This window comes from Staphylococcus sp. NWU MK-U1 (assembly GCF_033283505.1).
Classification (GTDB): domain Bacteria; phylum Bacillota; class Bacilli; order Staphylococcales; family Staphylococcaceae; genus Staphylococcus; species Staphylococcus haemolyticus.
Genome location: NZ_JAVSMG010000001.1, coordinates 1 through 57,671, shown reverse-complemented (window position 1 = coordinate 57,671; position 57,671 = coordinate 1). Strand labels below are relative to the sequence as shown.

Annotated in this window: 51 protein-coding genes, 1 tRNA gene and 3 pseudogenes; 46 read left to right on the top strand and 9 right to left on the bottom strand. The window is 32.5% G+C overall.

What is annotated here, in order from left to right; all coding sequences use genetic code 11:
• Positions 1 to 131: 131 nt before the first annotated feature.
• The gene (locus tag SBL16_RS00275) at positions 132 to 3,581 is read left to right on the top strand and encodes a pyruvate carboxylase (protein WP_317952218.1); all 3,450 of its coding nucleotides are present in this window, start codon (positions 132 to 134) and stop codon (positions 3,579 to 3,581) included.
• A gap of 111 nt (positions 3,582 to 3,692) precedes the next feature.
• On the opposite strand, the pseudogene SBL16_RS00270 reads toward SBL16_RS00275, so the two are convergent.
• Positions 3,693 to 5,007: pseudogene (locus SBL16_RS00270) on the bottom strand (transposase).
• A gap of 303 nt (positions 5,008 to 5,310) precedes the next feature.
• A complete protein-coding gene (locus SBL16_RS00265; RefSeq protein ID WP_037549405.1) occupies positions 5,311 to 6,225 on the bottom strand; it encodes a COX15/CtaA family protein in 915 nt (304 codons plus the stop codon).
• Positions 6,226 to 6,472: 247 nt separating this feature from the next.
• Between SBL16_RS00265 and cyoE the strand changes: the two genes are divergently transcribed.
• From cyoE to SBL16_RS00245, 4 genes are all read left to right on the top strand, one after another.
• Positions 6,473 to 7,384 (top strand): heme o synthase, encoded by a 912-nt coding sequence (cyoE, locus tag SBL16_RS00260; protein WP_037536202.1) that lies wholly within the window; start codon positions 6,473 to 6,475, stop codon positions 7,382 to 7,384.
• Between the two features lie 29 nt (positions 7,385 to 7,413).
• Positions 7,414 to 7,875: a DUF420 domain-containing protein gene (locus SBL16_RS00255; protein WP_011276111.1), complete on the top strand. Its 462-nt coding sequence runs from the start codon at positions 7,414 to 7,416 to the stop codon at positions 7,873 to 7,875.
• Positions 7,876 to 8,070: 195 nt separating this feature from the next.
• On the top strand, positions 8,071 to 9,129 hold the full coding sequence (locus SBL16_RS00250; protein ID WP_317952216.1) for a CAP-associated domain-containing protein: 1,059 nt from the start codon (positions 8,071 to 8,073) through the stop codon (positions 9,127 to 9,129).
• Between the two features lie 26 nt (positions 9,130 to 9,155).
• On the top strand, positions 9,156 to 9,593 hold the full coding sequence (locus tag SBL16_RS00245) for a YlbF family regulator (RefSeq protein WP_037536210.1): 438 nt from the start codon (positions 9,156 to 9,158) through the stop codon (positions 9,591 to 9,593).
• 60 nt (positions 9,594 to 9,653) lie between these two features.
• On the opposite strand, the gene SBL16_RS00240 is transcribed toward SBL16_RS00245, so the two are convergent.
• The gene (locus tag SBL16_RS00240) at positions 9,654 to 10,583 is read right to left on the bottom strand and encodes a glycerophosphodiester phosphodiesterase (protein WP_107611875.1); all 930 of its coding nucleotides are present in this window, start codon (positions 10,581 to 10,583) and stop codon (positions 9,654 to 9,656) included.
• Positions 10,584 to 10,750: 167 nt separating this feature from the next.
• Here SBL16_RS00240 and SBL16_RS00235 point away from each other — a divergent pair, with 167 nt between their 5' ends.
• The gene (locus SBL16_RS00235; protein WP_037536213.1) at positions 10,751 to 11,002 is read left to right on the top strand and encodes a DUF2129 domain-containing protein; all 252 of its coding nucleotides are present in this window, start codon (positions 10,751 to 10,753) and stop codon (positions 11,000 to 11,002) included.
• A 2-nt stretch (positions 11,003 to 11,004) separates the two neighbouring features.
• Here SBL16_RS00235 and SBL16_RS00230 read toward each other — a convergent pair whose 3' ends face one another.
• Entirely contained in the window at positions 11,005 to 11,394 is a 390-nt protein-coding gene (locus SBL16_RS00230) for a hypothetical protein (RefSeq protein ID WP_037536215.1), read from the bottom strand.
• Between the two features lie 69 nt (positions 11,395 to 11,463).
• On the opposite strand from SBL16_RS00230, the gene rsmD reads away from it, so the two are divergent.
• Together rsmD and coaD are read left to right on the top strand one after the other, a co-directional pair.
• Positions 11,464 to 12,015 (top strand): 16S rRNA (guanine(966)-N(2))-methyltransferase RsmD, encoded by a 552-nt coding sequence (gene rsmD, locus SBL16_RS00225; protein WP_107611876.1) that lies wholly within the window; start codon positions 11,464 to 11,466, stop codon positions 12,013 to 12,015.
• Positions 12,008 to 12,493: a pantetheine-phosphate adenylyltransferase gene (coaD, locus tag SBL16_RS00220; RefSeq protein ID WP_011276104.1), complete on the top strand. Its 486-nt coding sequence runs from the start codon at positions 12,008 to 12,010 to the stop codon at positions 12,491 to 12,493. Before rsmD ends, coaD begins: the two co-directional genes overlap by 8 nt.
• Positions 12,494 to 12,618: 125 nt before the next feature.
• Here the strand turns inward: coaD and SBL16_RS00215 are convergent, their stop codons facing one another.
• Positions 12,619 to 13,761 (bottom strand): nucleotidyltransferase, encoded by a 1,143-nt coding sequence (locus SBL16_RS00215; protein WP_107611877.1) that lies wholly within the window; start codon positions 13,759 to 13,761, stop codon positions 12,619 to 12,621.
• Between the two features lie 126 nt (positions 13,762 to 13,887).
• On the opposite strand from SBL16_RS00215, the gene SBL16_RS00210 reads away from it, so the two are divergent.
• The 5 genes from SBL16_RS00210 (at position 13,888) to pheT (ending at position 19,464) form a co-directional block, all read left to right on the top strand.
• Complete coding sequence (locus SBL16_RS00210) at positions 13,888 to 14,442, top strand: YceD family protein (protein ID WP_107611878.1); 555 nt, start codon at positions 13,888 to 13,890, stop codon at positions 14,440 to 14,442.
• Between the two features lie 82 nt (positions 14,443 to 14,524).
• Positions 14,525 to 14,698, top strand: a complete 174-nt coding sequence (gene rpmF, locus SBL16_RS00205) for a 50S ribosomal protein L32 (protein WP_002435373.1) — start codon at positions 14,525 to 14,527, stop codon at positions 14,696 to 14,698.
• Positions 14,699 to 14,899: 201 nt separating this feature from the next.
• Positions 14,900 to 15,640 (top strand): TrmH family RNA methyltransferase, encoded by a 741-nt coding sequence (locus SBL16_RS00200; protein ID WP_037536222.1) that lies wholly within the window; start codon positions 14,900 to 14,902, stop codon positions 15,638 to 15,640.
• Positions 15,641 to 16,003: 363 nt separating this feature from the next.
• Positions 16,004 to 17,062, top strand: a complete 1,059-nt coding sequence (gene pheS, locus SBL16_RS00195; RefSeq protein ID WP_037536224.1) for a phenylalanine--tRNA ligase subunit alpha — start codon at positions 16,004 to 16,006, stop codon at positions 17,060 to 17,062.
• Complete coding sequence (gene pheT / locus SBL16_RS00190; RefSeq protein WP_107611879.1) at positions 17,062 to 19,464, top strand: phenylalanine--tRNA ligase subunit beta; 2,403 nt, start codon at positions 17,062 to 17,064, stop codon at positions 19,462 to 19,464. The genes pheS and pheT overlap by 1 nt, the downstream gene beginning before the upstream one ends.
• A gap of 51 nt (positions 19,465 to 19,515) precedes the next feature.
• Here pheT and rnhC read toward each other — a convergent pair whose 3' ends face one another.
• Positions 19,516 to 20,448, bottom strand: a complete 933-nt coding sequence (gene rnhC, locus SBL16_RS00185; RefSeq protein ID WP_317952208.1) for a ribonuclease HIII — start codon at positions 20,446 to 20,448, stop codon at positions 19,516 to 19,518.
• Positions 20,449 to 20,728: 280 nt separating this feature from the next.
• Between rnhC and zapA the strand changes: the two genes are divergently transcribed.
• The 12 genes from zapA to SBL16_RS00125 all read left to right on the top strand — a co-directional run bounded on the left by zapA (position 20,729) and on the right by SBL16_RS00125 (position 33,879).
• Complete coding sequence (zapA, locus tag SBL16_RS00180) at positions 20,729 to 20,995, top strand: cell division protein ZapA (protein WP_011276097.1); 267 nt, start codon at positions 20,729 to 20,731, stop codon at positions 20,993 to 20,995.
• Positions 20,996 to 21,517, top strand: a complete 522-nt coding sequence (locus SBL16_RS00175) for a CvpA family protein (RefSeq protein ID WP_107611881.1) — start codon at positions 20,996 to 20,998, stop codon at positions 21,515 to 21,517.
• A gap of 74 nt (positions 21,518 to 21,591) precedes the next feature.
• Complete coding sequence (gene polX / locus SBL16_RS00170) at positions 21,592 to 23,304, top strand: DNA polymerase/3'-5' exonuclease PolX (RefSeq protein WP_037536239.1); 1,713 nt, start codon at positions 21,592 to 21,594, stop codon at positions 23,302 to 23,304.
• A gap of 9 nt (positions 23,305 to 23,313) precedes the next feature.
• Entirely contained in the window at positions 23,314 to 25,665 is a 2,352-nt protein-coding gene (locus SBL16_RS00165; protein ID WP_107611882.1) for an endonuclease MutS2, read from the top strand.
• 195 nt (positions 25,666 to 25,860) lie between these two features.
• Positions 25,861 to 26,175 (top strand): thioredoxin, encoded by a 315-nt coding sequence (gene trxA, locus SBL16_RS00160; protein WP_011276093.1) that lies wholly within the window; start codon positions 25,861 to 25,863, stop codon positions 26,173 to 26,175.
• Between the two features lie 97 nt (positions 26,176 to 26,272).
• Positions 26,273 to 28,060 carry an excinuclease ABC subunit UvrC gene (uvrC, locus tag SBL16_RS00155; RefSeq protein ID WP_182477415.1) on the top strand — a complete coding sequence of 596 codons (1,788 nt, stop codon included), beginning with the start codon at positions 26,273 to 26,275 and terminating at the stop codon, positions 28,058 to 28,060.
• 381 nt (positions 28,061 to 28,441) lie between these two features.
• Positions 28,442 to 29,056, top strand: coding sequence for a succinate dehydrogenase cytochrome b558 subunit (locus SBL16_RS00150; protein WP_011276091.1), 615 nt, complete (start codon positions 28,442 to 28,444; stop codon positions 29,054 to 29,056).
• A gap of 123 nt (positions 29,057 to 29,179) precedes the next feature.
• Positions 29,180 to 30,946 (top strand): succinate dehydrogenase flavoprotein subunit, encoded by a 1,767-nt coding sequence (sdhA, locus tag SBL16_RS00145; protein ID WP_053016987.1) that lies wholly within the window; start codon positions 29,180 to 29,182, stop codon positions 30,944 to 30,946.
• On the top strand, positions 30,946 to 31,794 hold the full coding sequence (gene sdhB, locus SBL16_RS00140; RefSeq protein WP_107611884.1) for a succinate dehydrogenase iron-sulfur subunit: 849 nt from the start codon (positions 30,946 to 30,948) through the stop codon (positions 31,792 to 31,794). Before sdhA ends, sdhB begins: the two co-directional genes overlap by 1 nt.
• A 177-nt stretch (positions 31,795 to 31,971) precedes the next feature.
• Entirely contained in the window at positions 31,972 to 32,772 is an 801-nt protein-coding gene (gene racE, locus SBL16_RS00135) for a glutamate racemase (protein WP_037536248.1), read from the top strand.
• A 16-nt stretch (positions 32,773 to 32,788) separates the two neighbouring features.
• The gene (locus SBL16_RS00130) at positions 32,789 to 33,370 is read left to right on the top strand and encodes an XTP/dITP diphosphatase (protein WP_053018965.1); all 582 of its coding nucleotides are present in this window, start codon (positions 32,789 to 32,791) and stop codon (positions 33,368 to 33,370) included.
• A complete protein-coding gene (locus tag SBL16_RS00125; protein ID WP_107611885.1) occupies positions 33,370 to 33,879 on the top strand; it encodes a YfcE family phosphodiesterase in 510 nt (169 codons plus the stop codon). The genes SBL16_RS00130 and SBL16_RS00125 overlap by 1 nt, the downstream gene beginning before the upstream one ends.
• Positions 33,880 to 34,300: 421 nt before the next feature.
• On the opposite strand, the gene SBL16_RS00120 is transcribed toward SBL16_RS00125, so the two are convergent.
• Positions 34,301 to 34,374, bottom strand: a tRNA-Arg gene (locus tag SBL16_RS00120).
• Between the two features lie 833 nt (positions 34,375 to 35,207).
• Between SBL16_RS00120 and SBL16_RS00115 the strand changes: the two genes are divergently transcribed.
• The 4 genes and pseudogenes from SBL16_RS00115 to SBL16_RS00100 all read left to right on the top strand — a co-directional run bounded on the left by SBL16_RS00115 (position 35,208) and on the right by SBL16_RS00100 (position 36,539).
• Entirely contained in the window at positions 35,208 to 35,342 is a 135-nt protein-coding gene (locus SBL16_RS00115) for a phenol-soluble modulin PSM-beta-3 (RefSeq protein ID WP_107635757.1), read from the top strand.
• 59 nt (positions 35,343 to 35,401) lie between these two features.
• Positions 35,402 to 35,536 carry a phenol-soluble modulin PSM-beta-2 gene (locus SBL16_RS00110; protein WP_011276027.1) on the top strand — a complete coding sequence of 45 codons (135 nt, stop codon included), beginning with the start codon at positions 35,402 to 35,404 and terminating at the stop codon, positions 35,534 to 35,536.
• A gap of 64 nt (positions 35,537 to 35,600) precedes the next feature.
• Positions 35,601 to 35,735 carry a phenol-soluble modulin PSM-beta-1 gene (locus SBL16_RS00105; protein WP_037536258.1) on the top strand — a complete coding sequence of 45 codons (135 nt, stop codon included), beginning with the start codon at positions 35,601 to 35,603 and terminating at the stop codon, positions 35,733 to 35,735.
• A gap of 110 nt (positions 35,736 to 35,845) precedes the next feature.
• A pseudogene (locus SBL16_RS00100) lies at positions 35,846 to 36,539 on the top strand (YjjG family noncanonical pyrimidine nucleotidase).
• An 82-nt stretch (positions 36,540 to 36,621) separates the two neighbouring features.
• Here the strand turns inward: SBL16_RS00100 and SBL16_RS00095 are convergent.
• On the bottom strand, positions 36,622 to 37,065 hold the full coding sequence (locus tag SBL16_RS00095; RefSeq protein WP_107611886.1) for an N-acetyltransferase: 444 nt from the start codon (positions 37,063 to 37,065) through the stop codon (positions 36,622 to 36,624).
• A 190-nt stretch (positions 37,066 to 37,255) separates the two neighbouring features.
• Here SBL16_RS00095 and bshC point away from each other — a divergent pair, with 190 nt between their 5' ends.
• The 17 genes from bshC (at position 37,256) to ileS (ending at position 57,083) form a co-directional block, all read left to right on the top strand.
• Positions 37,256 to 38,869, top strand: a complete 1,614-nt coding sequence (gene bshC / locus SBL16_RS00090) for a bacillithiol biosynthesis cysteine-adding enzyme BshC (protein WP_107611887.1) — start codon at positions 37,256 to 37,258, stop codon at positions 38,867 to 38,869.
• A 142-nt stretch (positions 38,870 to 39,011) separates the two neighbouring features.
• Positions 39,012 to 39,443 (top strand): division/cell wall cluster transcriptional repressor MraZ, encoded by a 432-nt coding sequence (mraZ, locus tag SBL16_RS00085; protein WP_011276022.1) that lies wholly within the window; start codon positions 39,012 to 39,014, stop codon positions 39,441 to 39,443.
• A 14-nt stretch (positions 39,444 to 39,457) separates the two neighbouring features.
• On the top strand, positions 39,458 to 40,393 hold the full coding sequence (gene rsmH, locus SBL16_RS00080) for a 16S rRNA (cytosine(1402)-N(4))-methyltransferase RsmH (RefSeq protein ID WP_107611888.1): 936 nt from the start codon (positions 39,458 to 39,460) through the stop codon (positions 40,391 to 40,393).
• A 13-nt stretch (positions 40,394 to 40,406) separates the two neighbouring features.
• Positions 40,407 to 40,808 (top strand): cell division protein FtsL, encoded by a 402-nt coding sequence (gene ftsL / locus SBL16_RS00075; RefSeq protein WP_016930703.1) that lies wholly within the window; start codon positions 40,407 to 40,409, stop codon positions 40,806 to 40,808.
• Positions 40,789 to 43,107 carry a penicillin-binding protein gene (locus SBL16_RS00070; protein WP_107613257.1) on the top strand — a complete coding sequence of 773 codons (2,319 nt, stop codon included), beginning with the start codon at positions 40,789 to 40,791 and terminating at the stop codon, positions 43,105 to 43,107. Before ftsL ends, SBL16_RS00070 begins: the two co-directional genes overlap by 20 nt.
• Positions 43,108 to 43,398: 291 nt before the next feature.
• Positions 43,399 to 44,364, top strand: a complete 966-nt coding sequence (gene mraY, locus SBL16_RS00065; RefSeq protein WP_107611890.1) for a phospho-N-acetylmuramoyl-pentapeptide-transferase — start codon at positions 43,399 to 43,401, stop codon at positions 44,362 to 44,364.
• A 1-nt stretch (position 44,365) separates the two neighbouring features.
• On the top strand, positions 44,366 to 45,715 hold the full coding sequence (gene murD / locus SBL16_RS00060; protein ID WP_119472131.1) for a UDP-N-acetylmuramoyl-L-alanine--D-glutamate ligase: 1,350 nt from the start codon (positions 44,366 to 44,368) through the stop codon (positions 45,713 to 45,715).
• A gap of 15 nt (positions 45,716 to 45,730) precedes the next feature.
• The gene (locus tag SBL16_RS00055; protein ID WP_107611892.1) at positions 45,731 to 47,059 is read left to right on the top strand and encodes a cell division protein FtsQ/DivIB; all 1,329 of its coding nucleotides are present in this window, start codon (positions 45,731 to 45,733) and stop codon (positions 47,057 to 47,059) included.
• Between the two features lie 103 nt (positions 47,060 to 47,162).
• A complete protein-coding gene (gene ftsA / locus SBL16_RS00050; protein ID WP_119472310.1) occupies positions 47,163 to 48,599 on the top strand; it encodes a cell division protein FtsA in 1,437 nt (478 codons plus the stop codon).
• 29 nt (positions 48,600 to 48,628) lie between these two features.
• Complete coding sequence (gene ftsZ, locus SBL16_RS00045) at positions 48,629 to 49,810, top strand: cell division protein FtsZ (RefSeq protein ID WP_317952180.1); 1,182 nt, start codon at positions 48,629 to 48,631, stop codon at positions 49,808 to 49,810.
• A gap of 232 nt (positions 49,811 to 50,042) precedes the next feature.
• Positions 50,043 to 50,834: a peptidoglycan editing factor PgeF gene (gene pgeF / locus SBL16_RS00040; RefSeq protein ID WP_107611894.1), complete on the top strand. Its 792-nt coding sequence runs from the start codon at positions 50,043 to 50,045 to the stop codon at positions 50,832 to 50,834.
• Positions 50,835 to 50,932: 98 nt separating this feature from the next.
• Entirely contained in the window at positions 50,933 to 51,601 is a 669-nt protein-coding gene (locus SBL16_RS00035) for a YggS family pyridoxal phosphate-dependent enzyme (RefSeq protein WP_107611895.1), read from the top strand.
• 11 nt (positions 51,602 to 51,612) lie between these two features.
• Positions 51,613 to 52,206, top strand: a complete 594-nt coding sequence (locus SBL16_RS00030; RefSeq protein WP_107611896.1) for a cell division protein SepF — start codon at positions 51,613 to 51,615, stop codon at positions 52,204 to 52,206.
• A gap of 12 nt (positions 52,207 to 52,218) precedes the next feature.
• Entirely contained in the window at positions 52,219 to 52,509 is a 291-nt protein-coding gene (locus tag SBL16_RS00025; protein ID WP_317952176.1) for a YggT family protein, read from the top strand.
• 41 nt (positions 52,510 to 52,550) lie between these two features.
• A complete protein-coding gene (locus SBL16_RS00020) occupies positions 52,551 to 53,372 on the top strand; it encodes an RNA-binding protein (protein WP_202111982.1) in 822 nt (273 codons plus the stop codon).
• Between the two features lie 42 nt (positions 53,373 to 53,414).
• Positions 53,415 to 54,107, top strand: a complete 693-nt coding sequence (locus SBL16_RS00015) for a DivIVA domain-containing protein (protein ID WP_107611897.1) — start codon at positions 53,415 to 53,417, stop codon at positions 54,105 to 54,107.
• A 225-nt stretch (positions 54,108 to 54,332) separates the two neighbouring features.
• Positions 54,333 to 57,083, top strand: coding sequence for an isoleucine--tRNA ligase (gene ileS / locus SBL16_RS00010; protein WP_107611898.1), 2,751 nt, complete (start codon positions 54,333 to 54,335; stop codon positions 57,081 to 57,083).
• A 334-nt stretch (positions 57,084 to 57,417) separates the two neighbouring features.
• Here the strand turns inward: ileS and SBL16_RS00005 are convergent.
• Positions 57,418 to 57,671 (bottom strand): annotated as a pseudogene (locus SBL16_RS00005) (IS110 family transposase); the annotation flags it as partial.

The following is a 57,671-nucleotide window of genomic DNA, read 5'->3' as shown; positions in this document are numbered from 1 at the left end:
TCATTTTAGTTACTTTACAAAGTTTACAACAACTATTTAATAAATAAATATAGCTTTATTATTTGAGTTAGTATAAAATTTTATTATCTAATTAGTTAGAATATTCAAACTTTAAAAGGGGAGTGCCTTTTTTGAAAAATATAAAAAAATTATTAGTAGCTAATCGTGGCGAAATTGCAATTAGAATTTTTAGGGCAGCAACAGAATTAAATATTAAAACAGTGGCAATATACTCAAATGAAGATAAAAACGCTTTGCATAGATATAAAGCAGACGAATCTTATTTAGTAGGAAAGGATTTGGGGCCAGCCGAAAGTTATCTAAACATTGAACGTATTATAGATGTGGCTAAACGAGCTGGTGTAGATGCCATTCATCCTGGTTATGGTTTTTTAAGTGAAAATAAACAATTTGCAAAACGTTGTGATGAAGAAGGAATTAAATTCATTGGTCCGCATATAGAACATTTAGATATGTTTGGAGATAAAGTCAAAGCTAGAACAACTGCAATAAATGCTAATTTGCCTGTTATTCCAGGTACAGATGGACCGATTGAAAACTTTGAAGCAGCAAAAGCATTTGCTCAAGAAGCTGGCTTTCCTTTAATGATTAAAGCTACGAGTGGTGGTGGCGGTAAAGGGATGCGTATCGTACGTGAAGAAGGAGAATTAGAAGACGCATTCCATCGAGCTAAATCTGAAGCCGAAAAGTCATTTGGTAATAGTGAAGTATATATTGAAAGATACATAGATAATCCCAAACATATTGAAGTACAAATTATTGGGGATGAATATGGTAATATTGTTCACTTATATGAACGTGATTGTTCGGTGCAACGTCGTCATCAAAAGGTAGTGGAAGTAGCTCCTTCAGTTGGCTTATCAAAAGAATTACGAGAACGAATTTGTGATGCAGCATTACAATTAATGAATAATATCAAATATGTTAACGCAGGTACGGTAGAATTCTTAGTATCAGGGGATGAGTTCTTCTTTATTGAAGTTAATCCTCGAGTTCAAGTAGAACATACAATAACTGAAATGATTACTGGTATAGATATTGTTAAAACTCAAATTTTAGTTGCTGATGGTGCTAACTTATTTGATGAACGCGTTTCTATGCCACAACAAGAAGAAATTCAAACATTAGGTTATGCAATTCAATGTCGTATAACAACTGAAGATCCATCTAATGACTTTATGCCGGATTCAGGCACTATTATCGCTTATCGATCTAGTGGTGGTTTTGGTGTACGTTTAGATGCTGGTGACGGTTTCCAAGGTGCAGAAATATCTCCTTATTATGATTCTCTATTGGTTAAGTTATCAACACATGCGGTTACATTTAAACAAGCTGAAGAAAAGATGGAACGCTCTCTTCGTGAAATGCGTATACGTGGTGTGAAAACTAACATTCCGTTTCTAATTAATGTGATGCGTAATGATCAATTCCGCAGTGGGGATTATACGACTAAATTTATAGAAGAAAAACCCGAATTATTTAATATTGCACCGACTCTAGATCGTGGTACTAAAACGTTAGAATATATCGGTAATGTAACGATTAACGGTTTCCCTAATGTTGAAAAAAGACTCAAACCTGATTATGAATCGACAGCTATACCACAAGTGTCACATAGTAAAATTAATACGTTGAACGGAACGAAACAGCTGCTAGATAGTAAAGGACCTAAAGCAGTAGCTGATTGGGTACGAGAGCAAAACGACGTATTAGTCACTGATACTACTTTTCGTGATGCACACCAATCACTCTTAGCAACTCGCGTTCGTACTAAGGATATGATGAATATTACTTCTAAAACTGCTGAAGTGTTTAAAGGTAGTTTCTCTTTAGAAATGTGGGGAGGCGCAACATTTGATGTCGCTTACAATTTTTTAAAAGAAAATCCATGGGAACGACTTGAAAGATTACGTAAAGCAATTCCCAATATTTTATTCCAAATGTTATTACGTGCTTCAAATGCAGTTGGCTATAAAAATTATGCTGATAATGTGATTGAAAAGTTCGTAAAAGAAAGTGCGAATGCAGGCGTAGATGTCTTTAGAATTTTCGACTCACTTAACTGGGTAGATCAAATGAAAGTTGCAAATGAAGCGGTTCAAAATGCAGGTAAGATTTCTGAAGGTGCAATCTGTTATACCGGTGATATATTAAATCCTGAACGTTCAAATGTATTTACACTTGAATACTATGTAAAATTAGCAAAAGAACTTGAACGTGAAGGGTTCCATATCTTAGCAATTAAAGACATGGCAGGATTGTTAAAACCTAAAGCAGCATATGAACTTATCGGAGAATTAAAATCTGCGATAAATTTACCGATACATTTACACACACACGATACAAGTGGAAATGGTCTACTTATCTATAAAGAAGCGATAGATGCAGGTGTAGATATCATTGATACAGCTGTTGCTTCAATGAGTGGTTTAACAAGTCAACCTAGCGCCAATTCGTTGTATTATGGATTAAATGGTTTTAATCGAAATCTAAGAGCAGATATTGAAGGATTAGAAGAACTCAGTCACTATTGGAGTACTGTGCGTCCATACTACAGTGACTTTGAAAGTGACATTAAGTCTCCTAATACCGAAATTTATCAACATGAAATGCCTGGTGGACAATATTCAAATTTAGGGCAACAAGCAAAAAGTTTAGGTTTAGGTGAACGTTTCCACGAGGTCAAAGATATGTATCGACGTGTTAATTTCTTATTTGGCGATATCGTAAAAGTAACGCCATCATCTAAAGTTGTAGGTGATATGGCCCTTTATATGGTGCAAAATGACTTGGATGAGCAATCAGTGATCAAAGAAGGCCATAAGTTAGATTTCCCTGAATCGGTTGTATCTTATTTCAAAGGTGATATAGGTCAGCCAGTCAATGGCTTTAATAAGGAATTGCAAGATGTCATCCTCAAAGGTCAACAACCACTAAAAGAACGTCCAGGTGAGTATTTAGATCCTGTGAATTTTGATGAAATCAGACAAGAACTTGAAGCAAAAGATTATGGTGAAGTGACTGAACAAGATGTAATCAGTTATGTATTATATCCAAAAGTATTTGATCAGTTTATGCAAACAAAACAACAATATGGTGACTTATCATTATTAGATACACCAACGTTCTTCTTCGGTATGCGTAATGGTGAAACAGTTGAAATAGAGATTGATACTGGTAAACGATTAATTATTAAACTTGAAACAATTAGTGAGCCGGATGAAAATGGTTATCGAACAATTTATTATGTTATGAATGGTCAAGCACGTCGTATTTCTATAAAAGATGAAAATATTAAAACAAATACGAACTTGAAACCTAAAGCTGACAAATCAAATCCTAGTCATATTGGTGCTCAAATGCCTGGTTCGGTAACTGAAGTTAAAGTTACAGTTGGTGAAGAAGTAAAAGTAAACCAACCTTTATTAATTACAGAAGCGATGAAGATGGAGACAACGATTCAAGCACCATTCAATGGAACTATAAAACAAGTAACGGTTGTAAACGGCGATGCGATTGCAACAGGGGACTTACTTATTGAAATTGAAAAAGCAGATTAAAATCAAAATTTATTTTAAAAATGAGCTAATTAATAGATTTCATATTGAAGTTTGAATAGATTAAGTCAATGGAGTAATAAATATTTATAAACGTCATCGTTAATAAAATTTTTAATTAAAAAGAGTCCGGGACATAAAGTTCTTGGATAAGTGAAAAAAAGACAATTTCTATTGAAATAATATAGAAATTGTCTTTTTTATAAATTTTTTGATTATTTTCAGCTCATTGAGCTACTACTTTTCTTATATTAAGTGCCATTAATACAAAGCCAAGTTCTCTTTTGACTTTATTGAGTCCTCGGACAGACATCCCAGTGAAACCCAAAATAGCCTTCATAAATCCAAAAAATAGGTTCCACATCAATTTTTCTTTGACTGTATATATTTTTTGTTTCTGGTTCTGAAAGCTTTTTGTTAATTTGGGTTTTAAAATATTCCCAGTTATAATTCTTCATTATTTTTTTGTTTGCTTTTGAATTGAATTTAAAAATGGAATCATCGTTCTAGTATCCGTTGGATTTTGATACACATTATAAGATAAAACAAATTGGGAATTTGTCGCTATTTGTAAATTATACCCTGGCTTAAGTTGTCCATTTTTCATGTGATCTTCTTTCATTCTCATATATGTCGCATCATGATCTGTCTTAGAATAACTATTTCTATCCTTTAAAATAGATTTTTGAAATTCGTATCGATACTTTCGCTCAAAATAATCATTGATTTGCTTTTTGTATTTTTTGATTTTAGTTCTTTTGAGACGTATTTGTTTTCTTGTTTTAGTACATTTTTCATTGTTGATATGTTGGTTTAAATCTTCGATTTCTTTATCTAAGTGACTACCAATCAAATCTATTTCTTCTTTTGTTAATTCATTATCATGATCTTCTTTAATTTCCGGTATGATTTTATTGGTTACCAATTCATGGTAGAGGGCTTTAGAATCCTCATTCATTTTTGATTCATGGTTTTGAATACTCTTTTTCCATACAAATGTATATCGATTGGCATTTGCTTCAATTTTTGTACCATCAATAAAAATAGCTTTATCATCTATAAGATTTTGTTTTACACACTGACTGTAAAATTGAATAAATAAAGATTCTAATAAAGCATCTACTTTTGGATTTACTCTAAATCGATTAATTGTTTTATAAGAAGGTTATTGATTTTGTGATAGTCACATCATTCGGATGCTATCATTAAGCATTTTTTCTATTTTACGACCTGAGAATACAGATTGTGTGTAGGCATATAGAATCACTTTTAACATCATTTTAGGATGGTACGAAGTTGCACCACGGTGATGTCTGAATTCGTCGAATTCATTGTCAGGAATTGTTTCAACAATATCATTTACATGTCGTGAAATATCATTTGTGGGGATAAGAACTGAAGTTTCCATTGGTAGAGTAAGTTGAGTCATGTTATAATTTTTTTACATAAAGCACCTCGTTAATTTAGTTTAGTGATGTTTATTAAATTATACGAAAGTGCTTTATTTTTTTAAAGTATTACAATGTAAAATTACATATAAATACAAAGTATTTTGGCGAGACTCTTGAGGGAACAGGACAAGCTGAAGACTACAGGCTGAAGCTGTCCCCTAAGAAAGCGAGCCAACAATACGGAGTATTGTAAATAAAGAAGCCAGTAAATGAATTTGTTAAAACTCATTTACTGGCTATTTCTCTAGGAATTATGTCCCAGACTCTTTTATACTAATAGGTTATTTGATTTTTTCACTTCTGATGGTACGTAGCATTAACATAATAAAGTAAGCTATCATACCGAATAATATTGTGATAAATAAAGCGTGTAAAAGTGCAATGAATAAATTTACATTAGTCATTACAGATAGAGCTCCAGTAATTACTTGTAAGATGATAAGAATAAATGCAGTTGTATACCCATATCGAATTGTTCTATTCTCAGAGTAATTTTTAACTGCATGAATAAACGTTATCATTATCCAGAAGAACGTTATAAATGCCATACCACGATGCGCAAATTGTACCCAATCTTGCTCTGTATGTGGAATGATGTCATGGAAAGGTAAAGGCCAGCCACCATATGCTAAACTTGCTTTTGCATGTCTAACTAAAGCCCCAGTATAAATCGTTAAATATACAATACCTGTCATCATCCATGTTAATCTTCTTAATGGCTTTCTGATATATAGTTCATCAGCTTCATATTTTTTATCGACTTCAAAAATGATAAGCATTAAAACAAACACTGAAGAGAAACTGATTAAAGATATACCAAAGTGCAGTGCTAATACGTATGAATTTTGTTGCCAAATGACAGCTGCTGCACCAATCAATGCTTGAACTAGTAAAAATGCAATACTAATAATTGCTAATGGCTTTACCTCTCTAATATAGCCAATATGTTTCCATGCTGTAATAGCTAACCACAGTACAACGATTAATGATAAACCAGAGACGGCACGATGACTTAATTCGATAATTGTATCGATGGGTAAATTTTGAGGGAGTAATGCACCGTGACATAAAGGCCAAGATGATCCACATCCATCTTCCGAGCCGGTCTTAGTAACTAATGCACCACCAAGTTGTACAAATGCCATTATGATAGTTGCTAATACAGATAACCACTTAAGGTTTCGTTTGTTAAACAATGTTATACACCCCATAATTAATCAAGAGTATTTTGACAGTGTAGATAAATTAGTACTGAATGCTCTTAATTAATGTCTATTTTTATTACAATTTTATTATTAAAATAATTATACAACAATAGGAACTAACAAAAAATTAGTGAAGTAGAATGTCGTTAAAGTGTCACAATTAAATTTGATATAAACTAGTCAATTTTTAGTAATTGCTATATCATAGTATTATATGAAAATTTTAAGGAGGGGGATCATGAGCAAAGAGCAAACTTTGTCACAACCATCGAGCCGTGTATCGTTTAAAGAGTTACAACAAATTATTAAGATGGGTTTAGTTCAAGGTAACTTAATTCCTGCATTTGCAGGTGCTTGGTTAGCTGTTGTGATGAGCAATCATTCCTTCCTATCGTCAATACCTCAAATTCTATTAATGTTGATTGGATCAACATTAATTATGGGTGGCGCTTGTGCATTAAATAATTATTATGATCAAGATATCGACAGAATAATGCCAAGTAAGCAAAATAGACCGACAGTTAATGATAGAATTTCAGATAAAAATTTATTAATTTTAAGTTTTGGTATGATGTTAGTAGGAGAAGCTTGTTTATTCTTATTAAATGTACCATCAGGTGTACTAGGACTCATCGGCATTGTGGGTTATGTGTCTTATTATTCAATTTGGTCTAAAAGACATACAACTTGGAACACAGTAGTAGGGAGTTTTCCGGGTGCAGTACCACCATTAATTGGTTGGGTTGCTATTGATGGAAATATTAGTCTTATTGCAATTGCATTATTTTTAGTTGTTTTTTGTTGGCAACCAATTCATTTCTATGCTTTAGCAATTAAACGAAGTGATGAATATTCATTAGCTAATATACCTATGTTACCATCTGTTAAAGGATTTAAACGTACTAGAATAAGTATGTTTATATGGTTAGTCTTTTTACTTCCACTACCATTTCTATTATCAAGTCTCGGAACAACATTTGTAGTATTAGCGACATTGCTTAATTTAGGTTGGCTATATGTTGGTTTAACTTCTTTTAAGAAAGCGACAGATCAAACTAAATGGGCAACAAAAATGTTTATTTACTCCCTAAATTATTTAGTAGTATTTTTCGTTTTAGTTGTTGTTATCTCACTGATAAAAATGATTTAAAATATACAAATTAAATAAGGATGAAACATATGAATTTACCAATTCTACCGACGATTAGTACAAGTTGTATTGTGATTAGTGCTATCTTTGTTGCCATTGGATGGTGGCAAATCTGGCATAGAGATATAGATAAGCACAAGAAAACAATGTTATGGGCAGCAATCTTTGCATTAACTTTCTTTATTATCTATGCATCAAGAACTATTTTTATAGGTAATACAGATTTCGGGGGACCAGACTCAGTTAGAACGTATTATAAAATTTTCTTAATTTTCCACATTAATTTAGCTACAATTGGTGGCGTTCTAGGGTTAATTCAAATTATTACAGCATATAAAGATAAATTTAAATGGCATAGAAAAGCAGGTCCAATTGCATCAGTTATATGGTTCTTTACAGCTATCACTGGTGTAGCAGTTTACTTACTTTTATATGTATTTTACCCAGGTGGAGAAACGACTTCACTAATTAAAGCAACATTAGGATTATAATCGAATTTATTGTAACAAATTAAATACAAATTGATTGAGACTAAGACGTCATTGTCTTAGTCTTTTTTGTAACATCAATATCAATTTATTTGTAAAAGGATGACTTGGTAAAAGTAGTAATGCTAAGTAGGATGTCTTGATTAATAAAATAGTTATTTTGTACAATAGATATAATTCAAAATAGGTGGGTGAAAGATGGCAAAATTAATAATTAAAGTTTTAGGTGTAATATTTTTAGTATTATTTCTTATATATTTATTTTACTCACCAAGACTTAAATTTGATTTATTAGAAAATCCAAATAAAACTGTTTCAACTAATCATTCAGAACAAGCGCCTAAGACACATAACACCAGTGAAAATCCATCACCAAAAGAGGGTGTAGGTACTTGGATTGGTAAAGATATAGATGATTTAACTGATAAATTTGGTCAAGTAAGTCGTACATATCCATTTAAAGGGCACTATATGAATTACGTATTTAAAAAAGATGAACAATATTATATTGTTTCAACTAAAGAAAATAAAATAAAATCAGTTTATGCAACGGGAAGTAAAGCTAATGTTGCCCCTTTAAAAATTAATGAGAGTGCATCACATATTTTTGAAAATACAAGTATTAACCCGGACCCTTCTATTAAAGTGAATGGTCAAAGTTATAATTTCGAATTATCTGATGAAGATATAAAAACACAAACATTGATTAAATATGGAAATGTTTATGCACAGGTCTATGTGGATCAACAATCGAATCAAATTATGGGTATTCGCTTTCTTGATAAAGAAGCACTAGCATTTCTTAAGCCATATCCTTTAGCTAATGAATCTGATGATAACTATAATGAAGAAGATTTTGATAAAGCTAAGAAAGATAAACTTCCTTATGAACAAAATCCTAATCAATTAATGACGCTATATGAAATTACGAATGAGATGAGAAAGTTAAAAAATATTAAACCACTAAAAGTCAATTCAGATATAGCTCACATTGCATCAGTAAACTTATATGAAGCAACAGGTTCTAATGATGTTGAATTTACTGAGGATGCTTTGAAAAGCCAATTAAGTAACGAAAACATTTCATTTATTTCTACAAGCCAAAATGTCGGATATGATTTTGATGATGTACCGACACTAATTCATAGTTGGATGAATTCTGATATGCACCGTTCTAGAATGTTGAATACTAAATATGAGGAAATGGGTGGAGAAGTTATGAAAGATTATTATTCACTTATTTTTCTAGAAAAATAATCTATTTATGGAAGGGGAACCATACATTGTATACAGAAGAAACAATGTCAATTCTTGATGATATAGAAGGACTATCGGATATGATTGTTCAATCTGAACTTTATCATGATTTTCGCGCAGCACAAGAGATGCTAAACAATGATGATGAAGCACATCTTATGTATCAGGCTTTTTTGAAATCTAAAGTTGCTTATGATGAAGTTATGCGTTTTGGGAAATATCATCCTGATTATCAAAAGGTTATGTTAGAAACAAGAAGACGTAAAAGAGCTTATGAAATGTTACCAGTCGTCATGGATTACAAATCTAAAGAGGTAGCTCTACAAAATTTAATTGATGAAGTAGTAAGTAAAATAGCATTTTCAGTTTCGGAAAATGTCAAAATTGAAGCGGGAAATCCATTCTTTAAAACAGGTCATGATGGATGTGCGACAGGTGGTACTTGTAATTGTAGTTTGTCATAAAATAAGGAGAAAGAAATCATATTGCATTTGATTTCTTTCTCCTTTTACTTTATAGCGCGTTTATTTCTCAATGTTGAGACTTGATTTGAATTGTTTACCTAAATCTGGGCGATCTGTTACTAATGTATGAACACCTTTATGATATAAATCGGTCATTAGGTCAGTGCTATTAATTCCGTAAAATCCAGGCACTATATTTAATAAGTTTAACCATTGAATAAAACGTTTAGAAGTCAATGGAATACCTTTAAATTGGGTCGGCATTTGAAATGTATCAGCAACGGGTTGATACTTATTTCCTAATCCTAAATTAAATTTGATAAATCCTTCTGCAACTTCTTTTTGACTTGCTCCAATAGCAACTTGTCCTTTACTTATTTCTCTAAAGCGATCATTTTGTTCTTTGTAGAAGCTAGTTACAAGTACGCGATCTTGTGCTTGATTATTAATAATATCTTCATACATTTTTGTTGGCGCAACTGTTCCTTCATAACTATCTGGTGCATCTTTTAAATCAACATTAATATACATATTAGGATACATTTTTAAAAGCTCATCAAAAGTTAAAATTTTTGCTTCATCATGACCACGATATGGAAATTGGCCATTAATATCTTTAAAGTGATAACCAGCATCTAAACGCTTTAATTCTGAAACTCTATAATCACTTACTTTGCCTGAACCATTTGTAGTACGATCTACAGTGGCATCGTGAAAGACAATTAGTTTTTCATCTTTAGTAAGTCGAACATCCGTTTCAAAACCATCTAACTTGTTAGCGACGGCGTTATCGAATGCCAATTTTGTTTGCTCAGGTCTCACTGCCATGCCGCCTCTATGTGCAAAAATGTATGGTGCCTTACCATTAAAGAATTTAGGGATTTCTTTAGTTTTATTTACCTTGTTACCTTTATTTATAAAAAATAAGCTACCCAAAAAACTAACGCTCGCTAAACTTAAATTAAGAACCCATCGTTTTTTGATCGTCATTTATATTGCCTCCTTGTTATTATTGAATTAAGCGTACCAAACTTCACACCAACGAAAAAGTAAATAGCTATTTGATGCACAGGGATACAGTTCATGGGATTAAAGGATTTTATAATATAAATAGTCGTGGTATAGTTATTATGCATAATAAATGGAGTGTGTATAGTATGGAATTAATTCCAAGAGTGAGTTTGATCGTTTATTTAAAACATATTAAGCATGAGCGTCAAATTAGAAAGTATGGACATATTATTTATACGAATAAACAACGTAAATATGTTGTATTGTATGTTAATGAAAATGACGCAGATGCAATTGTTCATAAATTAATGAAACTAAAATACGTTGTGGATATAGACGGATCACCGTATAAATATTTGAAAAAAACTTATGAAAAAGAAAAACATGAAATTCTATAATTTTATTGCATGGGTGGAATCCAATTTTGTAGTCGTAATACACTTATCAAATACTTAAAGTATTGGTCTAACGTGTGGAACGCTTCTGGTGGTTGTACATCTATACCGAATATAGGTACATTATATTGATTTGCTTGATTATTAATGAGTTCAAATTTTTTATTACTGTCAGGATATGGATATTTAAGCGCATCAAGCATGATGTACATAGCTTGGAAATGATTACCTGAAGTTGGATTCATAATCATTGCAACTGATGAAAGTTGTTTTGAAGATTGTGGTGTATGAAAGTATACAATTTTATTTATCCGGAGATGGTTGTATTCTATTAAGGTATTAAATTCAAATAGGTCTGTTAATCCTTCTCCCAATACGATAAATGACTGTTTCATAATATAATCCTTCTCCTTTTTACAACAAATTATAATAAATAACCTAGAGAAATGGAAGTGTAAGTCAAGATGAGAGTTATTGCTGGAAAACATAAAAGTAAAGCCTTAGAGAGTTTAGAAGGTCGTAATACACGTCCAACTATGGATAAAGTGAAAGAAGGTATATTTAATAGCTTACAAGAAGTACATGGTTTAGGTTTAGACTTATTCGCTGGAAGTGGCGCATTAGGTATTGAAGCATTATCTCGTGGTATGGAAAAAGTCATATTTGTAGATCAAAATTTTAAAGCTGTCAAAGTGACACAAGCTAATTTAAATCAATTAGACCTACGTGATCAATCTGAGGTCTATAAAAATAATGCTGATCGTGCACTGAAAGCTTTAAATAAGAGAGAGATTCAATTTGACTATATTTTTCTTGACCCTCCATATAATAAAGGTTTGATTGATAAAGCTTTAGAGCAAATTGCAGAGTTTAATTTATTGAAAGAAAATGGTATCATCATTTGTGAGTTTAGCAATCATGAGCAAATCAACACAAATGGATTTAAAGTGATTAAACAATATCACTATGGTCTTACTGATACTTTGTTACTAGAAAAAGGAGAGCAAAATGGCTAAAACGAAGGCGGTCATTCCTGGTAGTTTTGATCCTATTACATATGGACACATCGATATCATCGAGAGAAGTGCAGGGCGCTTTGATGAATTACATATTTGTGTGTTAAAGAATAGTAATAAAACTGGGACGTTTAATATTGACGAGCGAATGGCATTAATTGAAGAATCTGTAAAACATTTATCAAATGTTGAAGTACATAATTATAACGGTTTGTTAGTAGATTTTTGTGACAAAATTGGTGCTCAAACAATCATTAGAGGCTTGAGAGCAGTCAGTGATTTTGAGTATGAATTAAGACTAACATCAATGAATAAAAAACTAAATAGTAATGTAGAAACGATGTATATGATGACTAGTACAAACTATTCTTTTATTAGTTCGAGCGTCGTAAAAGAAGTGGCGCAATATAAAGCTGATATATCAGATTTTGTACCTCCAAATGTCGAGAAAGCATTAAAAGAAAAATTTAAAAAGTAATAGATGAGGTTAAAATAATTCCACTCAAAATTATACGAGGCAAATTTAATTTGTATAGGTCTACATTTAATCCGCATTAGCCGACTAGGACTGAGAAAAAGCTTTAAATTAAGCATTTCTCAGTCCTAGTTCTTTTTATTAATAATCACAGGTGTATTAAAATCATTAGCCCTTTGACCAGATATTAAATTATAAATATGAGTTGCTTTAATTTCATTTTTAAATAAAGAGGCAGTTTCCTTGTTAATATTTGTTACATAAAAGCGATTAGGGAATTGTTTTTTTAAGTGCTTTAAATACTGTTGCCCTCTTTGATTCATGCCTAGAATTCGCACTCCCCGAATTTCATCATCAAAATCACTTTTGTTAATATTTAGTAATATTTGCATCAGAACGCGCTGTATGTGCGTGTATGTGAAACGTTTAGTTTTAATTAAAGACATAAACGTGTCGAAATCTTGCGCATTTTGAATGTTTGATTTGAGACGATGTTCAAAGCCCTCAGACATGGTATAAATGTGTGATAATTCTTCAGAGGAACGACTTAAAATATTATATTTAATAAAATTAAACGTTTGCTTCTTCAAAAGGTGAGGCGTTTCATATAAATGCTTTATATCTGTTGGTACGACATCTTTCCAGGTATTTTCTTTATTTAATAAAGCGTGTCTAATAGCTGAGCCACTTGCGAAACTGTCATGTTTAATCTCTTGATCGTGATGTGCGGTAGATTGACGTTGGATAGCGATTCTTTTTATAGTTGGAGCTATATTGCTAATGGCCTTTATGTATGCTACACCAAGTATATTGTTAGGAGAGCGTAACACTTGTTGATCATCAATTAGGTCATGTACAATTTTGGCGTAACTGTTCCCTTGTTTAATTAAATCTTGAAAATATGACGATTGTTCAAGCGAGTTAATATTAGATGCTACGTTCTCTAGACGTGAAATGTCATTGGTTTCACTACCAAATGCAATAGTATCGATATCTAAATAGTGAGCTACTTTAATTGCAAAAGTTGCAAAATAATCACTCGATGAAAGACTAGCAATCGCTGGAAGTTCAACAACTAAATCAACGCCTGACAAAGCCATCTTTGTTCTCAAGAATTTATTATAAATTGCTGGCTCGCCACGCATGACGAAATTGCCACTCATAATTGCAATACTTATCTCCGCGTCGGACTGTAACTTAGATTGTTGAGCGTGATATAAATGGCCATTATGAAATGGATTATATTCTGTGATTAGTCCAACACTTTTCATTTGCAATTCATCCTTTCGATATTCATTATTAGTATTGTAACAGATGAAAGTATGTTAAGAAAAAATCTTGACAACTTATACTTGTAAAGTTAAAATAAATTTTGTGTTTGTTAGAGGTGAAGCCATATGAAATGGTCAATAACGCAATTAAGAAAATATCAAGGTAAGCCATTTGAATTCAATCAAACGGCAAATTTTGAACATTTAAAAGAACCTTTAGGCTTGATTGATTTATCAGAAATCAATGTTGAAGGTGAATTAACCGTTAAAGCCAATGAAGTTATTGCAGATATTCATTTAACTGGAACATATACAATGCCTTGTGCACGTACGCTTGTACCTGTGGAAGTTCCTTTAGATGTAAGAACATCTGAAATATTTGATTTGGAAGGTTATAATAGTTATACCGATGAAGAAGTAGAAGAGGATGAACACTATCATCTAGCTACTGATGGTATGATTAATATTCGAGACATTGCTGAAGAATTGGTAATCATTGAGAAACCGATGAGAGCTTTCTCTGAGAATAGCGATCAGATGCTTACAGAAGGTAATGGTTGGGAAGTTATTGACGAAGATCAAATGATCGAACTTGAAAAAGAAAAAGACAATGATGATTCCCAAACGCAACAAGTTGATCCTAGGCTTCAAAAATTACAACAATTATACGATAAAGAGTAATAGCAGGTTGTTTTAAATTATTGTATAATGATTTAATGACCTAACACTTAAGATATGTGTTTAATATTAAGGAGGATATATCATGGCAGTACCAAAAAGAAGAACGTCTAAAACTAGAAAAAACAAACGTCGTACTCACTTCAAAATTTCAGTACCTGGTATGACTGAATGCCCAAGTTGTGGAGAATACAAATTATCTCACCGCGTATGTAAAAACTGTGGTTCTTACAACGGTGAAGAAGTCGTTTCTAAATAATCGACTTAATGATTTTAGTGAAGCATGGACAATTTAATTTTGTTCGATGCTTCTTTTTTTATCAATAATCAAATTTTATAATAATCGGCGATAAAAATGGTTATACATATAATGTTTAAGTTTCCATTATAATCGATTTAGTTATGTTAATATAAATTAGTAAACAACATCAATAATAGCTACTATAAAATGGAGAACTATATGGAACAAATTACGTCAGCACAAAACAGTAAGATAAAAAATGCGAATAAATTAAAGAAAAAGCGAGATCGTGATAAAACTGGACAAGCATTGATTGAAGGTATTCATTTAATCGAAGAAGCTTACCAAAGCGGCATTGTCATTAAGCAACTATTTGTAATTGAACCAAATAGAACAGATGAAGCGCTTAAGGATTATGCTGAAGAGACATTTGAAATTAATATGAAAGTTGCAGAATCATTATCAGGTACGATAACACCTCAAGGTTTTTTTGCTGTAATTGAAAAGCCTAAATATGATGTTACGCAAGCAAAACAAGTATTATTAATCGATCGTATTCAAGATCCGGGTAATTTAGGCACATTAATTCGTACTTCTGATGCAGCGGGAATAGATTTGATTGTAATGGAAAAAGGTACAGCCGATCCATATCAAGACAAGGTTTTACGAGCAAGTCAAGGTAGTGTATTTCATATTCCGGTTATTACCGCAGATTTGAAAACATTTATCGCTGATTTTAATGGACCAGTTTATGGTACTGCACTTGAGAATGCGCAACCATATAAGGAGGTAGCATCTCAAGATATATTTGCCTTATTACTAGGTAATGAAGGTGAAGGTGTGAACAAGGCATTATTAAATGAAACATCACAAAATTTAACAATACCAATTTACGGCAAGGCGGAAAGCTTAAACGTAGCTATTGCTGGAAGTATTTTACTTTATCATTTGAAAGGTTGACCCTGAGAAATAAAATCGGCTATACTTAGATGTACACAATAATCAATGTAAATTAATAACTTATGTTATAAAAATTGAAAATATAACCGATAAAAAGACCTTAACTGATATAAAGTGTTGTACAGGGAGAGTAAACGTGACTGCAATTTACTCCAACATGTATTAGTTTCTTTCATCTTTTTGGTTACTTAAAGAAATTTAAGTCGGAGTACGTCTTCGTTACCAACGTTTACAAGTGTATGCATATGCATAAATTTGGGTGGTACCACGGAAAGACTTTCGTCCCAGTTTTGGGATGGAAGTCTTTTTTTATGAAAAAATGTTAACAATAAATAGTGAATATAATGTGAGAGGTGTAAGTCAATGACTCAAAACGATTCAATGGCAGAATTAAAACAACAAGCACTTGTTGATATTAATGAAGCTCAAAATGAACGCGAATTACAAGATGTTAAAGTTAAATACTTAGGTAAAAAAGGCTCAGTAAGTGGATTAATGAAAAATATGAAAGATTTACCTAATGAAGAAAAGCCAGCATATGGTCAAAAAGTAAATGAACTACGTCAAACAATTCAAAAAGAATTAGATGAGAAGCAAGAATTGTTAAAAAATGAAAAATTAAATCAACAATTAGCAGAAGAAACAATCGATGTAACATTGCCAAGTCGACAAATTAGTATAGGTTCTAAACATCCTTTAACACGAACAGTTGAAGAAATTGAAGATTTATTCTTAGGTCTAGGTTACGAAATTGTTGATGGCTATGAAGTAGAACAAGATTATTATAACTTTGAAGCTTTAAATTTACCTAAATCCCATCCGGCACGTGATATGCAAGATAGTTTTTATATTACTGATGAAATCTTAATGCGTACACACACATCTCCAGTACAAGCACGCACAATGGAAAAACGCAATGGACAAGGACCAGTTAAAATTATTTGTCCTGGTAAAGTTTATCGCCGTGATTCAGATGATGCGACACATAGTCATCAGTTCACACAAATTGAAGGACTTGTTGTTGATAAAAACATTAAAATGAGTGATTTAAAAGGTACATTAGAATTAGTGGCGAAAAAATTATTCGGTGCAGACCGTGAAATTCGATTACGTCCTAGTTACTTCCCATTCACTGAACCTTCTGTAGAAGTGGACGTATCATGTTTCAAATGTAAAGGTAAAGGCTGTAACGTATGTAAACATACAGGATGGATTGAAATTTTAGGTGCGGGTATGGTGCACCCGAATGTACTTGAAATGGCCGGATTCGATTCCAATGAGTATTCTGGTTTCGCATTTGGTATGGGTCCTGACCGTATCGCGATGTTGAAATATGGTATTGAAGATATTCGTCATTTCTATACAAATGATGTTCGATTCCTTGAACAATTTAAAGCTGTTGAAGATAGAGGTGAAGCATAATGTTGATTTCTAATGAATGGTTAAAAGATTACGTAGATGCAGGGGTTGAGGTTGAAGATTTAGCAGAACGTATTACCCGTACAGGTATTGAAGTAGATGACATGATTGATTATACAAAAGATATTAGAAATCTAGTAGTCGGCTATATTCAATCAAAAGAAAAGCATCCTGATGCAGATAAATTAAATATTTGCCAAGTAGACATTGGTGAGGAAGAACCTGTTCAAATCGTTTGCGGTGCACCCAATGTAGATGCTGGTCAACACGTCATTGTTGCGAAAGTTGGTGGTCGCTTACCAGGAGGCATTAAAATTAAACGTGCTAAATTACGTGGTGAGCGTTCAGAAGGTATGATTTGTTCATTACAAGAAATTGGTATTTCAAGTAATGTGGTACCTAAAGCATATGAAAATGGTATTTTTGTCTTTCCGACAGAAGTTGAGCCAGGAACGGATGCATTAACAGCACTATATTTAAATGATCAAGTGATGGAATTTGATTTAACACCTAACCGTGCCGATGCATTGAGTATGGTTGGGACTGCGTATGAAGTAGCGGCATTATATCAAACTGAAATGACGAAACCAGCTACTCAAAGTAACGAAACTTCAGAATCTGCAACAAATGAATTATCAGTAACAATCAATAATCCTGAAAAAGTCCCTTATTATAGTGCGCGTGTTGTTAAAAACGTAAGCATAGAACCATCTCCAATTTGGATGCAAGCACGTTTAATAAAAGCAGGCATACGACCTATTAATAATGTTGTAGATATTTCAAACTATGTTTTATTAGAATATGGTCAACCGTTACACATGTTTGATCAAGATCATATCGGCTCTAAAGAAATTGTTGTACGACAAGCGAAAGATGAAGAGACAATGACTACATTAGACAATAATGAGCGCAAGCTAGTAGACACTGATATCGTTATTTCTAATGGTCAAGAACCTATTGCATTGGCAGGCGTAATGGGTGGCGACTTTTCAGAAGTAACTGAACAAACTACTAACGTAGTAATAGAAGGTGCAATATTCGACCCAGTATCAATTCGTCACACTTCACGTCGTTTAAACTTACGTAGTGAAGCCTCTAGTCGTTTTGAAAAAGGTATCGCAACAGAATTTGTTGACGAAGCGGTTGACAGAGCATGTTACTTATTACAAGAATTAGCTTCTGGTGAAGTACTAAAAGATAGAGTATCTTCAGGAGATTTAGGATCATTTGTGACACCAATCGATATTACAGCTGAAAAGGTAAACAAAACAATTGGTTTTAATTTGTCTAATGACGAAATTCAAGCTATCTTTAAACAATTAGGTTTCGAAACAACATTAAAAGGCGAAACATTAACGGTCAATGTGCCTTCACGTCGTAAAGATATTACTATTAAAGAAGACTTAATTGAAGAAGTCGCACGTATTTATGGTTACGATGAAATCCCTTCATCATTACCAGTATTTGGCGAAGTAATAAGTGGAGAATTAACGGATCGTCAACATAAAACACGTACCGTTAAAGAAACGCTTGAAGGTGCTGGATTGAACCAAGCAATCACATATTCATTAGTTTCTAAAGATCATGCTAAGGACTTCGCACTTCAAGAACGTCCAACAATCAGTTTATTAATGCCTATGAGTGAAGCACATGCTACTTTACGTCAGAGCTTATTACCGCATTTAATTGAAGCAACTGCATATAATGTAGCTCGTAAAAATAAAGATGTTAGATTATATGAAGTTGGTCGTGTTTTCTTTGGCAATGGTGAAGGCGAACTTCCAGATGAAGTTGAATATTTAAGTGGTATTTTAACTGGAGAATATGCTGTTAATGCTTGGCAAGGTAAAAAGGAAGAAATTGACTTCTTTATCGCTAAAGGAGTTGTAGACCGAGTTGCGGAAAAATTAAATTTAGAATTTAGTTATAAAGCTGGAAAAATTGAAGGTTTACATCCAGGACGTACAGCGATTGTATCTTTAGAAGGACAAGACATTGGTTTCATTGGTGAATTACACCCACAAGTTGCAGCAGATAATGATTTAAAACGCACGCATGTGTTTGAATTAAATTATGATGCAATGATGCAAGTAGCGGTTGGATATATTAATTATGAACAAATCCCTAAATTCCCTGGTGTGACAAGAGATATTGCATTAGAAGTTAATCATGATGTACCTTCTTCTGAATTGAAACAAATTATTCATAATAATGGTGAAGACATCTTACAAAGTACATTAGTATTTGATGTTTATGAAGGTGAACATTTAGAAAAAGGCAAAAAATCAGTAGCAATCCGACTAAATTATTTAGACACAGAAGACACTTTAACTGATGAACGCGTATCTAAAATTCATGATAAGATTTTGGAAGCATTACAAGCTCAAGGTGCTACAATTAGATAATGAAGTGAAAGAGACGAATTCTGTATTAATGGAATTCGTCTCTTTATAAATTTATTTATATTTTTTAGTCACTAAATTTTGGGCTTTTTGTCGATTTTTAAAATGTTTTTTTGATATCATATCTAATGTTTCTATTCCATGTTTATCAATAATTTGAGCAGCTATCAAATCTACTTTATTACTAGCACCTTTAGGGATATCTTGTTTCATTTTATGTGATATATGATCCATATGTTTAACAAAGGCGTATCTTGAAATAATACTAGCAGCTGCGATTGCTAATGTTTTAGATTCACCTTTCGTTTCAAATTTAGTTTTTTCTGGGTAAGGTAGTGAACTTAAAGCATAGCGTTGATAAACACCACGTACTGCAAATTGATCAATTACGATATAATTTAACTCATTGCAATTAATTTTTTGGGTGACGTTTTTGATAGCTTCATTATGTAATACAGCTTTCATTTTAACTTGGGACCAACCAATAGCCTGTCTATCGTTATATTTTGGATTATCAAGCGTTAAAAGTGAATGAGGAATAAATGTAATCAATTGTTCAGCAAGTTCGATTATTTTTTGATCATTTAATTTTTTTGAATCATCCACACCAAGTGTTTTTAAAATTTTAACATTCTCCTTAGAAACATAAGCAGCACAAACAGTTAGAGGGCCGAAGTAGTCACCACTTCCTGCTTCATCACTTCCTATACAATTATAATGATTATAAGCTAATGTTTCACCTGAAGATAGGTTAGAAGATGATGAATTCTTGGAAGTAGTGGTATGATCTGGAAGTAATTGTTGGGCAACAGCTTCCGCATTTTTTCCTTGAAACATGACTTTGCCTGAATTATAAATATTTATCACAGATTGTTTGTATTTAGTTCTCGCTTTCATTCCTGGAGGTAATTGAGATGTTTCAAATGTAATTTGTTGTAAGAGATGTTGGATTTCAGATTCTGATAATTTATGAACGACGTTTGACATAAGCTAGTTGATCCTCACTTTTAAAAATATAATAAAACATAGATAAGCATAACATATTAAGGACGTTCATCAGAACAGTTATATAGTTCAAATTTACATTAATTAAAATGATTACGCGTTAGCTACTTACCAAACAACATATCCTAATGTATAATAAGTTGTGATATTCTACTACATAAATTGAGTAAAGTGCATACTAAATCGAAGTACAAGATGAGATGGTTATTTACATGTAACCATTGATAGGCTTAAAAAATAAATAATGTCAGGAGTTATTGCTATGGGAGAATTTAGAAATCGAATCAATGTCACGATTAACGATCAGAATTATACTATCATTGGTGAAGACAGCCCCGAGCATATTCGTTACGTAGCACATTTAGTTGATGAAAAGTTAAAAGAAATGGGACGTAAATCAACAGGATTAGATACTACAAGAAAATCAATCCTAACAGCGGTTAATATTATGCATGAAAAGGTTAAATTAGAAGAAGAAAATCGTAAACTATTACAAGAAATACAACAATTAAAACAACGAGAAGAATAGATGATTATTGATTTTACGATAGCTATTATAATTGTGTATGGTCTTATTATAGGGTATAGAAGAGGGGTATGGTTGAATAGTTTACATTTATTTTCAACGATAGTCTCATTAGTTATAGCACATCAATTTTATCAGCGAATTAGTTCGCAGTTAATTGTATTTATACCTTTTCCAAAGACAATTGCATATGATATGAAGTATGCTTTTCATTTTAATGATTTGCAGCAACGCTTTGATACAATTATTGCATTTTTACTAATTGCCTCACTTTGTAAGTTGATTTTATATCTTATAATAATTACTTTTGATAATATAGTGACGTATCGAATGATTAACCAAATCAGTAGACAATTTGGTAGTTTAATAAGTGTAGTGATGGCAGTCGTTGCAATACAGTTATCAATCTATGTGCTAGCATTGTATCCAATTGAGTGGTTACAACACAATTTACAACATGCGTACATAGGCAAACTTATCTTGTTTCATACACCATTTTTCTCGTCTTATATTTTAAATTTATAAAACAAAACTGATATAAGGTCAGGACAAGGCTACTTTGTTAAATGTCCTGGTCTTCTTTTTATGGAGTGATTGGAATGACAAAAAAAGATGTAATTCAATTATTAGAAAAAATAGCTATATATATGGAATTAAAAGGGGAAAATACGTTTAAAGTATCTGCGTATAGAAAAGCAGCTCAAAGCTTAGAAATTGATGAACGACCACTTGATGAAATTGAGGATGTTACTGAATTAAAAGGTATTGGTAAAGGTGTAGGGGAAGTCATTGATGAATATCGTAAAACAGGTGAATCAAGTTATTTAAAAGAATTACAACAACTTGTTCCAGAAGGCTTGATTCCATTGATGAAGATTCAAGGATTAGGTAGTAAAAAAATAGCTAAATTATATAAAGAACTTAATATTACAGATAAAGAAAGTTTACAATTGGCTTGTGAAAGTGGAAAAGTGAGCGAACTAAGTGGTTTTGCTAAAAAAACTGAACAAAATATACTTGAAGCAGTTAAAGCTTTAGGAGCAAAAAAAGATAGCTATCCAATAGACACTATGCGAGGTTTAAATCGTGTCATAATCGATTATTTAGAAACAATTGATAGTATTGAGAGATACTCAGAAGCAGGAAGCTTCCGTCGTTATAAAGAAATGAGTAAAGATTTGGATTATATTATTAGTACGGAGCATCCAGACGAAGTACAACAACAACTTTTAAATATACCTAATAAAGTGAAAGATGTTGCTGTTGGCCAAACGAAAGTTTCATTAGAGTTGACGTACGATGATGAGACTATTGGCGTAGATTTTCGCCTTATTGAGCCAGTTGCGTTCTATCACACATTACAACATTTTACAGGTTCTAAAGATCATAACATTCGTATAAGACAAATGGCTAAAGCGCAAAATGAAAAAATAAGTGAATATGGAATTGAACAGCAAGATGGCTCTTTACTACAGTTACAGAGTGAGGAAGAGATTTATCAACATTTCGGTAGTGAATGGATTGCACCCGCTTTACGTGAAGACGGTAGCGAATTTGATAAAGATTTAAGTGATATTATTACTTTGGATGATATTAACGGAGATATTCATATGCATACCACATATAGTGATGGTGCTTTTTCTATTAGAGATATGATTGAAGCAAATATAAAAAAAGGCTATCAATTCATGGTGATTACTGACCATTCACAAAGCCTTAAAGTCGCAAATGGGTTACAAGTTGAACGTTTATTACGTCAAAATGAAGAAATTAAGAAGCTAAATGAAGAATATGCAGAAATAGATATCTATTCAGGCACAGAGATGGATATTCTTCCTGATGGCTCGTTAGATTATGATGATGATGTGTTATCACAACTTGACTATGTTATAGCTGCGATTCACCAAAGCTTTAATCAATCAGAAGAAGAGATTATGAAACGTTTGGAAAATGCATGTCGAAATCCATATGTACGACACATCGCTCATCCAACAGGACGTATTATCGGTCGAAGAGAAGGGTACAAACCGAATATCGATCGATTAATGAAGTTAGCAGAAGAAACAAATACAATAATGGAAATTAACGCAAATCCTAAGCGATTAGACTTAAATGCTGAAACAGTTAAAAAATATCCTAATGTAAAATTAACAATTAATACAGATGCTCATCATATTGATCATTTAGACTTTATGAAATATGGTGTAGCCACTGCTCAAAAAGGGTTTGTAAATAAAGATCGAGTAATTAACACAATGTCTCGTCAAGCATTTAAGGATTTTGTTGGAAATAATAAAAAGTTGAAGAAATAGAGGGATTGTATGAGACAAAAAACATTAGACGTCTTAGAATTTGATAAAATCAAGTCATTTGTAGCTTCGGAAACAATAAGTGACTTAGGGCGTGAAAAAGTGTCTAAGATGTCTCCAGCCACTGACTTTGAAACAGTAGAATTTCAAATGAATGAGACAGATGAAATTTCACAAATTTATAATAAACATCGTTTGCCAAGTTTAAGTGGTTTAGCCAAAATTTCACCATTGATTCATCGTGCAAATATAGGTGGCGTATTAAATGTTACAGAGCTAAATTTAGTTAAACGTTTAATTCAAGTTCAAAATCAATTTAAGACATTTTATAATCAATTATTAGAAGAAGATGAACAAGTTGTTAAGTATCCAATTTTGAATGATAAAATGAACCAATTACCAATTTTATCGGATCTTTTCCAAGAGATAAATGAAAAATGTGATACACACGATTTATATGATAGCGCAAGTTATGAATTGCAAGGTATACGAAGTAAAATTTCAAGTACAAACCAACGCATACGACAAAATTTAGACCGTATCGTTAAAAGCCAAGCCAATCAGAAGAAATTATCTGATGCTATTATAACGGTACGTAATGATCGTAATGTTATACCGGTTAAAGCCGAATATCGCCAAGATTTCAAAGGGATTGTTCACGATCAATCTGCCTCTGGACAAACGCTTTATATCGAACCATCATCGATTGTAGAAATGAATAATCAAATCAGTCGTTTACGAAATGATGAAGCAGTAGAACGTGAGCGTATTTTAACAGAATTAACAGGTATGGTTGCTGCCGAAGCAGATGGTTGCTTAATTGCTGAATCAGTCATGGGACAAATTGACTTTTTAACAGCTAAAGCACGATATGCACGCTCAATTAAAGGAACGAAACCTACATTTTACAAAGATAGAACCGTTTATTTACCTAATGCATATCACCCACTATTAAATAAAGATACGGTTGTAGCTAATACAATTGAATTTGTTGATGATATTGAAACTGTCATAATTACAGGTCCAAATACGGGTGGTAAAACAGTTACATTAAAGACACTTGGATTAATTATTATTATGGCACAATCAGGTTTACTAATTCCGACATTAGATGGTAGTCAGTTAAGTGTCTTTGAAAATGTTTATTGTGATATAGGTGATGAGCAATCAATTGAACAATCACTATCCACTTTTTCTTCACATATGAAGAATATTGTGGAAATTTTGCAAGAGACAGATAAAAATAGTTTAGTTTTATTTGATGAATTAGGTGCAGGTACTGATCCAAGTGAAGGTGCAGCGTTAGCGATGAGTATCTTAGATCACGTTCGTGAAATAGGTTCATTAGTAATGGCTACAACACATTATCCAGAATTGAAAGCATATAGTTATAATCGTGAAGGTGTCATGAACGCTAGTGTTGAATTTGATGTTAATACGTTAAGTCCCACGTATAAATTGTTGATGGGTGTACCTGGTCGTTCAAATGCATTTGATATCTCCCGCAAATTAGGACTTAGCTTAGGTATTATTAATAAAGCTAAGACCATGATTGGGACTGATGAACAAGAAATTAATTCAATGATTGAATCTCTTGAAAAGAATTCAAAACGTGTTGATGAACAACGAATAGAATTAGATAGACTTTTAAAAGAAGCTAAAATAACTCATGACGATCTAGAGCAACAATACGAGCAGTATAAAAATTATGAGAAAAGATTGATGGATGAAGCTAAAGAAAAAGCAAATCAACGTGTTAAATCTGCTACTAAAGAAGCGGATACAATCTTAAAAGAGTTAAGAACATTACGTGATCAAAAAGGTGCAGATGTCAAAGAACACGAACTTATTGATAAAAAGAAACAATTAGATGATCAATATGAAGAGAGATCAATAAAACAAGATGTGCAAAAACAAAAATATGATGAAATACATGAAGGTGACGAGGTCAAAGTATTATCATATGGTCAAAAGGGCGAAGTATTAGAACTTGTAAATGAAGAAGAAGCAGTTGTTCAAATGGGTATTATTAAAATGAAATTACCTATTGAGGACCTTGAAAAAACTAAAAAGAAAAAAGAGAAGCCAACTAAGATGGTAACTCGACAAAATCGTCAAACAATTAAAACTGAATTAGATTTACGTGGTTATCGTTATGAGGAAGCAGTTGGCGAATTAGATCAATATATTGACCAAGCTGTCTTGAGTAATTATGAGCAAGTTTATATTATTCATGGGAAAGGTACCGGTGCACTTCAAAAAGCCGTACAGAATCACTTGAAAAAACATAAAAGTGTTAAATCATATCGTGGTGGTATGCCAAGTGAAGGTGGTTTTGGTGTGACAGTAGCTGAACTTAAATAAGGTATATTAAAGTGTAAGCAGTGTTGTTGATTTTTTTAGAAAATAACGTACAATTAAGCCAGTGAAAATAAAATGATATGAGTGAGATTCGACAATTATTGATAGATAGTTAATAAGTGAGCAACTGCAATGCACGTACTACTAAAGTCTGTTATAATTTGCTCATCATTCAAAATTTAAGGAGGATTGGCATTTATGGCAATCGTAAAAGTAACGGATTCAAACTTTGATGAAAATATTCAATCAGGCGTTAAATTAGTTGATTTCTGGGCAACTTGGTGTGGACCTTGTAAAATGATCGCACCAGTTTTAGAAGAATTAGCTGGAGATTATGATGGAAAAGCTGATATTTTAAAATTAGATGTTGATGAAAACCCATCAACAGCAGCTAAATTTGAAGTAATGAGTATCCCAACTTTAATCGTATTTAAAGACGGTGAACCAGTTGATAAAGTAGTAGGTTTCCAACCTAAAGAAAACTTAGCTGAAGTATTAGATAAACATCTTTAAGAATAATTTGAACGTATATGAGACTGGGGCATTACATAGAATGTAATAGCTCCGTCTTTTTTATGTGTAGTTAATTTTATGGGAAGGAGGATAAATGTTGTCAGACTACAAAGAGAAAATTAAAAATAAATTAAGTGTAGTTCCATTTGAACCGGGTTGTTACTTAATGAAAGATCGTAATGATCAAGTGATTTATGTCGGCAAAGCCAAGCGTTTAAGAAATAGATTACGTTCATACTTCACAGGTGCACATGATGCAAAAACTACTCGGTTGGTAGGAGAAATCCGAAATTTTGAATTTATAGTAACTTCAAGTGAAACTGAATCCTTGCTTTTAGAATTAAATTTAATTAAACAGTATCAGCCTCGCTACAATATTCTATTAAAAGATGATAAAAGTTATCCATTTATAAAAATTACTAAAGAAAAGCATCCAAAGTTAATTGTTACGCGTACAGTTAAAAAAGGTACTGGAAAATATTTTGGACCATACCCTAATGCTTATTCAGCTCAAGAGACAAAAAAGTTATTAGACCGTATTTATCCTTTTAGAAAATGTGATAAAATGCCTGATAAATTATGTCTTTATTATCACATTGGACAATGTATGGGACCATGTGTATATGATGTTGATCAACAAGTTTATGCACAAATGACTCGTGAAATAAGTGATTTTTTAAATGGTGAAGATAAAACTATACTTAAAAATTTAGAAGATCGTATGATGGATGCTAGTGAAAAATTAGATTTTGAACGTGCAAAAGAATATCGTGATTTAATACAACATATTCATAATTTAACTAAAAAACAAAAAATTATGTCATCTGATAATACGATTCGAGATGTGTTTGGTTATAGTGTCTCTAAAGGGTGGATGTGCATTCAAGTCTTCTTTATTCGTCAAGGTAATTTGATACAAAGAGATGCTACAATGATTCCTTTACAACAGCAATCTGAAGAAGAAGAATTTTATACATTTATAGGCCAATTCTATAGTTTAAATCAGCATATATTACCCAAAGAAGTACATGTTCCTAAAAATTTAGATAAAGATATGATTCAATCTGTAGTAGATACTAAAATTGTACAGCCAGCTCGTGGCGCAAAAAAAGAGATGGTAGATTTAGCAAACCATAATGCTGAAGTCGCTCTTGAAAATAAATTCGAGCTAATTGCTAGAGATGAATCACGTACAATAAAGGCAATAGAGGAGCTCGGTGAACGAATGGGTATTCAAACACCTATTCGTATTGAAGCATTTGATAACTCAAACATACAAGGTGTAGACCCTGTGTCTGCTATGGTAACCTTTGTTGATGGAAAAGCAGATAAAAAAGGTTATAGAAAATATAAAATCAAAACAGTTGATGGACCTGATGACTACAAATCAATGAGAGAAGTTGTTCGTCGTAGATACACACGTGTTCTAAATGAAGGCTTACCATTACCTGATTTGATTATAGTTGATGGTGGGAAAGGACATATGTCAGGTGTATTAGATGTTCTTGAGAATGAACTAGGACTGGATATTCCGGTCGCTGGATTAAGAAAAAATGATAAACACCAAACGTCAGAGTTACTTTATGGACCAAATGCAGAAGTTGTACCATTGAAGAAGAATAGTCAAGCATTCTATTTATTACATCGAATTCAAGATGAAGTACACCGTTTCGCAATTACATTCCATCGTCAAACACGTCAAAAAACAGGATTACAATCAGTATTGGACACTGTTGATGGAATTGGAAGTAAACGCAAGACAAGTTTATTAAGAACATTTGGTTCGATTAAGAAAATGAAGGAAGCGAGTGTAGCGGATTTGAAGAAAGCGGGACTTCCTGAAAAGGTTGCAATAAACTTGCAGCAAGCACTATCAAATGATTAATTAAAAAAAAGGGCTATGAGAATTATTCTCATAGCCCAAAAACATATAAAAAATGTTACAATACAGTTAACAAAAAGTTTATTTTTTTAAGAAAGTATGGAAGCGTTTTCTAATTGAGAAACATTATCATTAAAGTGTTTTTATTAATGATTAATGTAATACTAGCATTTCTCATTAAAACAAATATGATTTATTTACTTTTTTAAGTCCTACTTGTTTACATAGTTCTTAATAGAACCGATATTTATTGATTATTGTCACAATAATTTAACAATGGACAAGTACTAAATAAAATAGTAAATCATTATGATGTTTCTTGATTGAAAAGACTTTCTTATAAATAAACTATTTAAATCAATAGTTTTACAGGGGGGACTCCTTTTGGCAAAGTCTAAAAATGAATTCTACCTTAGACGTGTTCACTCGTTACTAGGTATTATTCCAATTGGTGCATTTTTAGTTGTTCATTTAATTGTGAACCATCAAGCAACACAAGGGGCAGAGGCTTTTAATAAGGCAGCTGGCTTTATGGAATCAATTCCATTTTTATTAGCAGTTGAATTTTTATTAATTTATATTCCAATTTTATATCACGGTTTGTATGGTATTCACATTGCATTTACAGCTAAAGAAAATATCGGTCATTATTCTTTATTTAGAAACTGGATGTTTGCATTACAAAGATTTTCAGGTATTGTGACATTCGTATTTATCTTCATGCATTTATGGCAAACTACAATTCAAAAATACTTCTTTGGTAAAGCAGTTGATTTTGAATTGATGCACAAAACACTTGAAAATCCAATTTGGGTTATCGTATATATCGTTTGTGTTTTATGTGTTATTTTCCATTTCTCAAATGGTTTATGGTCATTCTTTGTAACATGGGGATTCTTACAATCTAAACAATCACAACGTGTATTCACTTGGATTTCTTTAATCGTATTCTTAGTTTTAGGATACATTGGAGTATCTGCAATTTTCGCATTTGTATAAAACACAATTTGTAATCATATATAGTACGTTGAATTTTAGATAAGTATTTATATCAAGTACTTATCAAATGAGCTTAAGCAATTACGTTAAGCTATCGATATATTTTAGGGGAGTGACTTTTCTATGGCAGAGAAAAAAATTATTGTTGTCGGTGGAGGACTTGCCGGTCTGATGTCAACAATTAAAGCTGCAGAACAAGGTGCGCATGTAGATTTATTCTCAATTGTACCTGTTAAACGTTCGCACTCTGTTTGTGCCCAAGGTGGTATTAACGGTGCGGTAAATACCAAAGGTGAAGGGGATTCTCCTTGGATTCACTTTGATGATACAGTTTATGGTGGGGACTTCTTAGCAAACCAACCACCTGTTAAAGCTATGGCTGAAGCTGCTCCATCAATCATTCATTTATTGGACCGTATGGGCGTTATGTTTAGTAGAACAAAAGAAGGTCTATTAGACTTTAGACGTTTCGGTGGTACGCTTTATCACAGAACTGCTTTTGCAGGTGCAACTACTGGTCAACAATTATTGTACGCACTTGATGAACAAGTACGTTCATTTGAAGTAGATGGATTAGTAACTAAGTATGAGGGTTGGGAATTCCTAGGAATTGTTAAAGATGAGGACAATGCTGCAAGAGGTATCGTAGCTCAAAATATGACAACTTCTGAAATTAAATCTTTTGGTTCAGATGCCGTTATTATGGCAACTGGTGGACCTGGTATCATCTTCGGTAAAACAACAAACTCAATGATTAATACAGGTTCAGCGGCATCAATTGCATACCAACAAGGTGCTAAATATGCAAATGGTGAATTTATTCAAATTCACCCAACAGCTATTCCTGGTGATGATAAATTACGCCTAATGAGTGAATCAGCACGTGGTGAAGGTGGTCGTATTTGGACATACAAAGACGGTAAACCTTGGTACTTCTTAGAAGAGAAATATCCTGATTATGGTAACTTAGTACCTCGTGATATTGCAACGCGTGAAATCTTTGATGTATGTATCAATCAGAAATTAGGTATAAACGGGGAAAACATGGTTTATCTTGATTTATCTCATAAAGATCCACATGAATTAGATGTTAAACTTGGTGGTATTATTGAAATTTATGAGAAATTTACGGGTGATGACCCACGTAAAGTACCAATGAAAATCTTCCCGGCCGTTCACTATTCAATGGGTGGCTTATACGTAGACTATGATCAAATGACTAATATTAAAGGATTGTTCGCAGCTGGGGAATGTGATTTCTCTCAACATGGCGGTAACCGTTTAGGTGCCAACTCATTATTATCTGCAATCTACGGTGGTACTGTAGCTGGCCCTAATGCAATAAAATATGTTGAGAATGTAGAAACAACATATACTGAATTAGATGACAGCATTTATCAAAAACGTGTCGATGAAGAGCAAGAACGCTTTGATAAATTATTAAATATGCGTGGAACTGAAAATGCATATAAACTTCACCGTGAACTTGGTGAAATTATGACAGCGAACGTAACAGTTGTTCGTGAAAACGATAAATTATTAGAAACAGATAAAAAAATCGTCGAATTAATGAAACGTTATGAAAATATTGATATGGAAGATACACAAACTTGGAGTAACCAAGCTGTATTCTTCACTCGTCAATTGTGGAACATGTTAGTTTTAGCACGTGTAATTACAATTGGGGCTTACAATCGTAACGAATCTCGTGGCGCACATTACAAACCAGAATTCCCTGACCGTAATGATGATGAATGGTTAAAAACAACATTAGCTGAATATCAAGGTAGAGAAGAAGCGCCTAAATTTACTTATGAACCAGTTGATGTAAGTTTAATTCCACCACGTAAACGTGACTATACAAGTAAGTCTAAAGGAGGTAAAAAATAATGGCTGACAATCAATCAGTAAAAGACACTCCCGAAGAACTTAGCCAAAACGATAGCAATACAAATGAAAAAGAGCAAAAAGAACCAAAACAAAAATCAATTAAGTTGATTATCAAACGACAAGATAATCAAGATTCTAAACCGTATGAAGAAACGTTTGAAATTCCTTATAAAGAAAATATGAACGTAATCGCATGTTTAATGGAAATCAGACGTAATCCAGTAAATAACAAAGGTGAAAAAACAACACCTGTTACATGGGATATGAACTGTTTAGAAGAAGTTTGTGGTGCTTGTTCAATGGTCATCAATGGACGTGCTAGACAATCATGCTCAGCAATTGTTGATCAATTAGAACAACCTATTCGTCTTGAACCAATGAGTACATTCCCTGTTATTCGTGATTTACAAGTGGATCGTACTAGAATGTTTGATAACTTAAAACGTATGAAAGCTTGGATTCCGATTGATGGTACGTATGATTTAGGACCAGGACCACGTATGCCTGAGAAAAAACGTCAAACAGCTTATGAGTTATCTAAATGTATGACATGTGGTGTTTGTTTAGAAGTTTGTCCTAATGTAACGCAAAATAATAAATTCGTTGGTGCTCAGGCAATTTCTCAAGTTCGTTTATTCGACTTACATCCAACTGGTGCAATGACTAAAGACGAACGATTAGACGCTTTAATGAGTGCTGGCGGTTTGCAAGAATGTGGTAATTCTCAAAACTGTGTAAATGCTTGTCCGAAAGGTATTCCTTTGACAACTTCTATCGCAGCTATGAACAGAGAAACAACATTCCATATGTTTAAATCATTCTTCGGTTCAGACCACAAAGTGGATTAATATATACATTTAATTATAATTTGAAAAGTAGTTAATGATTCTTAATTGAATTGATTAACTACTTTTTTCTATATAAAGCATTTTAAGTTATGTATATGAATGCTTAATCGGATTAGTCAAACTCTTAGCATGTATATGATAAAATAAATGTATTATGTGTTATAAGGATGAATGAAGATGAATAAACCAATTGGTGTTATAGATTCAGGTGTTGGTGGGTTGACAGTTGCTAAAGAAATCATGCGTCAATTACCTAACGAAACAATTTACTATCTAGGGGATATTGCAAGATGTCCTTATGGTCCAAGACCTGGTGATGAAGTTAAACAATTTACTACTCAACTTGCTAATAAATTAATGCAATTTGATATTAAAATGCTTGTAATAGCTTGTAATACAGCTACCGCTGTAGCATTAGAACATTTGCAACAAATGTTGCCTATTCCAGTTATTGGAGTTATTGAGCCAGGGTCAAGAACAGCTATTATGACTACTAAAAATCAAAATGTTTTAATTTTAGGGACTGAAGGAACTATTAAATCTGAGGCGTATAGACATCATATTAAGCGCATTAATCCAAACGTCCATGTTTATGGTGTAGCTTGCCCAGGGTTTGTTCCACTAGTTGAACAAATGCGCTACGATGATCCTACAATTACAAGTATTGTCATTCATCAAACGTTAAAGCAGTGGAGAAATACTGATGCAGATACGATAATTTTAGGTTGCACACACTATCCATTGTTATATAAGCCTATAAATGATTATTTTGGAGGAGAGAAAAAAGTTATTTCCTCTGGATTAGAAACAGCACGTGAAGTTAGTGCTTTATTAACTTTTAGTAATGAACATGCGAGCTATACACAACATCCAGAGCATAGATTCTTTGCTACTGGAGATACAGTGCATATTAAAAATATCATTTTACAATGGTTAAAATTAGATGTTGAAGTTGAACGCATCAGTGTAGATGAATAATCAAGGAGGAATATGAATGGCAGACATCGTAATTGCTACAAATAATAAAGGTAAAATTAATGATTTTAAATCAATTTTTCCCAATGACAATGTGATAGGTATATCAGAACTAATAAAAGACTTTGATGTAGAGGAAACGGGAACAACTTTTGAAGAGAATGCACGATTAAAGTCTGAAGAAGCTGCAAAAGTATTGAATAAACGTGTGATAGCAGATGATAGTGGATTAGAGGTATTAGCTCTAAATGGCGAACCTGGCGTTTATTCAGCTAGATATGCAGGATTAGATAAGAGTGATGATGCTAATATTGATAAATTATTAAAAAATTTAGATGGTATCGAAAATCGAGATGCACAATTTGTTTGCGTCATTAGTATGAGTGCACCTAATGAAACTACTCAAACTTTCAAAGGTACTGTTTCTGGAGTGATTACTACTGAAAGACAGGGTGAGCATGGTTTTGGTTATGATCCTATTTTCTATGTGCCTGAAAAAGGTAAAACTATGGCTCAACTTACTGCAACAGAAAAGAGTGAAATCAGTCATAGAGGTAATGCAATTAAGAAATTGAATGCTTATTTGGAGAGTGAAAAGTAATGACAAAGTGGCTTATCGTCAGTGACAATCATACAGAATCTGGTATTTTATATCACTTATATGAAGCGCATAAGGATGCTGATGTTTTATTACATTTAGGGGATTCAGAATTTGAATATAATGATACTGAACTAAGTCTATATAGAAGAGTAAAAGGGAATTGTGACTTTTATCCTGAATTTCCTAATGAAGAAGAAGTGGTAATAAATGGTATAAAGGCTTTATATACTCATGGACATTTGTATTCAGTAAATCAAACTCGTATGCATTTAGCACAAAAAGCCAAATCTCAGGGATGTCAATTTGCATTTTATGGTCATACTCATGTTGCAAAATATGAGCATTTAGATGGTGTACATGTCATAAATCCAGGCAGTATATCACAATCTCGCAGTAGTATTGAAGAAACGTTTGCCGAACTCGTTATTGATGAAGTAAATGGTAGTGCTATTCTAAACTATAGAAATCGAGATAATCATATTATAGAAACGATTGAATTTGAAGTTTGATATATAGACACTTAAGCATTTAATTAACTCCTAAGTGTTTATTCCAATACATATAATATTGGTTATTAGAATATTAATATTGAATGGAGTTTTTAAATTGAGAAGTGAAAAACTAACGTCTTTAACGTTTTATTTTGCAATAGTCACTTTGGTCATTTCAATAATTAATTTAATACTTACATTTAAAAACTAAATTATTTAGGTAAAAAAGTTGTTGATCACGTGTCAAATATGTGTCGAAAATTTTTAAACTAACAGTATAACAATATTATCTCAGAAACTCGTCATAACATGGCGGGTTTTTCTATTTTTGGTGCAGTTTAGCTTAGTTTCTATGGTATCTAATTACAAGACAAAATAAAAAGAACGCCGTCATAACAGCGTTCTCAACCTAAAAATATATGTAATTTTTAGTTAATGACGTCCTGGGAGGGATTCGAACCCCCGACCGATGGCTTAGAAGGCCATTGCTCTATCCAGCTGAGCTACCAGGACATGAATTTTTAACACAAGAATTATTATAGCTAAAGAAACCTTATTTAGCAATAGCTTTAATATAAAAAAAGTTTATATTTTTCACTAATTATGTGTATTTGTAACTCATATCGACTATGTGCAAGTGCAATAACACATAAAGTCGAGCAATTGAATTAATATCTTCAAGCCATATGGACGCAGAAGTAATCAAATGTATAGAACCAATAGGAGACATTATAAGCAACTATGAACAAATTATGAACATCTATGAATGAATAAAGTAATAAATAGATCCTAAGTGTTGAAATAATTCTCATCTACTATTCATATACTCAATCCAATTACTAAATAAAAGTATCATGATAAATAGTGAAATACAGAAATTAATAAAGTTGCAATGATTAACATTACGATTAATTAAATAGTTGAAAAGGACTAGAATATATTCACTTGTCTGTTTAAATAAATGGTTGTATTGAGAATCCTAGACTTGCAATGGATCTACTAGTAGGTTAAAGCGTTTATAAAACAAGGTGAATTTTAAAAAAATATAAAGCCAATGTAAAGTTCTTGTAAACGTTTGCAGAATTGTCAGATTTTGCACAACATATTTGAATGCCTAAGTGTGTTTTATATAATCAAAGGTCTACAGTTTTGATGTCTAATTTATAAGTTAAGAAAGATAGAACGCAAATAGCATAAATCACTATATAGTATAAGTAACAAAACGATAGGTAAACAAAAACTTACCAATTAATCGTTTTTGGTTTTAAGAAATAGCTTAATGTATCTATTGAATTTCATACATTAAGATTTAAATACTTTAAATAAAAAGAAATGGAGCGATTTAAATGTCAAAATTAGTACAAGCAATTTCAGATGCAGTTCAAGCAGGTCAAAACCAAGATTGGACTAAATTAGGTACAAGCATTGTAGGTATCGTAGAAAACGGTGTTGGCATTTTAGGTAAATTATTCGGATTCTAAGTTTCCACATATAACATTTATTGAAAATATAAATAAACATTATAAAGGAGATAGTAATCATGGAAAAAATCGCAAACGCAGTAAAAAGTGCAATCGAAGCAGGTCAAAACCAAGACTGGACTAAATTAGGTACAAGCATCTTAGATATCGTTTCAAACGGTGTAACTGAATTAAGTAAAATCTTTGGTTTCTAATTTAACGTTTATTTTAAAACTTAGTTTGAATCATAAAAAAATATAGAGAAATGGAGAGATAAATATGCAAAAATTAGCAGAAGCAATTGCAGCAGCAGTACAAGCAGGACAAGATAAAGACTGGGGTAAAATGGGTACAAGCATCGTAGGTATCGTAGAAAATGGAATCAGTGCTTTAGGTAAAATTTTCGGCTTCTAATTTGAAATTTTAATTATCATGGACCAGGGCAAGCGCTCTGGTCTTTTTTTAATTTATAAATATATTTCTGTTAAAATAGATTTTAGAAAATAAACGTTAAGGATGAAAATATGAAATATAATACAATATTATTAGACTTCGATGATACATTAGTTGATTTTTATGATGCTGAAGATAAAGCTTTTCACAATATGGCCAAACATTATCATCATTACCCAACAGCAGAAGACTTTCAATTTTTTAAACAAATTAATCAGGCACATTGGGAGGCTTTTCAAAAGAATAAACTAACTAAAGAAGAAGTTCTTTCACACAGATTCATTGAATATTTTAATTATTATGGTATTGAAGTGGATGGTAAACAAGCAGATGTTACTTTTAGGGATGAATTAGCAAAAGCACCCATTAAGCATTTTGATTCCACTCTAGAAACGATAGATCGATTAGCTCAAAACAATGAGCTTTATATTGTTACTAATGGTGTTACAGATACTCAAAAAAGACGTATCGCTCAATTACAATTTAAAGACACATTTGATGGTGTATTTATATCAGAGGAAACGGGTTATCAAAAGCCAATGATTGAGTTTTTTTGATTATGTGTTTGAAAAAATTGGTAAGGACAAACGAAAATCTACCATTATTGTAGGTGATTCATTAACTTCAGATGTATTAGGCGGAAAAAATGCGGGAATAGCTACATGCTGGTTTAATGTAAGAAATAAAAAGAATAATTCTGATATAAATCCAGATTACGAAATTAAATCATTGAGTGAATTAGTTGATTTAATTGAAAATGAGTAAAAACATTTTATGCAAAAAGTTGGAGTGGTAAAGATTCTGATAGAATTTTTATCACTCCATAGCTTTTCCATATTCTATTTAATTATTTAGGAGACCATACGAGTACATCATGACCTTCAGGATTTTTAGCGTGTACATCCTCAAAATCTTGATTCATTAAAAATTCTTTAGAATTTTGACGTGCAATGGCTTTGATAGGCATATGATAAGATTTTGCATAATCAATAAGTGACTGACCGTACCCTTTATTTTTATAGTTATCTAAAACTTCTAGTTTCCAAAGTAGTAAATAATCATCGAATTCTGGGAAGTAAATTTCTTCAATGTCACCCTTTTTTAGTAAAGCCATTCGGGCAACAAGGTTTTCACCGTGAAAGATGCCATAGAATGGTGATTCAGAACTGGCATCGATCATTTGGCCTTGTAGTTCTTCAACCATGTATAAATCTTTGTTACCGAATTCTCTAAAAGCTTCAAACAATTCGTCTGTTTTATAATTAATTTCAAGATGTTTTACTTCACTCATTTGCGTTATCCCCCTTATTTCTTTTGTTATATTATAACTTAAATAATATGTAAATTTCATTCAATTGTATTTTTAGGACGAAAGGGTAAATTTCACTTCAAAAATTACAAATTTTTAAGCCGTTAAATTGTCATACAATGTTATAATCTTTATACTATATGAGTAATAGCTATGTTGAAGGAGTATAGATATGGACTGTCGAGTAACTCATTTTAAAGAAAAAGATTCATTTATTTCAAAATTAAAAGAAAGTGATAAAAGTTTATTAGAATTTTATCAATATAACCCAGTTGAGACAGCTAGTTTCACGACTAGGATGAAACGTCCTAATAATGGTAGAGAAAAACAATTAGCACAAATCATTAAAGACTATATGGCCGATTTGAAATTAACTACTTCTCAGCTAGAGCATATTGAGGCGCTTGAACAAGGAGCTAAAGTAGTTATTGGAGGTCAACAAGCAGGATTGTTTGGGGGACCTTTATACACTTTCCATAAAATTCTTTCGATAGTAACGTTAAGTAGTCAACTAACTAAAGAATACGGTGAAACGGTTGTTCCTGTGTTTTGGATTGCTGGAGAGGATCATGATTTTGATGAAGTGAATCATACGTATGTTTATAATGCGAATGAGGCGCAATTAAAGAAAGTAAAGTACCATACAATGACGCCTCCAGAAACAAATGTTTCAAGATATACTCCTGATAAGGAAGCTATGCTTAATGCATTAAATCTTTTCTTCGAAGAATTAAAAGAAACTAAACATTCTAAACCTTTATATAAATTATGCGTGGAAATTATTAATGAGTTTGATACTTGGACTGATATATTTAAGGCTTTATTGCATGCGGTCTTTAAAGAACACGGTGTGCTACTCATCGATGCACAGAACGATAAGCTTAGACAACTTGAAAAGCCATTACTCAAACAAATAGTAAATAATCATTCTAAAATTAATCAAGTATTCAGACAAACACAAGAGCAAACCATTGCATCGGGATTAACACAAATGATACAGACAGATACTAATGTACATTTGTTCCTTCATGAGGATGGTATGCGTCAATTAATATCAAAAGAAGATAATCATTTTAAATTAAGTAAATCTGATATTACTTACTCTGAAGAGGAATTAATTGAATTAATAGAGACAGAGCCGGAGCGTTTCTCAAACAACGTCGTTACGAGACCAGTCATGGAAGAATGGTTATTTAATACAGTAGCATTCATAGGTGGTCCAAGTGAAATTAAATATTGGGCAGAACTAAATAATGTATTCAAATTACTTAATGTAGAAATGCCGATCGTTCTTCCACGTATGAAGATGACATATATGATGGAAAGAACACAAAAACTACTTAAACAATACAGCCTAAATGTTGAAAAAGTTATTCAAAATGGTATCGATGATGACAAAAATGAATTTGTACGTGAAAAAGCTTCCAATACGTTTATACAACAAGTAGAAGAATTGAAAGCAAAACATAAAAATGTGTATCAACAATTATTAAATGAAGTTAAGGAAAATCAAGATAATTTAAATTTAGTAACTAAAAATGAAGAAATTCATAATAAACAATTTGATTATTTATTGAAACGCTATTTGTTAAATATTGAACGTGAGAATGATATTAGTATGAGACAATTTAGAGAATTGGATTTAGTATTACATCCTCACCACGGATTACAAGAAAGAATCTGGAATCCACTACAAATTATGAATGATTTTGGGATTGATGTGTTTAGTCCCTCCACTTTCCCACCACTTGAATATACATTTGATCAAATCATCATTAAACCTTAATAAATCAAGCTTTAGACCTATTTTATCGAAATGATAAAATAGGTTTTTTTTGTATAAAAAAAAGAATTTTAAGATATTTTACAGAATTAGTGGAGGATAGTGGGGATATGTGGTAAATTATAAATAAGGTGAGGTGATAATAATGTTCATGGGAGAATACGAACATCAACTTGATGCTAAAGGACGTATGATAATTCCATCTAAGTTTAGATATGACTTAAACGAACGTTTTATTATCACGCGAGGCCTTGATAAATGTTTATTCGGTTACACACTTGAAGAGTGGCAACAAATAGAAGAAAAAATGAAAACCTTACCTATGACAAAGAAAGACGCACGTAAGTTTATGCGTATGTTCTTCTCAGGTGCCATCGAAGTAGAATTGGATAAGCAAGGGCGTATTAACATTCCTCAAAATTTGAGGAAGTACGCTAGTTTAACTAAAGAATGTACAGTAATAGGTGTTTCAAATCGAATTGAAATTTGGGATAGAGAAACTTGGAATGATTTTTATGATGAATCTGAAGAGAGTTTCGAAGATATTGCTGAAGATTTAATAGATTTTGATTTTTAATGGAGGAATAAGTCGTGTTTCATCATATTAGCGTTATGCTTAACGAAACAATTGATTATTTAGACATCAAAGAAGATGGTATTTACGTAGACTGTACGCTTGGTGGCGCGGGTCATGCACTCTATTTATTAAATCAATTAAACGATGACGGTAGATTAATTGCGATTGATCAAGACACTACAGCATTAGATAATGCTAAAGAAGTATTGAAAGATCATCTACATAAAGTCACGTTCGTACATAGTAACTTTAGAGAATTAACTGACATTTTAAAAAACTTAAACATTGAAAAGGTAGACGGAATTTATTATGACTTAGGCGTTTCTAGTCCACAGTTGGATGTTCCAGAGCGAGGATTTAGTTATCATCATGATGCTAAACTTGATATGAGAATGGATCAAACGCAGCAACTTAGCGCATACGAAGTAGTCAATCAATGGCCATATGAAGCACTTGTGAAGATTTTTTATCGCTATGGTGAAGAAAAATTTTCTAAACAAATAGCGAGACGAATCGAAGCACATCGTGAACATCAGCCTATCGAAACTACATTAGAGCTAGTTGACATCATTAAAGAAGGCATTCCTGCTAAAGCTCGAAGAAAAGGTGGTCATCCTGCAAAACGTGTATTTCAAGCTATACGTATTGCTGTTAATGACGAATTATCTGCATTCGAAGATTCAATTGAGCAGGCAATCGAGCTTGTAAAAGTTGGAGGCAGAATTTCAGTAATCACTTTCCACTCTTTAGAAGACAGATTATGCAAACAGATGTTTCAAGAGTATGAAAATGGTCCTGATGTGCCTAGAGGATTACCAATTATTCCTGAAGCTTACACACCTAAACTCAAGAGAGTAAATCGCAAACCAATTACGGCAACGGATACAGATTTGGATGAAAATAACAGAGCGCGCAGTGCAAAATTACGTGTTGCAGAAATTTTAAAATAAGGAGTAATTGACGATGGCTGTAGAAGAAATATATGAACCATATGAAGACGTCCAGCACAATAGTATACCGAAACAACAACCTCAATCGGAACCACAAACAAGAACTGTTACTAAGAAGGTTGTAGTTCAACTCACAAGATTTGAGAAATACTTATACATAACACTTGTTACTGCAATTGCAGTTATTGCTATTTATATGCTATCTTTAAAAATGGATGCGTATGATACGAATGGAAAGATTGCAGATTTAGACTCCAAAATTGAACAACAATCAAGTGAAAATAGCGCAATTCAATCTGAAATTAAAAAAAGTTCTTCTTACCAACGCATTTACGACAAGGCTAAAGCACAAGGTATGAGCCTAAATAACGACAATGTAAAGGTAGTGCGTACAAATGGCGAAGCGAAAAATTAAAATTAGAAAAAATAAATTAGGAGCAGTCCTCCTTGTTGGTATATTCGGACTGCTCTTTTTTATATTGGTTTTAAGATATTCATATATTATGATCACAGGGCATTCTGATGGACAAGATTTAGTAATGCGAGCGAATGAAAAATATTTAGTTCAAAACAATGAACAAGCTGAACGAGGCAAGATTTATGATAGAAACGGTAAAATTCTTGCCGAAGATGTCGAAAGATATAAAGTTGTAGCGGTAGTCGATAAGAGCGCAGGTAAAAGTGGAGACAAACCTCGCTATGTAGAGGATAAAAAGAAGACTGCTAAAGAACTTTCTAAAATTATAGACATGAAACCGGAAGAAATTGAAAAACGACTTAATCAGAAAAAAGCATTCCAAGTGGAATTTGGTCAAAAAGGAACTAATTTAACTTATCAAGATAAACAGAAACTGGAAAAAATGGACTTACCAGGTATTACACTATATCCAGAAACTGAACGCTTTTATCCAAATGGTAATTTTGCGTCTCACTTAATAGGAATGGCACAAAAAAATCCAGATACAGGCGAATTAAAAGGTGCACTTGGTGTTGAAAAAATCTTTGATAGTTATTTAAGTGGAACTAAAGGTGCATTATCTTATATACAAGATATTTGGGGATATATTGCTCCAAATACTAAAAATGAAAAATCACCTAAACGTGGTGATGATGTTCATTTAACAATTGATTCAAATATTCAAGTATTCGTTGAGGAAGCATTGGATGATATGGTTAAGAGATATCAACCAAAAGATTTATTTGCTGTTGTCATGGATGCTAAAACAGGTGAAATCTTAGCATTCAGTCAACGTCCTACGTTTAATCCTGAGACAGGTGAAGATTTCGGGAAAAAATGGGCGAATGATTTATATCAAAATACGTATGAACCAGGTTCTACTTTTAAATCATTTGGTTTAGCGGCAGCTATACAGGAAGGTAAGTTTGATCCTAAGAAAAAATATGAGTCTGGACATCGTGATATCATGGGTTCTAGAATTTCCGACTGGAATAAAACTGGTTGGGGCGAAATTCCAATGTCATTAGGCTTTACTTATTCTTCAAATACACTGATGATGCACTTACAAGACTTAGTAGGTGCTGACAAAATGAAATCATGGTACGAAAGATTTGGTTTTAGCAAACCAACTGGTGGTCTGTTTGATGGTGAAGCAGAAGGTAATATTGCTTGGTCGAATGAATTACAACAAAAAACGTCAGCATTCGGGCAATCAACAACTGTTACGCCGGTACAAATGATTCAGGCACAATCTGCTTTCTTTAATAAAGGGAATATGCTTAAACCATGGTTTGTGGATAGTATTAAAAATCCAATTTCCAAAAAGACATTCTATCAAGGCAAAAAAGAAATTGCTGGCAAACCAATTACTGCTTCTACCGCAAGTAAAGTGGAAACAGAATTAGATAAAGTAGTTAATAGTAAGAAGAGTCATGCGATGAATTATAGAGTAGATGGTTATGATATTGAAGGTAAGACAGGTACTGCCCAAGTGGCGGATGAAAAGAGCGGCGGATATGTTAAGGGTGAAAATCCATACTTTGTAAGTTTCATTGGTGATGCGCCTAAGAAAAATCCTGAAGTTATTGTTTATGCCGGTATGAGCTTAGCTCAAAAGAATGATCAAGAAGCTTATGAAATGGGTGTAAGTAAGGCTTTCAAACCAATTATGGAAAATACACTTAAATATTTAAATGTAGGTTCTAAAAAAGATGAAACTAAATCTGCACAATATTCAAAAGTACCAAATGTAACTGGACAATCTACTGATAAAGCAAAAGAAAGTTTGAAATCTGAAGATTTACAAGCAACCGTTATTGGTAATGGAGATAACGTCAAATCTCAATCAATTAAAGCCAATAAAAAATTATTGCCTAATAGTAAGGTGCTCTTATTAACTGATGGTGATATTACAATGCCAAATATGAAAGGTTGGACAAAAGATGATGTACTTGCCTTCCAAGAATTAACTGGCATTAACGTTACAACTAAAGGTAGTGGCTATGTAACAAAACAATCGGTTAACATTGGAACTACATTAAAAGACAATAGTAAGGTTGAAATTGAATTATCTCCAGAAGATCCTGACGATACATCGACGAATACGAATGACAATGAGACAGCATCAAATGACTCTTCTAATAAAGATGAAGCCAGTTCTTCTTCAGACGATAAGGAAAAAGACAATAAGAATGATACTTCAAGCTCTTCTGAACAAGAACAACAGACAAACAATAGTCAAGATTCTAACGAGTAATTATAATTTGACTTGAAAAAGTAGATGATAAGTTATGAGAATTGAATGAACGTCTAAAAGTTGTGACAAGCACAGTGAGTATAGGTTACAAAATAAAACTTTAGTAGCAAATATAAGTGAAGGGGTGGTTATATCATTCCCTTCTTAGCTCGTGTTACTTCGAAGGACGTCATTCGATCTCATACAAATTTTAAATGAATTTACTTTAAAATATTGATAAAATGAACGAGATATTATCAATTAATAAACTCAGAAGACAAAACTAAAATTAAATATATAAAGGAGACAATTATGCTTTTTATACTTGCGGTAATCGCACTATTAATTACTTTTATCTTAGTACCTATTTTAATTCCAACGCTTAAGCGAATGAAATTTGGACAAAGCATTCGTGAAGAAGGTCCACAAAGCCATATGAAAAAAACAGGCACACCGACAATGGGTGGTTTGACTTTTCTAATTAGTATTATCATTACCTCAATTTTTGCAATTTTCTTTGTAGATAATTCAAATCCAATCATTTTATTATTATTTGTGACAATTGGTTTTGGTTTAATAGGTTTTATTGATGATTACATCATCGTAGTTAAGAAAAACAACCAAGGTTTAACAAGTAAGCAGAAATTTTTAGCACAAATTGCAATTGCAGTTGTATTCTTTTTACTAAGTGATGTTTTCCATCTTGTAGAATTTTCAACTAATCTAAACATACCTTTTACAAATATTAGTATTCCATTATCTTTTGCATATGTGATTTTTATTGTTTTTTGGCAAGTTGGATTCTCAAATGCTGTGAATTTAACAGATGGTTTAGATGGTTTAGCAACAGGATTATCAATCATTGGTTTTACAATGTACGCCATTATGAGCTTTGTTTTAGATTCACCAGCAATTGGAGCATTTTGTATTATAATGATTTTTGCATTATTAGGATTTTTACCGTATAACCTTAATCCTGCAAAGGTATTTATGGGAGACACTGGTAGTTTAGCTTTAGGTGGAATTTTCGCAACGATATCAATTATGCTAAATCAAGAATTATCATTGTTACTAATTGGACTAGTATTTGTAATTGAAACAGCTTCAGTTATGTTGCAAGTTGCTTCATATAAACTTACAAAAAAGCGTATTTTTAAGATGAGCCCGATTCATCATCACTTTGAATTAAGTGGTTGGGGAGAATGGAAAGTAGTGACAGTGTTCTGGACAGCAGGTTTAATTTCAGGATTAATCGGATTATGGATAGGAGTGCATTAGCATGCTCAATTATACAGGATTAGAAAATAAAGATGTTCTTGTAGTAGGACTAGCCAAAAGCGGATATGAAGCAGCTAAATTATTAATCAAATTAGGTGCCAATGTGACTGTAAATGATGGCAAAGACTTGTCACAAGATCCTCATGCCAAGGATTTAGAGGCGCTAGGAGTTAAAATAGTTGATGGTGGACATCCTTTATCACTGTTAGATAATGAGCCAATTATAGTAAAAAATCCTGGTATTCCTTATACAGTTTCTATAATTCAGGAAGCATATCAGCGACATTTAAAAATATTAACTGAAGTAGAATTAAGTTATTTAATATCAGAAGCACCGATTATAGCTGTAACTGGAACTAATGGTAAAACAACTACGACTTCTTTAATTGGCGATATGTTTAAGAAAAGTAGATTGACTGGGAGACTCTCTGGAAATATAGGCTATGTAGCATCTAAAGTAGCACAAGAAACCTCACCTAATGAATATCTAATAACTGAATTATCTTCATTCCAATTATTAGGTGTAGAGCAATATCGTCCGCATATTGCGATTATCACAAATATATATTCTGCTCATCTAGATTATCACGAAACACTTGAAAACTATCAAAACGCAAAGAAACAGATTTACAAAAATCAAACAGAAAATGATTACCTAATATGTAATTATCATCAAAGACATTTAATTGAGTCTGAAAATTTGAAAGGTAAAACATTGTATTTCTCTACTCAACAAGAAGTAGACGGTATTTATATTGAAGATGGGTTTATTGTTTACAAAGGAATAAGAATCATTAATATAGATGATTTAGTATTACCTGGGGAACATAATTTAGAAAATATTCTAGCTGCAGTATTAGCTTCAATCTTAGCTGGTGTTCCAATAAAAGCAATTATAGATAGTTTAACGACATTCTCTGGTATAGATCACAGATTACAATATATAGGTACAAATCGCACTAACAAGTATTACAATGACTCTAAAGCTACAAACACACTTGCTACACAATTTGCATTAAATTCATTCAAGCAACCAATAGTTTGGTTATGTGGTGGCTTAGATCGTGGTAATGATTTCGATGAATTAATACCTTATATGAAGAATGTACGTGTCATGGTTGTTTTTGGTCAAACTCAAGAAAAATTTGCTAAGCTTGGCAATAGTCAAGGTAAGTTAGTGGTGAAAGCTACAGATATTGAAGACGCTGTTAAAAAGGTACAAGATGTAGTCGAACCGAATGACGTTGTCTTACTATCACCTGCATGTGCAAGTTGGGATCAATATAAAACATTTGAAGAACGTGGTGAAAGATTTATTGAAAGTTTCCGTGCCCACTTACCATCTTATTAAAGGTTGTGAAATCAAGTGAAAGATAAACGACGTAAAGATAATAAGGTGAGCTCGATTCAAAGTCTTATTGAAAAAAGAAATCGAGAATTAAACAATGAAGAACACCTTTCAAATCATGATGCTAATCATAAGGATAAGAATAAAATTTCCACAGATGACGCTCAATTGTATAAAATTAATAAGCCTAATGAGACCTCTAAACAACAAGATCAAAATCAATCAATAGATGAAGATAACTTTAATAATCAATCCAATGAATCCGAACAATTGGAACAAAATGAAGCAATTGAACAATCTAACGAAACATCTGATGAAGATGCTCAAAGCGTTGAAAGTACAAAAACGAATGATAGTCACAGACTCTCCACTAATTCTAGTGAAAACACATATAAGCTATCTATTAAAGATAGAGTTAAAGAGTTCAATGACAATCGTAAAAGAAAAAAACATGCCAAGAGTACACAATTTGATCATTTATCACCACAAGAGAGAAAAGAACAATTAAGAATTCAGCGAAGGAAGCGTCAAAAAAGAATTCAGTATATTATCATTACACTTTTAGTATTATTAATAATTTTATTTTTACTCTACATGTTTACACCACTAAGTAGAATTTCTAATATTAAAATTAGTGGAAATAACAATGTGAGTAACAGTCAAGTTGAAAAAGCTTTGGATGTAAAAGATAATTCAAGAATGTATACCTATAGTAAACGTAAAGGTATTCAAAATCTGAAGAAGAATGATTTAATAAAAGACGTGAAAATTAAAAAGCAATTACCGAATACGTTGAAAGTGCAAATAACTGAAAATCAAGTTGTGGGTGTTGTTAAAGAAAAGAATAAATATGTGCCAATTATAGAAGGAAATCAAGAATTGAAAAACTTTGATGGTAATATTTCCGGAAGTGGACCTATTTTAGAAGGATTTAAAGGTGAAGAAAAAAGCAACATGATTAAATCTTTATCTAAGATGTCCCCAGACATTAGAGATATGATTTCAGAAATTAAGTACGCACCTAAGCAAAATAGCCCTAATCGAATTCTTTTATATATGCAAGATGATATGCAAGTAGTTGGCAACATAAAAACGATTGCTAATAAAATTAAATATTATCCTCAAATGTCACAATCTTTATCAAAAGACGACTCTGGTAACTTGAAAACCCAAGGTTATATAGATTTATCTGTAGGTGCATCATTTATACCGTATAATGAAAACAGTAGCGGAGATTCAAAATCCGATCAAAATGTTCGTCAAAAATCACAACAAGAAACTGATGCAAAAGATGAGTTACAAAGCGCTTTAAATAAAATTAACGAACAATCAGATTCAAATAATTAAAAAATTTCGATATTAATATGTGTTTATAGTTCACAAGCCTTACGACGTATTGTAAACTAAACATAGTGTATTTTAATAGTAATTTGTCAGGAGGTGCCTATCTATGGAGGAACATTACTATGTAAGCATAGATATTGGTTCATCAAGTGTAAAAACAATAGTAGGCGAAAAATTTCACAATGGAATAAATGTGATAGGTACAGGACAAACCTACACTAGCGGTATCAAGAACGGATTAATTGATGATTTCGACATTGCTAAACAAGCAGTTAAAGATACAATTAAAAAAGCTTCTATCGCATCAGGTGTAGACATTAAAGAAGTTTTCTTAAAATTACCTATCATAGGTACTGAAGTATATGATGAAGCAAATGAAATTGATTTTTATGAAGATACTGAAATAAACGGCACACACATTGAAGAAGTGCTAGAAGGTATTCGTCAAAAAAATGATGTAGCGGATACTGATGTAATTGATGTATTCCCTATTCGTTTTATTGTGGATGGGGATAATGAAGTATCAGACCCTAAAGAATTGATTGCTAGACACTCATTAAGAGTTGAAGCAGGAGTTATTGCAATTCATAAATCTATCTTAATCAACATGATTAAATGTGTAGAATCATGTGGCGTAGATGTTTTAGATGTTTATTCAGATGCTTATAATTACGGCTCAATTCTTACAGCTACTGAAAAAGAATTAGGAGCATGTGTAATAGATATTGGTGAAGATTTAACTCAAATTGCCTTTTATGAGCGTGGAGAATTAGTAGACGCTGATTCAATTGAATTAGCAGGTCGCGATATTACTGATGATATTGCTGAAGAACTAAATACTACATATGAAACGGCTGAAAAGATTAAACATCAATATGGTCATGCTTATGCTAATTCTGCATCAGATCAAGATGTATTTAGTGTAGATCAAGTAGACAGTGATGAATTAGTTGAATATACTCAAAAAGATTTAAGTGCTGTAATTGAGAGAACAATGCAAGATATCTTTGATGAGGTGTTTGATGTATTAGTTGACTTAGGATTAACTAGAGTGAACGGTGGTTTCATTGTAACTGGCGGTTCTTCAAACTTATTAGGAGTTAAAGAATTACTTAATACGATGGTAAATGAAAAGATTAGAGTTCATACACCGTCACAAATGGGTATCAGAAAGCCAGAATTTACATCAGCTATTTCTACTATATCTACTAGCATCACTTTTGATGAGTTGCTCGATTATGTTACAATGAGTTATCAAGATAATGATGAGTTTGAAGAAGAAGTTATTGAAGATAACGAGAGAGAACATACTTCTAAATCAGGTGGATTTGACTGGTTTAAACGTAAGTCAAATAAAAATGAAGATACTTATGAAGAAGACTACAACGAACCACATGAAAGAACAGATAAAGTAGACGACTATGATAAGTATGATAGCAACGAAAGTCATCACGATACGACAGAACATTATGATGATGATCAAGAGCAACCTCAAAAAGAAGAGGGCAAATTTAAAAAACTTATGAAATCTCTATTTGAATGATGGGCCAAAAAGACTAGGAGGAAATATAAATGTTAGAATTTGAACAAGGATTTAATCATTTAGCGACATTAAAAGTCATCGGTGTAGGTGGCGGTGGTAACAACGCTGTTAACCGTATGATCGACCATGGCATGAACAATGTAGAATTTATTGCAATTAATACAGACGGACAAGCTTTAAACTTATCTAAAGCAGAATTTAAAATCCAAATTGGTGAGAAATTAACACGCGGACTTGGTGCTGGTGCAAATCCAGAAATTGGTAAAAAAGCAGCTGAAGAGTCACGTGAACAAATTGAAGATGCAATCCAAGGTGCAGATATGGTATTCGTAACTGCTGGTATGGGTGGCGGTACTGGTACAGGTGCTGCACCAGTAGTAGCTAAGATTGCTAAAGAAATGGGAGCATTAACTGTTGGTGTAGTAACACGTCCATTCGGTTTTGAAGGACGTAAACGTTCAACTCAAGCAGCAGCTGGTGTTGAATCTATGAAAGCAGCAGTTGATACACTAATTGTTATCCCTAACGATCGCTTATTAGATATCGTTGATAAATCAACTCCAATGATGGAAGCATTTAAAGAAGCAGACAATGTATTACGTCAAGGTGTTCAAGGTATCTCTGACTTAATCGCTGTATCAGGTGAAGTAAACTTAGACTTTGCTGACGTTAAAACAATTATGTCTAACCAAGGTTCTGCTTTAATGGGTATTGGTGTCTCTTCTGGAGAGAACAGAGCAGTTGAAGCAGCTAAAAAAGCAATTTCATCACCATTACTTGAAACTTCAATCGTTGGTGCTCAAGGTGTGTTAATGAACATCACTGGTGGGGAATCACTATCATTATTTGAAGCTCAAGAAGCGGCTGACATCGTGCAAGATGCTGCAGATGAAGATGTAAATATGATCTTTGGTACAGTTATCAATCCTGAACTACAAGATGAAATCGTAGTAACTGTAATTGCTACTGGTTTTGAAGATAAACCAACTTCACAAGGACGTAAAGCTTCAAGTACTGGTTTCGGAACAAGTGCAACTTCAAGCACTTCAACACAAACAAGTACGCCAAGAGAAGAATCATTCTCTCAAAGCTCATCAAGCTCTCGTTCTTCTGAAAGTGTATCAGAAAGAAGTCATACTACTAAAGATGACGATATTCCTAGCTTTATCAGAAATAGAGAAGAAAGACGTTCTAGAAGAACTAGACGTTAATTGAAAATAAGTTTTGTCTATATTTCGTTGTATGATTAAGTGTATTTATCGTCTTAATCATTCCTAATTGGGAGTAGAACGGCGAATTCACTTGTGGATTCATGTTCGCTCCCTTTTTTATTTACTTTCAAGTAAAGTGAAGATTGTTATATAATATATCTATATTCAATTTTAGAGTAAGGTTTTTAGAAATTGACAAAAATAAAACTTTTAATTAAGGTGGTTTGATCTCGTGTCAGAGAAATTTGTAAAGTATCCCCATCACTTGAAATATGAATCTCAAGACTTGAAGCATGTTAAATTAGGATTCACTACAAGAGAAGGTGGCTATAGTCTATATCCAGAATCATCATTCAATATGGCAAGATATGTGGATGATAATCCTGAAAATATTACTAAACACCAAGAAATGTTGGCGGACGCGATTGGGTTTGAAAGAGCACAATGGGTATTTCCAATTCAAACTCATGAAAATCGAGTAATGGAAATTTCGCAAAGTCATCGTGGAACTAACATCGATACATTAACAGATGATATGTATGGTATTGATGGGATTTATACATATGACCCTGATACGTTATTAACGATGTGCTACGCTGATTGTGTACCAGTTTATTTCTATAGTGAAAAACATCACTATGTAGGATTAGCACATGCTGGCTGGCGAGGTACATATGGTCAAATTGTTAGTGAAATGTTAAAGCAAATTGATTTTGATTATAATGATCTAAAGATTGTAATTGGACCATCTACTTCAACTACATATGAAATAAACGATGATATTAAAACGAAGTTTGAAACATTACCAATTAATGTTAAAGATTATATTGAAACTCGTGGAGAGAATCGACATGGTATTGATTTAAAACGTGCTAATGCGCTATTACTTAATCATTATGGTGTACCATTCGAAAACATATATATAACTGATTATGCTACATCAGAGGATTTATCACTTTTCTTTTCATATCGAGTTGAAAAAGGTCAAACAGGTAGAATGTTGGCCTTTATAGGCCAAAAATAATCTCATTAGATTAGTCATATAAATAATAAATATTTAAATGCATATGTATTTATTAGTGATAACTAAACTTAACAAATGGTGAAGAGGTTGAGTAGAATATGGATGTAAAACAAAATTTAAGAAACATTGAAAGTGAAATACAATCACATTTTAAAAATAGTGAAGCGTCTACCTTGCCAAACGTGATTGCAGTAACAAAATATGTTACAATAGACCGTGCTAAAGAAGCTTATGATGCTGGCCTTAGACATTTTGGTGAAAATAGATTAGAAGGCTTTTTAGAGAAGAAATCTGCTTTGCCAAACGATGTTACTATGCACTTTATAGGTTCTTTACAATCTAGAAAAGTAAAAGAAGTCATTAATGAAATTGATTACCTACATGCACTAGATAGACTTAGTTTAGCTAAGGAAATTAATAAAAGAGCGGATCATGAGATTGCCTGCTTCATACAAGTCAATGTCTCAGGAGAAGAATCTAAACATGGTATTGCTTTAAATGAAGTTAATCACTTTATAGAACAAATTGAACAATATGATAAAATAAAAATTGTTGGATTAATGACAATGGCACCTTATATAGAAGACACTACATATATTCGACAGTTATTTAAACAATTACGAGTAAAACGAGATGAAATCAAAAACCTTAATTTAGATTATGCACCATGCGACTATTTATCTATGGGAATGAGTAATGATTATGCAATTGCTGTAGAAGAAGGTGCTTCATTTATAAGAATTGGGACTAAACTTGTAGGAGAATAGGAGTGAGCCCCGTGGCTATTAAAGATTTATTTAATAATTTTTTTCTAATGGATGATGAAGAAGAAGTAGAAAGCCCTGAAGAGCGACAACGTCGTGTAGTTCAGAATGAAGAAAATGAAACAAACAATGTTCAACAGAATCAACCGCAACAATCAGAACGTTCATATAGTAATCAAAGTAAATTGAAAACAGTACCACAAAAGAAAACAACAAGAAATTATAACTCAGAAGAAAGGAATGTGCGTATGAATCAACCGCCATCAAAGTCAAACGGCAAAAATGTTGTTACAATGAATCAAACGTCACAAGGTTATAGTGGTTATGAAAGTTCAAAAATGTGCTTATTCGAGCCACGAGTATTTTCAGATACACAAGATATCGCGGATGAATTAAAAAACCGTCGTGCTACTTTAGTGAATTTACAACGTATTGATAAAATTTCAGCTAAACGCATTATTGATTTCTTAAGTGGAACAGTTTATGCAATTGGTGGAGATATTCAACGTGTAGGTACTGACATATTCCTTTGTACACCTGATAATGTAGAAGTTGCGGGAAGTATTACAGATCATATTGAACAAATGGAATCGCAACACTACGAATAAGGAGAACGTTATATGAATGTAGGTTTACTAGCTACCATTTTTAATTTTATAATTTTTCTAGTTCAAATATATTACTTTGGAATGATTATTTATTTCTTTACATCTTGGGTACCTAATATTAGAGAATCTAAGTTCGGTGAAATACTAGGTAAATTATATGAACCATTTTTAGAACCATTTAGAAAGATTATTCCTCCAATAGGGATGATTGATATTTCTTCACTTGTAGCTTTGTTTGTACTTGTATTATTCCAAGCTGGATTAAGAAGTATCTTTAATATGATAATAGTTCATTTAATGTAATAATATATGATGTTTAAGAGGCTGAGACAATACATGAGAGGTTGTTTCAACCTCTTTTATCATTTAATTTAGAATCAGAGAGGTGTAAGATAATCGATATTTATCAGCATTTTAGAGACGAAGAGCAAGGGTTAATAGATCAATTAATAGATAAGTGTGATCAAGTTGAAAAGCAGTATGCGCCAATTCTGACAAATTTTCTCGATCCGAGAGGACAATATATACTTGAAGTCATAACAGGCAGTTATGAAGATATGAAAGTGACTTTTTTTGGTGGGGATAACGCAGAGAGAAAACGAGGTCTCATTGCCCCTAATTATTTTGAACCTGGGGAAGCTGACTTTGAAGAAGTATTAATTCAAATCAACTATCCAGAGAAGTTTGTTAATATACAACATCAACATGTCCTAGGAACACTTATGTCATTAGGAATAGAAAGGGAACAAGTTGGTGATATTATTGTCGGCGACAGTATTCAATTTGTTTTGACAAAGCAATTAGAATCGTATATTATGTTGGAATTAACAAAGATAAAAGGTGCTACAGTTAAACTTAATTCTATTCCATTTAAAGATATGATACAATCAGTAGAGAATTGGAAAATTCAAGGTAGTACTGTAAGTGCATTGAGATTAGACGTCGTTTTAAAGGAAATGATTCATAAATCTCGAACAATAGCGAAACAATTAATTGAAAAGAAGCGTGTGAAAGTTAATCACACAATTATTGATTCACCAGATTTTCAAGTTCAAACTAATGATTTATTATCTATTCAAGGATTTGGAAGAGCTCAAATCATTGATATAGGTGGTAGGACTAAAAAAGACAAAATACACATAAATTATCGAACGCTATTTAAGTAATAAATATAAGTCAATTTAATGTTGATTTAAGGAGGATGTAGGATGCCTTTTACACCTAGTGAAATTAAAAATAAAGAATTTACAAAAGTGAAAAATGGTTTAGAACCAGCTGAAGTAAGTGATTACTTAAATCAATTAAGTAATGAAATTGAACGTTTAAAAGAAGAAAAAAAACAGCTTGAAAAAGTAATTGAAGAGAGAGATACTAATATTAAATCTTATCAACAAGTTCATCAATCAGTAAGTGATGCTCTTGTTCAAGCTCAACAAGCTGGAGAAGAGACTAAATTGGCTGCTAATAAAGAAGCTGAAGCTGTTATTAGTAAAGCTCAAGCACAAGCAGATTTAATTGTTAATGACGCTATCGAAAAAGCACGTCATTTATCATTCCAAACTGAAGATATGAAACGTCAATCTAAAATATTCAGATCACGTTTCCGCATGCTAGTTGAAGCTCAATTAGATTTACTTAAAAATGATGATTGGGATTATTTATTAAACTATGATATCGATGCAGAAAAAGTCACACAAGAAAATTTCCAACATTTAAATAGCCAAGACATTACACCTGAAGAACAACTTAGCGCTCAATCTCAACAATCTGAAAGTGTGCTTGCAAGCGAGAGAAATAACAGTACATCAAATTCACTAAGTACAAGTGACTCAACTAGTACAAGTGAGAACGTTACTTCACAATCAAGCGTGAGTCAAAGCGAATCAACATCAAATAAATAATTGTTATAAAATAAGTCAGACAAGTAGGAGATAATAAACTTTTCACAGCGAATTAGGGTTGGTGTAAGCCTAATAAAAGTCTATCTCTTATATCACTGATTTTTACAAAGTAATATTATATATGAGAGAACTCTAAGTTGAGTTAACAAGGGTGGTACCGCGGTAATTCCGTCCCTTTTTAATTGAACTTAGAGTTCTTTTTACATTTAAGGAGTGAAATCAATTATGAACTATAAAGATACTTTATTAATGCCAAAGACTGACTTTCCTATGCGTGGTGGATTGCCAAATAAAGAACCGCAAATCCAAGAACAATGGGAAGCTAACAATCAATACCAAAAAGCATTAGAAAAAAATAAAGGTAACCAATCTTACATCTTACATGATGGACCACCGTATGCGAATGGTAATTTGCATATGGGGCATGCGTTAAACAAAATCATTAAGGATATTATTGTACGTTATAAAACGATGCAAGGTTTTTACGCACCATACGTTCCAGGTTGGGATACACATGGCTTACCAATTGAACAAGCTTTGACTAAAAAGGGCGTAGATCGCAAAAAAATGTCAATTGCTGAATTTAGAGAAAAATGTAAGGAATTTGCGTTAGAACAAATTGAATTACAAAAGAAAGATTTCAAACGCCTTGGTGTACGAGGAGACTTTAATGATCCTTATATCACGCTTAAACCTGAATATGAAGCTGCTCAAATTCGTTTATTTGGTGAGATGGCGGATAAAGGATTAATTTATAAAGGTAAGAAACCAGTTTATTGGTCACCGTCAAGTGAATCATCTTTAGCTGAAGCTGAAATTGAATATCATGATAAACGTTCTGCATCTATCTATGTAGCATTTGACGTGAAAGATACTAAAGGTGTAGTAGATGAGGATGCTCAATTCATTATTTGGACAACTACTCCATGGACTATTCCATCTAACGTAGCGATTACAGTTCATCCTGATTTAAAATATGGTCAATATAATGTGAATGGCAAGAAATATATTATCGCACAAGCATTATCTGAAGATGTAGCAGAAGCTTTAGAATGGGATAAAGATGCCATTCAATTAGAAAAAGAATTTACAGGTAAAGAGTTAGAGTATGTTGAAGCGCAACATCCTTTCTTAGATAGAATCTCACTTGTAATTAATGGTAATCATGTTACAACTGATGCTGGTACAGGTTGTGTTCATACCGCTCCTGGTCATGGTGAAGATGACTATATCGTTGGTCAAAAATATGATTTACCAGTTATTAGTCCTTTAGATGATAAAGGTGTGTTTACTGAAGAAGGTGGACAATTTGAAGGTATGTTTTATGATAAAGCTAACAAAGCAGTTACTGATTTATTAACTGAAAAAGACGCTTTATTAAAACTAAACTTTATTACACATAGTTACCCTCATGATTGGCGTACTAAGAAACCAGTTATTTTCCGTGCTACACCACAATGGTTTGCCTCAATTAATAAAGTAAGACAAGATATTTTAGATGCTATTGAAGAAACAGATTTCAAAGTGGATTGGGGTAAAACACGTATTTACAATATGATCCGTGATCGTGGAGAATGGGTTATTTCTCGTCAACGTGTATGGGGAGTTCCATTACCTGTATTCTATGCCGAGAATGGCGATATCATTATGACGAAAGAAACAGTTAACCACGTAGCTGATTTATTTGAAGAGCATGGTTCAAATATTTGGTTTGAAAAAGAAGCAAAAGACTTATTACCTGAAGGCTTTACACACCCTGGTAGTCCAAATGGTACTTTCACAAAAGAAATGGACATTATGGATGTTTGGTTTGACTCTGGTTCATCACATCGTGGTGTATTAGAAAATCGTCCAGAATTAAGTTTCCCAGCTAATTTATACTTTGAAGGTAGTGACCAATATCGTGGTTGGTTTAACTCTTCAATTACAACTGCTGTAGCAACTAGAGGTCAAGCACCTTATAAATTCTTATTATCACACGGCTTTGTAATGGACGGAGAAGGTAAGAAAATGAGTAAATCACTAGGTAATGTTATTGTTCCTGACCAAGTTGTAAAACAAAAAGGTGCTGACATTGCACGTTTATGGGTAAGCAGTACTGATTATTTAGCAGACGTTCGTATTTCGGATGAAATCTTAAAACAAACTTCTGATGTTTATCGTAAAATTAGAAATACTTTAAGATTTATGCTTGGTAATATTAATGATTTTAATCCTGATACTGATGCAATTCCTGAAGCAGAATTACTTGAAGTCGATCGTTATTTACTAAATCGTTTACGTGAGTTTACTGCTAGCACAATTGAACATTATGATAACTTTGATTATTTAAATATTTATCAAGAAGTACAAAACTTTATTAATGTTGAATTGAGTAATTTCTACTTAGATTACGGTAAAGATATTCTTTATATTGAAGAGAAAAACGCGCATAAACGTCGTAGTATGCAAACTGTTCTATACCAAATCTTAGTTGATATGACTAAATTATTAGCACCTATTTTAGTTCACACAGCTGAAGAAGTTTGGACACACACACCACATGTAAAAGAAGAAAGTGTTCATTTAGCTGACATGCCTAAGGTAGTTGAAGTTGATCAAGCATTGCTTGACAAATGGAATCAATTCATGGCATTACGTGATGATGTAAACCGTGCGTTAGAAGTTGCACGTAATAATAAAGTTATTGGTAAGTCTCTTGAAGCTAAAGTTGTAATTGGTAATAACGACAACTTTAAAGCTGCAGAGTTCTTACAACAATTTGAAGATTTACAACAATTATTCATTGTTTCACAAGTTGAAGTTTCAGATTCTGTAGACAATGCAGAGGCTTATCAACATGGTGATATTAGAATTGACCATGCAGTAGGTGAAAAATGTGAAAGATGTTGGAACTATACTGAAGAATTAGGTTCAGTAGGTGAATTAGAACACTTATGTCCAAGATGCCAAGAAGTAGTTAAAACTTTAGTTTAATAAATATATTTTTGAAAACACATGGGACATAAATAATATAATAATCCTATTTTGCAATTTATTGTAGCTGACTGAACTGATAAAACGCTTAAATCAAGCTTTTCTTAGTTCTAGTCATCCTTGTGGGCGGGCCCTAACGAAGAAAATTTCATAAAAAAATTCTACAAGCAAAGCAAGTTGGGAGTTGGACAACGAATTTGAGAAGAATTCAGTCCGACTCCCTTTTTCCTACGATTAGTCAAGCATTTACAAATAAAATAAGCATTACTTAACTAAACCGTTCAATTTTAATTTTTTGAATAAGGTGTTAAACTGTATTTGATTGTACGTTTGGCTAATGTGGGGACATTTGATAATCGTACAATTTTTGATTCATTATCAGATAATGAATCGTTTTTAATAGTCGATTTATACAAGCGATGACGGCAGTCTTATGAGATTTCTCATTTGGCTGCTTTCTTAGTTTGTAATAATAATCGACGACATGATTATCGTAGTTACGCTGGCCTCTGATAATATTCATCACTATCCAAAATAATAATTGTCTAGCTTTTTTATTTCCCCGCTTATTAATTGTATCCTTATAAT

Excerpts from the sequence above, each read along its gene's own strand:
- cyoE (WP_037536202.1), top strand. The coding sequence starts at position 6,473 with ATGAGCAAAGAGCAAACTTTGTCACAACCATCGAGCCGTGTATCGTTT.
- SBL16_RS00255 (WP_011276111.1), top strand. The coding sequence starts at position 7,414 with ATGAATTTACCAATTCTACCGACGATTAGTACAAGTTGTATTGTGATT.
- SBL16_RS00250 (WP_317952216.1), top strand. The coding sequence starts at position 8,071 with ATGGCAAAATTAATAATTAAAGTTTTAGGTGTAATATTTTTAGTATTA.
- SBL16_RS00240 (WP_107611875.1), bottom strand. The coding sequence starts at position 10,583 with ATGACGATCAAAAAACGATGGGTTCTTAATTTAAGTTTAGCGAGCGTT.
- SBL16_RS00235 (WP_037536213.1), top strand. The coding sequence starts at position 10,751 with ATGGAATTAATTCCAAGAGTGAGTTTGATCGTTTATTTAAAACATATT.
- SBL16_RS00230 (WP_037536215.1), bottom strand. The coding sequence starts at position 11,394 with ATGAAACAGTCATTTATCGTATTGGGAGAAGGATTAACAGACCTATTT.
- rsmD (WP_107611876.1), top strand. The coding sequence starts at position 11,464 with ATGAGAGTTATTGCTGGAAAACATAAAAGTAAAGCCTTAGAGAGTTTA.
- coaD (WP_011276104.1), top strand. The coding sequence starts at position 12,008 with ATGGCTAAAACGAAGGCGGTCATTCCTGGTAGTTTTGATCCTATTACA.
- SBL16_RS00215 (WP_107611877.1), bottom strand. The coding sequence starts at position 13,761 with ATGAAAAGTGTTGGACTAATCACAGAATATAATCCATTTCATAATGGC.
- SBL16_RS00210 (WP_107611878.1), top strand. The coding sequence starts at position 13,888 with ATGAAATGGTCAATAACGCAATTAAGAAAATATCAAGGTAAGCCATTT.
- rpmF (WP_002435373.1), top strand. The coding sequence starts at position 14,525 with ATGGCAGTACCAAAAAGAAGAACGTCTAAAACTAGAAAAAACAAACGT.
- SBL16_RS00200 (WP_037536222.1), top strand. The coding sequence starts at position 14,900 with ATGGAACAAATTACGTCAGCACAAAACAGTAAGATAAAAAATGCGAAT.
- pheS (WP_037536224.1), top strand. The coding sequence starts at position 16,004 with ATGACTCAAAACGATTCAATGGCAGAATTAAAACAACAAGCACTTGTT.
- pheT (WP_107611879.1), top strand. The coding sequence starts at position 17,062 with ATGTTGATTTCTAATGAATGGTTAAAAGATTACGTAGATGCAGGGGTT.
- rnhC (WP_317952208.1), bottom strand. The coding sequence starts at position 20,448 with ATGTCAAACGTCGTTCATAAATTATCAGAATCTGAAATCCAACATCTC.
- zapA (WP_011276097.1), top strand. The coding sequence starts at position 20,729 with ATGGGAGAATTTAGAAATCGAATCAATGTCACGATTAACGATCAGAAT.
- SBL16_RS00175 (WP_107611881.1), top strand. The coding sequence starts at position 20,996 with ATGATTATTGATTTTACGATAGCTATTATAATTGTGTATGGTCTTATT.
- polX (WP_037536239.1), top strand. The coding sequence starts at position 21,592 with ATGACAAAAAAAGATGTAATTCAATTATTAGAAAAAATAGCTATATAT.
- SBL16_RS00165 (WP_107611882.1), top strand. The coding sequence starts at position 23,314 with ATGAGACAAAAAACATTAGACGTCTTAGAATTTGATAAAATCAAGTCA.
- trxA (WP_011276093.1), top strand. The coding sequence starts at position 25,861 with ATGGCAATCGTAAAAGTAACGGATTCAAACTTTGATGAAAATATTCAA.
- sdhA (WP_053016987.1), top strand. The coding sequence starts at position 29,180 with ATGGCAGAGAAAAAAATTATTGTTGTCGGTGGAGGACTTGCCGGTCTG.
- sdhB (WP_107611884.1), top strand. The coding sequence starts at position 30,946 with ATGGCTGACAATCAATCAGTAAAAGACACTCCCGAAGAACTTAGCCAA.
- racE (WP_037536248.1), top strand. The coding sequence starts at position 31,972 with ATGAATAAACCAATTGGTGTTATAGATTCAGGTGTTGGTGGGTTGACA.
- SBL16_RS00130 (WP_053018965.1), top strand. The coding sequence starts at position 32,789 with ATGGCAGACATCGTAATTGCTACAAATAATAAAGGTAAAATTAATGAT.
- SBL16_RS00125 (WP_107611885.1), top strand. The coding sequence starts at position 33,370 with ATGACAAAGTGGCTTATCGTCAGTGACAATCATACAGAATCTGGTATT.
- SBL16_RS00115 (WP_107635757.1), top strand. The coding sequence starts at position 35,208 with ATGTCAAAATTAGTACAAGCAATTTCAGATGCAGTTCAAGCAGGTCAA.
- SBL16_RS00110 (WP_011276027.1), top strand. The coding sequence starts at position 35,402 with ATGGAAAAAATCGCAAACGCAGTAAAAAGTGCAATCGAAGCAGGTCAA.
- SBL16_RS00105 (WP_037536258.1), top strand. The coding sequence starts at position 35,601 with ATGCAAAAATTAGCAGAAGCAATTGCAGCAGCAGTACAAGCAGGACAA.
- SBL16_RS00095 (WP_107611886.1), bottom strand. The coding sequence starts at position 37,065 with ATGAGTGAAGTAAAACATCTTGAAATTAATTATAAAACAGACGAATTG.
- bshC (WP_107611887.1), top strand. The coding sequence starts at position 37,256 with ATGGACTGTCGAGTAACTCATTTTAAAGAAAAAGATTCATTTATTTCA.
- mraZ (WP_011276022.1), top strand. The coding sequence starts at position 39,012 with ATGTTCATGGGAGAATACGAACATCAACTTGATGCTAAAGGACGTATG.
- ftsL (WP_016930703.1), top strand. The coding sequence starts at position 40,407 with ATGGCTGTAGAAGAAATATATGAACCATATGAAGACGTCCAGCACAAT.
- SBL16_RS00070 (WP_107613257.1), top strand. The coding sequence starts at position 40,789 with ATGGCGAAGCGAAAAATTAAAATTAGAAAAAATAAATTAGGAGCAGTC.
- mraY (WP_107611890.1), top strand. The coding sequence starts at position 43,399 with ATGCTTTTTATACTTGCGGTAATCGCACTATTAATTACTTTTATCTTA.
- murD (WP_119472131.1), top strand. The coding sequence starts at position 44,366 with ATGCTCAATTATACAGGATTAGAAAATAAAGATGTTCTTGTAGTAGGA.
- ftsA (WP_119472310.1), top strand. The coding sequence starts at position 47,163 with ATGGAGGAACATTACTATGTAAGCATAGATATTGGTTCATCAAGTGTA.
- ftsZ (WP_317952180.1), top strand. The coding sequence starts at position 48,629 with ATGTTAGAATTTGAACAAGGATTTAATCATTTAGCGACATTAAAAGTC.
- SBL16_RS00035 (WP_107611895.1), top strand. The coding sequence starts at position 50,933 with ATGGATGTAAAACAAAATTTAAGAAACATTGAAAGTGAAATACAATCA.
- SBL16_RS00025 (WP_317952176.1), top strand. The coding sequence starts at position 52,219 with ATGAATGTAGGTTTACTAGCTACCATTTTTAATTTTATAATTTTTCTA.
- SBL16_RS00015 (WP_107611897.1), top strand. The coding sequence starts at position 53,415 with ATGCCTTTTACACCTAGTGAAATTAAAAATAAAGAATTTACAAAAGTG.
- ileS (WP_107611898.1), top strand. The coding sequence starts at position 54,333 with ATGAACTATAAAGATACTTTATTAATGCCAAAGACTGACTTTCCTATG.